Source organism: Rhizobium sp. O111 (assembly GCF_055616315.1).
In genome coordinates this window covers 277,626-335,296 of the sequence record NZ_JBSHXL010000001.1, presented here as the reverse complement: position 1 = coordinate 335,296, position 57,671 = coordinate 277,626, and the positions used below count along the sequence as shown (strand labels likewise).

Below are 57,671 nucleotides of genomic sequence, written 5' to 3'. Positions count from 1 at the left end.
GGTCGAGACCGTTCTCGGGCGTCTGGACCCGACGGATACGCCGGACTTATCCACAAGCCCCGTTAACCATACCGTTGTCGCGCCGGCCTCGACATTCGCCGACGCGATCGATGCCGTCGCCGAGATCGAGGATATCGAGGACGCGCCGGACGAGAGCATTGCCGACGATAGCGACATCGCGGAGGCTTCGGCAGTTGCCGCCCAGGAATTCGAGGCAGAGGCAGTGCCCACCGGCGACGAAGCCTTCGAGGCAGGCGTGATCGAGCCTGATACGGCGCCCGTCTTGGATGACGAGACGCACGGATTCGGCGATGTCGAGACGCTGGCAGATTCCGATCCGGAGCCCGAGGCATTGCTTGCCGCCGATGATGCCGCCGACGATATCGATGATGGCGAGGCGTCTGCAGCTGTGGAGGAGACGGTCACGTCCGACGATGGCGAGGCCGACGAGGCATTCCATCCGGGCGAGACGGTTGCCGATGACGACATCGCGGCCTTCGAGCCGGATGATGTGACTGCTGAGCCGGTGGTTGCTGCCGAACTGGCCGATAGCGCGCTTGCGAGCGACGATGGCGTGGCCGATGAGGCGCCGGCACAGGCGCCCGAGACCCATGCCGCCGATCTGGATGATGAGGCCGAAGTAACAGCCGCCGCTGCGGAGGTTGCGACCGAGGCTACGCAGGTGGCGGCCGAGGACGGTCGCTTCGTCTTCAGGCCGAACAGCCGGGCGACGCGTTTCGTCTGGAAGATCGACGCCGAAGGTCATTTCAGCGAGGTTTCCGGCGAATTCGCGGAAGCGGTTGGTCCGCATGCGGCAAACATCATCGGCATCGCCTTCAGCGATGTCTCGGCGCTGTTCAACCTCGATCCCGAGGGCAAGATTTCCGAGGCGCTGGCGCGCCGCGACACATGGTCGGGCAAGACCATTCACTGGCCGATCGAGGGCACGAGCCTCGCCGTGCCGGTCGACCTGGCGGCGCTGCCGACCTATACGCGCAGCCGCGAATTCGACGGCTTTCGTGGCTTCGGCGTCGTACGCCTCTCCGACGCGGCGGAAGATCCGCTGGCGCTGGGCCTGACATTCGGCCCCGACGGCATCGCTTACGACGCCGCTGCGTTGGATCAGCGGGATGACGAGACCGTGGCGGATGAGCTCGCGGAAGAGACGCTTGCCGAGGACAACATCGACGAAGCGCCCGTTTCCGTGGAGACGCCGGACGCTGCCGATGCGGCCACGGACGATTTCCTGGCTGAGGAAGAGCATTCCGTCGAAGATGATACGCCCGCCCCCGCTCCAACACAGAGCGTGGAAATACCGCGCGCAGAACCGCCTGTCCTGCGCATCGTCGAAACGCCGAACCGCCGACTGACCGACAAGATCGTGCAGCTGCATGGCGTCGGCCCCGGCCTGACGAACGCCGAGCAGGCGAACTTCCGCGAGATCGCCAAGCATCTCGAGGCTTTTGGCGTGAATACGCCGGATGAGGATGGCGAGGCGAAGCCAGCGGCTGACGAGGCGCAGAAGGCGACCGACGAGGCACCGCGAGCGGACCTTATCGATGACGACGCATCGCAGGGCGATGAGGTCGTTGCCGAAACGACGGGGCAGGACAAGGACAGCGCCGAGGTCTCGGGATCGGATGAGGCTGAGCAGCCGGTATCCAGCGACGCCGCAGACAACAACGCTGTACTCATTGACGCCGAGGTCCCCTCCTCTTCCGAGCACTCGGCGGACGAGTCGCTCGACGACACGCCTGTTGCAGCCAATGACGACAGCGACGACGTGACCGAAGGTCTTGAGGAAACGGTCAGCCAGATGGATATTCTGGCGAGCTTCATTCCGCCCCGGGTGAAGATGACCGACGGGTTCTCGGCAGGCATGATCGATCAGCTGCCGGTTGCCGTGCTCATTCACGCAGGCGACCAGCTCATCCATGCCAACCCCGAATTCATGCGCCTGACGGGTTACCGCTCGCTGCAGGATCTGGCCGATGTCGGCGGCATCGATGCGCTTCTTCAGCGCGACGACATTGCCGACGCCAGCGCGCGCCATGACGGCATGATGCTCGTCACCATGGAAGACGACCTCGTGCCGGTGTCGGCGCGGCTGCAGTCGATCCGCTGGGAAGACAGCACGGCATTGATGCTGGCCTTGATGCCTGTCGTCAGCGAGCGGCCGGCGCCTGCCCCGGAGGTTGCTCCAGCCATCGACGGACGCGCCGCCGACCGCATGGTCGAGAAGGTCGCCAAGCTGCAGGTGGAAGTCGAGGAGCTGCGCTCGATCCTGGAAACCGCGACCGATGGTGTCGTGGTGATCGGCGCCGATGGCGACATCCGCTCGATGAACCGGTCCGCCAGCGCGCTCTTCAACTACGACGAGGACGACACGCGCGGCAAACCTTTCGTGATGCTCTTCGCGCATGAGAGCCAGAAGGCCGTGCTCGACTATATTAACGGCATTTCCAGCCATGGTGTCGCGAGCGTCCTCAATGATGGGCGCGAGGTGATCGGCCGCGAGGCATCGGGCGGTTTCGTGCCGTTGTTCATGACGCTCGGGCGGCTGACCTCCTCCAGCGGCTACTGCGCCGTGATCCGCGACATTACCCAGTGGAAGCGCACCGAGGACGAGTTGCGCGGTGCCAAGAGTGCCGCCGAGACGGCCAATGCCCACAAGACCGATTTCCTCGCCCGCGTCAGCCACGAGATTCGCACGCCGCTCAATGCCATCATCGGCTTTTCCGACATGATGGCCGGCGAGCGCTTCGGGCCGATCGGCCATCCGCGCTACGTCGAATATGCCAACGACATCGGCCGTTCGGGCCGGCATGTGCTCGATATCGTCAACGACCTGCTCGACATTTCGAAGATCGAAGCCGGCGAGATGGATCTCGATTTCGACTCGATCAATCTCAACGAAGCGATCTCGGAAGCCGTGGCGCTGCTGCAGCCGCAGGCAAACAGCCAGCGGGTGATCATTCGCACGGCGCTTTCGCATGCGGTTCCCGATGTGGTCGCCGATCTGCGCTCGATCAAGCAGATCGCGCTCAACATCTTATCCAATGCCATCCGCTTCACGCCATCGGGCGGGCAGATCGTCGTGTCGACTTCTTACGAGACGAATGGCAGCGTTGTGCTTCGCATTCGCGACACGGGTGTGGGCATGACCCGCAGCGAACTCGACCAGGCGATGAAGCCCTTCCGGCAGGTCTCGACACAATCGCGCCATCGCGGCGAAGGCACAGGCCTCGGCCTGCCGCTTACCAAGGCGATGGTGGATGCCAACCGAGCGATCTTCGCGATCAGCTCGACGCCCAACGAAGGGACGCTCGTCGAGATCGCGTTTCCGTCGCAACGGGTTCTGGCCAGCTAAGAAAAAAGGCAGCCAAGAGGCTGCCTGAGAGTTTGGGTGCTGTTCAACAAGGACTAGGCGATTAACATCATGTTGCGGGAGCAAAGGCTCCAAGCTGCCTCGTTCATATGCAGCCCCAAGTTACATTTACCTTTGACAAGGCTTTCTTAACGAAAGGTTGCCGAGGCCACGAAGCTCTGCCCGGTCATATATTGTAGTTTCGCTATCATTTTAACTATTCAGACGCGCAGCTCTTCGATTCTAGAAAACAAATCAAGGGCTTCCGGATTGGCGAGCGCTTCCTTGTTCTTCACCGGCCGGCCATGCACGATCTCGCGAACGGCGAGTTCGACGATCTTGCCCGACTTGGTACGTGGAATATCGGCGACCGCGATGACCTTGGCGGGGACGTGACGCGGCGAGGCGCCGCTGCGGACTCGCGTTTTGATTGACTTGACCAGCTCATCGGTCAACGCAACGCCTGGCACCAAGCGAACGAAGAGAACGACCCTGACATCGTCATCCCAATCCTGACCGATGCAGAGCGCCTCGGCGACCTCGGGCATCTGTTCGACCTGATTGTAGATCTCCGCCGTGCCTATGCGCACCCCACCCGGATTGAGCGTCGCGTCCGAGCGGCCGTGAATGATGATGCCGTCATGCTCCGTCCATTCGGCGAAATCGCCGTGGCACCAGATGTTGTCGAAGCGCTCGAAATAGGCGGCGCGGTATTTGGCGCCGTCGCTGTCGTTCCAGAACATGACCGGCATGGACGGGAAGGCCTTGGTGCAGACCAGCTCGCCCTTTTCGCCGCGCACGGGATGGCCGTTATCGTCCCAGACATCCATGGCAAGGCCGAGCCCCGGGCCCTGGATTTCGCCGCGCCAGACCGGCTGCAGAGGATTTCCGAGCACGAAGCAGGAGACGATGTCGGTACCGCCGGAGATGGAGGCGAGCTGAATGTCCTCCTTGATGCCCTCATAGACGAAGGTGAAGCCTTCGGGCGATAGCGGCGATCCGGTCGAGGTCATCAGGCGCAGGCTGCTCAGGTCGTGCGAGCTGCGCGGCATCAGGCCGCTCTTGCGGACAGCATCGATATATTTCGCCGAGGTGCCGAAGACCGCGAACTGTTCGGCTTGCGCGTAGTCGAAGAGCACATTGCCATCGGGCGCGAAGGGCGAGCCATCGAAGAGGCAGAGCGTGGCGCCGACGGCAAGCCCGGATACCAGCCAGTTCCACATCATCCAGCCGCAGGTGGTGAAATAGAAGAGCTTTTCGCCTCTTTCCAGGCCGCAATGCAGGCGATGTTCCTTGAGATGCTGCAACAGCGTGCCGCCGGCCGAATGCACGATGCACTTGGGCACACCCGTCGTGCCCGAGGAGAACAGGATATAAAGAGGGTGCGAGAACGGCAGGCGCAGGAATTCCACCGGGCGGGCGGGATGGGCGGCAATGAAGGTATCAAGCGTTCGGGCGCCGGATACGGCCCGCGCGACATCGTCGGCATCGCCGGCATAGTGCACGACGATCGTGGGAACGCCGAGCTTCGCTGCGACCGCTGCCACCTTCTCCTTGATCGCCTGCAGCTTGCCGCCATACCAATAGGCATCGCAGGTGACGAAGAGCTTCGGCTCGATCTGGCCGAAGCGATCGAGCACGCCCTGTTCGCCGAAATCGGGAGAACAGGACGACCAGATCGCGCCGATCGAAGCGGCCGCGAGCATGAAGGCGACCGTTTCGGGCACGTTCGGCATCATTGCCGCCACGCGATCTCCTGATACGATGCCCTCTGCGCGCATAGCTTGCTGCAACCTCGAGACCTGCTCGCGCAGCCGGTCCCAGCTCCAGCGATCCTCTACCTTGTCTTCTCCGCGAAAGATGATCGCGTCGCTGCCCCCTTCGCCCGAGAGCAGGTTTTCGGCGAAGTTCAGCGTCGCGTCCGGAAAGAAGCGGGCGTCGAGCATCACTTCGTCGTCGACAAGAACGCGCTCGCCGCGCTCGCCCTTGACCGCGCAGAACTCCCAGACTGCCGTCCAGAATTTGGCGCGGTCGGCGACGGACCAGGCATGCAACTCGCCGTAAGTGGACAGGGAAAGACCGAGGTTCTGGTTGCACGTCTGCATGAATGCGAAGATGGGGCTCGCTTCGACCGAAGCTCGCGAAGGGATCCAGAGTGGCTTATCGTCACGCATGCAGAACTCCTCTTGTTGGCAACCTATATAACACGTCATGAAGACGGATAAAGATGGCGATCGACCGGGTCGCCAGGCTATATATTTGCAACCGCCCGGCATTTGATATATCCGGAATTTCAGTACATTAACGGGCAGATGTCGAAAGACTGGCGAAACGCATGGGTACGTCCCGACCACCGCCGCGGCGGATAAAAATCAGGCCCGTCTCTCGCTGGCTGCCGGGTGTCGCCCGCGTCGCGACGATCTCGCTGCTGGTCTTTCTTGCCGTCTTCGTTTCGCTTCGGGTGGCTGGACCCTATGTGATCTCGACCGGGCTCGTGCGCTCCGGCATCGAGGACAGGCTCTCGCGTTGGACGGGCTATAATGCCGAGATTTCCGGGCGGCCTGTGATCGAGTTCTGGCCAACCCCGCGCATCACCATCAACAAGATTGCGGTGCGCCAGAAGGACGTCAACAACAAGCTGCTTGGAACCATCGAGAGCATCTCGGCCGAGTTCAGCCTGATCGATGCCTTCAGAGGCAAGGCAAGCTTCCACGAGTTCCATATCCTGCGCCCCAACCTGCTTTTGACCCGCGAGCGCGATGGCACCATCGACTGGACGAATGACGGCCAGCTGGCGCAGGCGATCGCCGGCGCGCAGGAACAGAATGGCGAGGAAACACTCGACACGACGCTGGATGCCGACATCGGCACCATCACCGTCGAAGACGGCACCTTGAACGTGACCGATGTCGCCAGCGGCAAGACCTACCGCTTCGACAGCGTGAGCGCCGATATCGGCTGGCCACGGCTTTCTAGCCCGATCAACGCGGTTCTGATCGCGCGAATGAACGATCTCGACATCAAGCTGGACTTCTCCTCGCGCAGCCCGCTGCTGACGTTCGGCGGCAAGAACGCACCGCTGAGGGCGGCGCTTGCCTCCAAACTGGTGAACGCAAAGTTCGATGGCGTCGCCAACATCGCGCACCTTTTCAGCCTGCAGGGCAGCATGTCTCTCGGCATTCCGGATCTTCCCGCGCTGCTGACTTGGGCCGGGCGGGCGCTGCCGGATGCCGCGACGCTGAAGGCGTTTTCCATCGACAGCGACGTGGTTTCAGCGGCAAACGGCTTCCGTTTCGACAATGTGAGCCTCGGCATGAACGGCTCGAGCGCCAGCGGCGCCATGGATGTGAGCTTCGTGCCTGGGAAGCGCGCGAAGCTCGGCGGTACGCTGGCCTTCGACCAGATCAATTTCAAATCCCTGTTCGATGCCTTCGTGGTGCGGCTGGTGGCCGGCGAAGACCATGGGCCGCCCGATGGTGGGGCCTTGCAGCAACTCGATCTCGACCTTAGGCTATCAGCCAAACAGGCCGACCTTGCGCCCTTCAAGCTCGCCAATGTTGGCGCCAGCATTATCGTTTCCAGCAACGAGGCGCGCTTCGATATCGGCGACAGCCAGTTCGAGGGTGGCGCGCTGACCGCTCACATCGAGACCAAGCGCGGCGACTTCGATGGTGGCGGGAAGCTGCAGATGTCGATCCGCGGCGCGGATTTCGCCAGCCTGATCGAGCGCCTGAACCTCAAGGGTCCGCTGCCGCTCGCAACCGGCTCGCTCGACCTCTCCGTCAGCACCGCGCTGCCGATCTGGAAGGCCGGACCGGCGGATGTAACAGGCAACATTCATTTTCGAGCGCAATCGGGCTCGCTGCCCGGCTTTGATTCCGAGGCGGTGCGCAGCGAAGCGGCGAAGGCGGAATTCTTTGCGCTGAGCGCCGTCTCGCATCGCTCCTTCGCGTTCGATCGCCTTGATATCGCGGCCGATCTCGATGACGGGGCTGCGCAGATCAAGCGCGGCCGGATCGAGGGGCCGCAGGAAACCATCACGCTGTCGGGTGTCATTCCCTACAAATCGAGCGGGCTTGCCCTCTCCGGCAAGATCATTGCCACCGATCCCGCCAGTGACGCGGCCTTTCCGGTACTGCCGTTCTTCGTCGGCGGCTCTTGGCCGGATCCGGTCCTTTCGGCGCTGCCAAGCAACCAGCAGCCGGGCAACCAGCAACCGGACAACCAGCAGCAGCCGCAGGAAGGCGCTACGAAATAATCACGGTGCGTTGGCCGCCGCCCGCTCATCCCTCTCACGCTGCAGCTCGCGTCGCTTGGTGATGACGGATGTGCAGATGACGCCGACCGCGACGATGCCGATCAGGATGGTGCAGACCGCGTTGATCTCGGGCGTGACGCCGAGGCGCACCTGGCTGTAGATCTTCATCGGCAGCGTGGTGGCGCCAGGCCCTGAGGTGAAGCTGGCGATGACGAGATCATCCAGCGACAGGGTGAAGGCGAGGATCCAGCCAGACGCCACGGCTGGCGCGATGATCGGCAGCGTAATCTCGAAGAAGGTGCGCACCGGCGGCGAGCCAAGATCGAGCGCCGCTTCCTCGATCGAGCGATCGAAGGTGAGCAAGCGCGACTGCACGACGACGGCGACGAAGCACATGGTGAGCGTCGTATGGGCCAGCGTGATGGTCCAGAAGCCGCGGTCGAGGCCGATTGCCACGAAGAGCAGCAGCAGCGACAGGCCGGTGATGACCTCGGGCATGACCAGCGGCGCATAGACCATGCCGGAGAAGAGCATTCGGCCGCGGAAGCGCGTGTAGCGCACCAGCGTGATGGCGGCGAGCGTGCCGAGGACGGTCGCGGCGGTGGCCGAGAGCACGCCCACGCGCAGCGTCACCCAGGCGGCGTCCAGCAGCGCCTGGTTCTGGAAGAGCGACACGTACCACTTGGTCGAGAAGCCGCCCCAGACGGTGACGAGTTTCGATTCGTTGAACGAAAAGATGACGAGCAGCACGATCGGCAGATAGAGGAAGGCGAAGCCGAGCGTCACGGAGGCGACGTTGAAGCGGGTCCATTTCATCATGGTCTATCTCCCCTGCTCATCGGCCTTGGCCTGTACATTCTGGAAGAACACGATCGGTATCACCAGGATGAGAAGCAAGATGGTGGCCACGGCCGAGGAGACCGGCCAGTCGCGGTTGGAATTGAACTCGTTCCACAGCGTCTTGCCGATCATCAGCGTCTGCGATCCGCCGAGCAGATCGGGGATGACGAACTCGCCGACGGCGGGGATGAAGACCAGCATGCAGCCGGCGACGACGCCAGGAAGCGACAGCGGGAAGGTCACGCGCCAGAAGGCCGTTATCGGCGGGCAGCCGAGATCCTGCGCCGCCTCGATCAGTGTGCCGTCCATCTTCTCAAGTGACGAGTATAGCGGCAGCACCATGAACGGCAGATACGAGTAGACGATGCCGATATAGACGGCGATGTTGGTGTTGAGGATGATCAGCGGGCTGTCGATGACATGCAACGACTGCAGCAGCTGGTTCAGCAGCCCCTCAGGCTTCAGGATGGCGATCCAGGCGTAAACGCGGATCAGGAAGCTCGTCCAGAACGGCAGGATGACCAGCATCAAGAGCGTCGGGCGGATGCTGCGCGGGGCGTTGGCCATGCCATAGGCGATCGGATAGGCGATCAGCAGCGTCAGCAGCGTGGAGATGCCGGCGATGATGACGCTCGACAGATAGGCGTTGAAATAGAGCGGATCGTCGATCAGGTAGTGGTAGTTGTCGAAAGAGAAGCTTGCGATCTTGTCCCAGACATCGGCCCAGCTGTCGGAGAAGGAGAAGGCCGGATCATAGGGCGGCATGGCGATCGCCGTCGTCGACAGCGAGATGCGGAAGACGATGAAGAACGGCGCCAGGAAGAAGAGCAGCAGCCAGACGTAGGGTACGATGATGACGAGGCGGTTGTAGACGGATGATCCGAGCTTGCCCATGGCATCAATCCTTCAACAGAACGCCGGCGTCCTCGGCGAAGGTGACCCAGACTCCCTGATCGTAAACGAAGGGATCATCGACAGCGCGCTGCGCATTCAGCGACGACGCCTTCACCACCTTGCCGCTCTTCAACTTCACATGGAAAACGGTCATGTCGCCGAGATAGGCTATATCCCAGAGCTCGCCCGAGGCGGCATTGATGCCGGGATTGGCCGGCGGGGTGCGCGTGACCTTCAGCTTTTCGGGGCGGATGGCGAAGCCGGCGGGGCTGCCGACCGGCAGCGGCTCGGCACCCGACAGCTTGATGCTCAGGCTCTCGTCGATAGCGATCTCGACGCCATTGGCATTGGACGCCGTGACCTTGCCGTCGAAGATGTTCACGTCGCCGATGAAATCGGCCACGAAGCGGGAGTTCGGGGCCTCGTAGATTTCGGCCGGCGTCGCCACCTGGATGACCTTGCCGTGGCTCATGACCGCGATACGATCGGCCATGGTCATCGCCTCTTCCTGGTCGTGGGTGACGACGACGAAGGTGAGGCCGAGGTTCTGCTGCAGGTCCATGAGCTCGAACTGGGTTTCCTCGCGCAGCTTCTTGTCGAGCGCGCCAAGCGGTTCGTCAAGCAAAAGCACCTTCGGTCGCTTGGCAAGCGAGCGCGCGAGCGCCACGCGCTGGCGCTGGCCGCCGGAAAGCTGGTTCGGCTTGCGGGAGGCGAACTTCTCCAGCTTCACCATCTTCAGCATCTGCAGCACGCGTTCGCCGATCTCGTCCTTGGCCATGCCGTCCTGGCGCAGGCCGAAGGCGATGTTCTTTTCGACAGTCATGTGCGGGAAGAGCGCGTAGGACTGGAACATCATGTTGACCGGGCGCTTATAGGGCGGCGTTCCGGCAAGGTCGGTGCCATCAAGGATGATCTCGCCGGAGGTCGGCTGCTCGAAACCAGCCAGCATGCGCAGCAGCGTGGACTTGCCACAGCCCGATGCGCCAAGCAGCGCGAAGAACTCACGGTGATAGATATTGAGCGACAGGTCGTCGACGGCGGTGAAATCACCGAAGCGCTTGATGACGTTCTTGACCGAGATGAACGGCTTGGCGGCCGGATCGGCCCAAGGCGCAAAGGAACGGCGAATATTGCCGAGTGACTTCATGATTTTTCCCCGAAAACTGACCTGATCCAATGCGCCACTAAAAGAAATGCCCGAACCATCAGGTTCGGGCAGATCAGTGCGTTACTGACCGGTGACGACTGTCGTCCACAGTCGCGTCACGGCACGCTGCGCTTTCGCATCGAGCGGCGGAACGGTGAAGAGCTTCGCCATGACCTCGGGCGTCGGATAGATCGCGGTGTCGTCGATCACTTCCTTGTCGAGCAGCGGCTGCGATGCCTTGTTGCCGTTGGCGTAGAAGACGTAGTTCGATGCCTTGGCGGCGACCTCGGGCTTCATCATGTAGTTGATGAACTCATGCGCTTCCTCGACATGCGGCGCATCCTTCGGGATACCGAAGACGTCGAAGAAGATTTGTGCGCCCTGGTTCGGCACCGAGTAATCGACCTTGACGCCGGAGTTGGCTTCGGTGGCGCGGTCGCCGGCCTGGAAGACGTCGCCCGAGAAGCCGAGCGCGATGCAGATGTCGCCATTGGCAAGCGCGCTGATATATTCCGACGAGTGGAACTTGCGCACGAAGGGACGAACGGCCATCAGCACGTCCTGCGCCTTCTTCAGGTCTTCCGTCTTCGTGCTGTTCGGATCGAGGCCGAGATAGGCGAGCACGGAGGGGATGACGTCGGTCGGAGAGTCCAGCATGTAGATGCCGCAATCCTTGAGCTTGGCGGCCTTTTCCGGATCGAAGAGCGCATCCCAATTGGGCTTCTCATCCGTGCCGAGCGCTGCCTTCACCTTGTCGACATTATAGCCGATGCCTGTGGTGCCCCACATGTAGTCGACGCTGTATTCGTTGCCCGGATCGAAGGACGCCACACCCTTGGTCACCACGTCCCACATGTTGACGAGGTTCGGCAGCTTCGACTTGTCGAGCTTCTGGTAGACACCAGCGGCGATCTGGCGCTGCATGAAGGATACCGTCGGAACCACGACGTCGTAGCCCGTGCCGCCGGCCAAGAGCTTGGCTTCCAGCGTCTCATTGCTGTCGAAGGTGTCGTAGACGACCTTGATGCCGGTTTCCTTGGTGAAATCTTCGAGGATGGAACTGTCGATATAATCGGACCAGTTGTAGACATTGACGACGCGGTCCGCGGCAACGGATGGCGTGATCGAAAGCCCAGTCACGAGAGCCGTGGCCGCGAGCTTTACGAGAATTGACCTCATGCTATCTCCTGCTTTTTGTTTGGGCACCGTTTTCCGCGGATGCCCTCCCTCTGGTTTTGGTTGCAGACTAGAAAGGATTTCTGGAGCCGACAAGCGCAAAATCCTGCACTCTCAATGATTTCGCTGTGACTAAAGACCGGGACTAAAAGTCGAAGTTGCCAAGGCCCGAGACCATCTCATCGAGCCCCAACGGGCGTGTGACAGGCGGCTCGGCGCGCGAGAGACATCCGCGCCTTTCGCAGAGCCGACAGCTGGAGCCTGCCGTGATGGCCTTTTGCGCGGAAACCGCCCGGCCGTAAACTGTCTCCTCGCCTGCCGAAGCATCACAACCGACGAGAAGCGCCGTGCGGCGGACGCGCTCGCCGAACGGCGCGTTCGGCCCCTCAAGCGTGCGGGAGATGGTGAGGTAGCGGTTATTATCAGGCATCTCGACCAATTCGGCGAGGATCTGTCCGGGCTGGAGCAGGGCGACATGGACGTTGAGCTTCGGACAGTCGCCGCCGAAGCGCAGATGCGGGAAGCCTTGCGATCCTGACCGACGCAGCCGATGGCCGGCACCGTCGATCTCCATGGTGAAGAAGGAGACCGCCGAAGCGCCGGGGCGCTGAAGCATCGTCAGCCGGCTTGCCGCCTGCGCGAAGGAGACGTTGAAGCGGACGCGCAGGATATCGATGTCGTAGGACGCGGCCTGGGCCGCCGCTAGGAAAGGCGCGTAGGGCATGGTCAGCGCCAGTGCCGCATAGCGCGCGAGCTCGAAGCGGGCGATGCGCCTCGCCTCCTCGGTGGAGAGCATCAGGCCTTCGAGCTCGCTCACGATCGCCTCGCGCAGCGCCAGCGTCGCGACTTCGATTGCGATCTCCTGCGCCTGATCGGCCGGCGACAGGCGCTCGGAAATGAAGAGCCGCATGGAGTGACGATCGAAACGGCGGCGGAGATCCGGCATGACATGGATCGGGAGAACGCGAACGCCGATGCCGCGCTCGGCGCGCAGCCACTCCTTGAATGTGGAGATGATATCGCGGGGGTCGGAGAGCGCATGAAGGAACGCTTCCGCTGCCGTTTCTATGCGCGGGAAATAGGCCGAGCGGCGCTCCAGCACATCGCGTACCTCATCTGCCGGCAGCCGCGCGCCCGACAGTGGCACCTGCCCCTCGCCTGCACTCAGAAGCGTTAGATCGGAGAGGCGCACCGCCTGCTCACGGTAGGCACGGTAGAGCTTGATGACGCCGCTTGCCGCATTGGGCGCCGCCTCCGCAACCTCGACCAGTTCCTGATCGCCCGGCAGCTCGCCCGACAGCAGCGGATCGGCGAAGATTTCCTTCAGCTGAGTGAGACTGCCGCCGCTTTCGGCGCGCAGTTCCTTCAGATCGACCTTGTAGACCGCCGCGAGCTTCAGCAGCAGCTGCACGGTCAGCGGGCGCTGGTTGCGCTCGATCAGGTTGAGATAGGACGGCGAGATCTCCAGCGCCTCGGCCATCGCCGCCTGCGTCACGCCGAGGCCGTTTCGGATACGGCGGACCTTGGGACCGGCAAACATTTTGCGCTCAGCCATGTGACAATCCTTTACAGAATATCGGGGTCGCAGAATTTACAAAACTTGACAATTTTACTACCGAAACTTGTCACGTTCTTTGCATCGCGACCCCTATTCCATCGCGTTTCTCCAGTTAACTCTGGCTATTTCCTGATGATTTGTAAATCCTGTCAATCAGCCAGATGGCCATGATGTTATGCAAGGAGGAAGACATGACAGAGTTTGACAAGCTTCACCGCAATATCCCCGCCAACCGTTTCGCCGGCATCGAGCGCCCCTATTCGGCCGATGATGTGCGACGACTGCGCGGATCGGTCGAGCTTCGTTACTCGCTGGCTGAAATGGGCGCCAACCGGCTCTGGCAGCTGCTGCATCAGGACGACTTCGTCAACGCACTCGGCGCGCTTTCCGGCAACCAGGCCATGCAGATGGTCCGCGCCGGGTTGAAGGCGATCTATCTCTCGGGTTGGCAGGTCGCGGCCGATTCCAACACGGCATCGGCGATGTATCCCGATCAGTCGCTCTACCCCGCCAATGCAGGGCCGGAGCTTGCCAAGCGGATCAATAGAACGCTGCAGCGCGCCGACCAGATCGAGACCTCGGAAGACAAGGGGCTTTCGGTCGAGACATGGTTCGCGCCGATCGTTGCCGATGCCGAAGCGGGCTTCGGCGGGCCGCTCAACGCATTCGAGATCATGAAGGCCTATATCGAGGCCGGCGTCGCGGGGGTTCATTTCGAGGATCAGCTGGCGTCCGAAAAGAAGTGCGGCCACCTCGGCGGCAAGGTTCTGATCCCGACCGCCGCCCATATCCGCAATCTCGACGCCGCGCGCCTTGCCGCCGACGTCATGGGGGTGCCGACGCTTGTCATCGCCCGCACCGATGCGGAAGCCGCAAAGCTCCTGACCTCCGATATCGACGAGCGCGACCAGCCCTTCGTCGATTACGATGCTGGCCGCACGGTCGAGGGTTTCTACCAGGTGCGCAACGGGCTGGAGCCGTGTATCGCGCGTGCCGTCGCCTACGCGCCGCATTGCGACCTGATCTGGTGCGAGACCTCCAAGCCGGATCTGGAGCAGGCGCGCCGGTTCGCCGAGGGCGTGCACAAGGTGCATCCGGGCAAGCTGCTCGCCTACAACTGCTCGCCGTCGTTCAACTGGAAAAAGAACCTCGACGACGCGACGATCGCCAAGTTCCAGCGCGAGCTTGGAGCCATGGGCTACAAGTTCCAGTTCATCACGCTGGCCGGTTTCCACCAGCTGAACTTCGGCATGTACGAACTCGCCCGCGGCTACAAGGATCGGCAGATGGCCGCCTATTCGGAGCTGCAGCAGGCGGAATTCGCTGCCGAAGCGAACGGCTACACGGCCACCAAGCACCAACGCGAAGTCGGCACCGGCTATTTCGACGCCGTGTCGATGGCAATCACCGGTGGGCGATCCTCGACCACGGCGATGGGAGAATCGACCGAGCACGCACAGTTCAAGCCAGCAGCCGAGTAATGCCAACCGAAGGAGGAGGAGACAATGCCTACGCTTGCACGCGTCAAGGAACGCGCAGAGGAACAATCCACCAGCATGACACCGGATCAGCAGGGCATGATCCGCATGCTCGCCAACGATCTGCACCGGTTGAACCAGTCGGTCATGAAGGCGGTCGATGCCGGCGTTTCGGTCGAGATCGTCCGCTCGGCCCGCCATCACGGCGGCGATGGAAACTGGGGTGACCTGTTGATCCCGGTCATTGTTGCCGGCCGGAACTGACTAGCCCCCAATCCGCCCTGCAACACGGCGCCTCAGCTTCGGCTGGGGCGCCTTCCCGCGAAAAGATCGCTGTAGCTTTTCAACAGCCTGGTCATGCGATCGGCGACGGTGCGGATTTCCTGGCGGTGGCGGTCTTCGTTGTTCATGACGATCCACTGCTGGTGGCGCAGATCCTGTAGCTCCGGGCCAAGGCGCTGCAGGTCTGGATCAAGATCTCCGACGAAACAGGGCAGCACCGCCTTGCCGGCGCCGGCGCGAACGAGATCGACCAGCGAGCGCGGACGATTGACGGTGGCGACGATGGCGCCTCCAGCATTGTGGTGCGGCCAGCGCAGATAGTTGGAGATCGCATCCTCTTCCGCAACGGCGAGCCATCGCTCTTCCTGTTCACCGGCGTTGCGCCTCGCATAGACACCGTAGGCCACCTCCCCCAAGAGCCGCGCGGCGAGATTGTTTTCCTCCGGCTCGAAGGCGCGGATGCCGATATCGATCTCGCGGTAGTTCAGGTTGGCGCGCGCCTCGCCTATCGTCATCGATACGGCGAAGTGGTCGCCGGGCATGCGGATGGCGCCAAAATTCTCGGCCATCAACCAGGCGACCCAGGTGCCGGCGGCGATCCGCACGGTTGCTCCGACGCTGCTTGCCTGGCGCCAGGCATCCACCTTGCGGGCGGCGGCCTCCATGTCCTTCAGATGATCGAGCAGGGCCTGGCCATCCGGCGTCAGGCGGTAGCCGGTCTGGCTGCGGGAAAAGAGCGTCCGGCCGATCTCCTGCTCTAGATCGAGCATCCGCCTGCCGATCGTGGCGGGGCTGAGCCCGCTTGCGGCAGCAGCCCCAGTCAGCCCGCCGAGACGCGCGACCTGCAGGAAGAGCTGAAATGAGTCCCATTGCGTGCTTTTCATGAGTGAAAAACATAGTGGGATTTCTTGCGTTTATGAAGCGAATTTTGGCGAATACCCTGTGTCCATCTTCAATTCAGAAAGGACACGGTCATGATCGAGCTGTTAGCCTTCATCGAGCTCGCCAAACTCAACACGAGGAATTCCGACCGGTATCGTGCGCGGGCCGAGGAGGACTTCTACCAGGGCTACGGACAATCGAAGCTCGAGCGTTTCGCCGCTCGAGTTCTCGCCATGCTGCCCATGAAAAAGGGCCGCCCAGAGGGCAGCCCTTCGATGATCAAACCTGATGGAGAACCGATCAGGCCGCGTTTCGCATGCGGACCTGCTGCGGGGCAGAAGACGCATCGATGCGGAACTGCTGTATCAGCGACATGAGCGCATCGGCCTCGCTCGCCAGTTGGCGGCTCTGCTCGGTGGTATCCTCGACCATGGCCGCGTTCTTCTGCGTCATCTGATCCATCGCGTTGACGGAGCTGTTGACTTCCTGCAGGGCGGCCGACTGGTCGGCGCTGGCGGTGGCGATGGTCTCGACATGCTTGCTGATCGCGATGATCTCGCTGCTGATCGAGGCCAGCACCGAGCCGGTCTTCTGCACCAGTCCGGAGCCTGCCGCGACTTCGCGGGTCGAGGTCTCGATCAGGCTCTTGATCTCGCGCGCGGCATCGGCCGAGCGCTGGGCGAGTTCGCGTACTTCCATGGCGACGACGGCAAAGCCCTTGCCGGCTTCCCCGGCGCGCGCGGCCTCAATGCCGGCGTTCAGCGCCAGAAGGTTGGTCTGGAAGGCGATGTCGTCGATCACCTCGATGATCTGCTCGATCTGCTTGGAAGCCGCTTCGATGCGGTCCATCGCGGCGACGGTATCGCCGACCACGACAGTCGAGCTGTCCGCCGTCTTCTTGGTGACGATGACGGCGCTGTTTGCCTCGCGGGCGCGTTCGGCCGACGAGCGGACGGTGACGGTGATTTCCTCGACGGCAGCAGCGGTTTCCTCCAGGCTTGCGGCCTGGGCTTCGGTGCGCTTGGAGAGCTCATCGGCCGAGTGCAGCATGGAGCCGGAGTTGCGGTGGATCGTCACCGCGTTATCGCGGATGCGCGAGAGCGTATCCTGCAGGCGTTCGAGCGAGGCGTTGAAATCGACGCGCAACTGCTCAAGCCGGCCGACGAAAGGCGTTTCGATCGTTTCCGATACGTCGCCGCTCGACAGGCGGCCAAGACCGGCGGCGAGCTGATTGACGGCAAACTGGATCTGGTCGTCGAGCGTGCGCTTTTCAGCGTCGTTGCGGCTGCGCTCCGCGTCGCTCAGGGCGCGCTGTTCGGCCGCCTGCGTCTCCAGCATGAGCCGGGCGCGCGCACCTTCCTGGAACAAAGCAAGCGCCTTGCCGATCGCGCCGAACTCGTTCTCCTTCTCGGTGCAGGGGATCTTCGTGTCGAGATTGCCCGAGGAGATCGTGTTGATGGCGCCTGTCAGGGTCTCAAGCGGACGGATCGTGGCGCGGATCGCGACATAGGCGATGACGCCGACAATCAGCAGGACCGCGAGGCCAACGCCGACAACTAGGGTCAGCAGCTGCTGCAGGCTGCTGTAATAGACTTCCATCGGAATACCGATGAAGAGAACGCCGACGGTCGAGCCCGTTGCACTCTTGACCGGGAAGTAGCCGGTCATGAACTTCTTGCCGAAGAGATCGGCCGGGCCATAATAGGCTTCACCCTTGGCGAGAGCCGCCTGCGCCGGATGGCCGGCAGCCAGCTTGGTGCCGACGGCGCGATCTCCGTTTTCCTTCTTCACGTTGGTCGAGACACGGACATAGTCGTCACCCTGGCGCTCGAACACCGTGGCGTAACCCGCGATGGAGGCCGCGGTTCGATCGACGAGGGCGTGGTCGCCGAGCGACGACGGCAGCTTCTCTTCACTGACGGCCACCAGCTTGTTGTCACGGACATCGACCTTCGCGGACGGATCGCCGGCTGCATAAAGCACCGCCATCGCGCGGCTGGCATCCTTGGCGTCGGTGACCGCACTGGTCATGACGTACGCGCTAAGATTGTAGTAAGTTACAGAAACAATCGCCGCTGTACTGAAAACCAGAAGAGCAAGCGTAATCGCGACGATCTGCCGAACAATAGACGCTGAGAAAAAGCGAAGCATACAAAGACCCCTGAGGAACAATCGAGGTCGAAACTAATGGGAAAGTTTTAAGATAAATTGCAAAGAAACTGACGAACATCACATTCACAGCCGCAAAAATGCATGGGTGATTTCCTGCAGACTCACGCATTAGAAAACGTGCAAATGGCCCCGCTTCCGGAGCCATCGCAGATTCGTATAGATGATACCGGGCGTCGTCAGGCGGCGCGGTAGACCTTTTCCTGGCTGCCGCTGTCGATCTTGAACTGCCTGATGAGGCTCAGCAGAGCGTCGGCTTCGTTGGCGAGCTCGCGGCTGGCGGCCGTGGTTTCCTCGACCATCGCGGCATTCTGCTGGGTCATCTGGTCCATCTGGTTGACCGTGGTGTTGACCTCCTGCAGCGCGCCCGACTGATCGTGGCTGGCGCGGGCGATGACTTCGACGTGCTCGCTGATGGCGACGATCTGGGTGCTGATCTTTGCCAGCACCGTGCCGGTCTGCTGCACGAACTGCGAACCGGAGTTCACCTCGTTGGTCGACTTGTTGATCAGCCCCTTGATCTCCTGCGCGGCAGCGGCCGAGCGCTGCGCCAGTTCGCGGACTTCCATGGCGACGACGGCGAAGCCCTTGCCAGCTTCCCCGGCGCGCGCGGCCTCGATGCCGGCATTGAGCGCCAGAAGGTTGGTCTGGAAGGCGATCTCGTCGATGACGCCGATGATCTGCTCGATCTGCTGCGAGGCTTCCTCGATGCGGGTCATCGCGTCGATCGCATTGTTGACCACGGTGGCGGAATCATCGGCGCTGCGCTTTGCCTGGCGCACGACCTGATCGGCCTCCTTGGCGCGTTCGGCGGAAGAGCGCACGGTGACGGTGATCTGGTCGACGGCGGCTGCCGTCTCTTCCAGAGAGGCGGCCTGGTTTTCGGTGCGCTTGGCGAGATCCTCAGCCGACTGGGCCATCTGGTTGCCATTGCCCTGGATCATCTCGACGTTGTCGCGGATCTGGCTCATGGTTGCCTGGAGGCGCATCATCGAGCCGTTGAAATCCTGGCGAAGCTGTTCGAGACGGCCGATGAAGGGCGTGTCGATCGTGGTCGAGATATCGCCCTGCGACATGCGCTCGAGACCCGATGCAAGTGCGTTGACGGCGAACTCGATCTGGCGGTCCATCTCGCGCTTTTCGGCGTCGTTGCGCTGGCGCTCGTGCTCGGAAGCGGCGCGCTCCTCGTCACTCTGTTCCTCGATGCGGATCTTGGAGATCGCGTTTTCTTTGAAGATGCCGAGCGCGCGGGCCATGTCGCCGATTTCGTCGTGGCGCTGTTCACCTGATATGCTGGTGTCGAGCGCGCCATCGGCGATGCGGCGCATGGCTGACGTGATCTGGCCGATCGGCCGCTGCAGGGTCAGGACGAGCGCGATGCCGCCGACAACCGAGAGCAGGATGCCGAGACCGGTCGTGAGAACGGAGATGCCGTTGGCCTGTGTGCGTTCGACGCCGGCCGTCTGCTTCTGCAATTCGGCGAAGGCGGTGAGCTCGCCCCAGACGGCGTTCAGCTGCTGGCGGGCGGAGGCGTAGTCGGCGACGCGCTGCTCGATGGTCGCGACGAGGCTTTCGGCATCCTTGTCCATCGAGGCAAGCGCCGGCGACATGGCGGCGACGATATCTTCGGCGAAGTTCATGCCCTTGGCGCTGGCGAGCAGCGTGTTGAGGTTGGTGCCGAGGGTGGCGATTTCCTGGTGCAGGCGAACGCGGTTGTCCTTGTCCGGCTTGGCGGCGAATTCGCCGAGGACCAGCTGCAGCGAATAGATCGCGCTTTCGAGGCGGCGCGTATCTTCCAGCACGGAGTTGGTCTGGGCGATACGGCTGTCGAGCTCGACGAAGGTGGTGGTGGCGGCACGCATCATCTGCGTTGCCGTCAGCTGGGTGTAGGTCGACATCTGGCGGAAGCGCGACACGAGACGGCCGAGATTGGCGATCGCCTCATCGGTGCCGGCGTCGGCGGCTGTCGCCTGCGCCTTCACGTCGCTGATCGTCTGCGCCAGCGACTGCGTCATGCTCTTCTGGTTCTGCGGGACGGAGATCTCTATCAGGCGCTGAGCCTTCAGGATGCCCGGGAGCGCGTCGGTGACCACCTTGAGCTTGTCGGCCGGCAGTTGCGCCTTGCCGAAATCGGCCATCACGGCTGCCAGCGCATCGCCACCCTTCAGGAGGCGGTCGGCGGCGCGGAGCGTCGCGGTGGCGTTGCCTTCGTCGTTGCGAATGTTTTCCTGCAGCTGCTGGGCGTCGTAATTGACGCTGAAGCGGCTGGAGATCATCACCTTCTGGGCTTCGTCGATCGACTTGCGCAGGGCGACTTCCTGTTCGTGCAGGGTCCAGAGCTTGCCGACGGTGTCGGAGATACCGGAGGTGCCATCGGTGGCGGCCTGCAGATTGGCGCGGCCGGCATTGTCGCCGATCTGTTTCAGCGTGGCACTTAGCGTCGCATGCTGCGTGGAGACATCGGCGTAGAGCTTGTCACGCGCTTCCTCATTGGTCACACGCAGGAAATCGTCCATGGAGCCGAAGAGATCCTTGAAACCGCTCAGCGACTGAAGGACGCTGTTGGAGATCTCCATTCGGCCCTGGAGCAGGCCAGACGCATAGAGGCCGGTGAAGCCGACTGCTGAAATGCTTAAAACAAAAGGCAAGACAAAGATAAGGACCTTGGTCTTGATCCTGAAACGGGAAAGAATCCTGTCAATAAACATGGGGGTTCCGGCCTTCCATACACCACTCCTCCCACCGGCGGCGAGATTGCGCGTCGGCTGAGTGCATCGAACATTTTGGAACAATGGGGGATCGCGAGCGCATGCTCGGACGGCAATCATTGCCTGTCACGCTCCGCAAGATGCGAGGCGCCCATAAGTCATACTAAAGCTTTGCCGAAGATGCGTTAATTTTTATATAAGCTTAGGTAGCCGGATATAACAGCAAACCAGGCGTTCGCGCGCTTATAGTGCAGGCGCATCAGTGCGCCGCAAGATCTCGCTGTCTTGAAAGGGAGTGCCTTAGAGCATTCTCGGAAGGAAAAGCGCCATGACGGCGGCGGCGGCACTGGCGGCCAGGACGAAGTAGCGGATTGCGACAAGCCGTGTATCCGGCTGGGCCTTGGCAATTGCGATGGCGCGGGCGCGTCGTGTGTTCTTGTTCATCTGCAGAACCTCACTTCTCTATGTCACAACAATCCAACAAAAGACTGTGCTCGTAAAGCCTTATTTAGGAAGCCAATTTAAGCACGTCATCGGGACAGGATGGCGCACCCTGCTTAAGAACTCTTGAATCCTTCAACTGGTTTCATCTCTACGAAGAATAAGCTTTATAGACTGTCACCAGCCGCGACACCCGACGCCCAGGCCCATTGGAAATTGTAGCCGCCGAGCCAGCCGGTCACATCCACGCACTCCCCGATGAAGTGGAGACCGGGCACCACCTTGGCCTGCATGCTACGGGAATCGAGCGCAGCGGTATCGATGCCACCAAGCGTGACTTCGGCCGTGCGGTAGCCCTCGGAGCCCGAAGGCTTGATCGTCCAGTTCTGCGCGGCATCGACGAGGCGTGCCAGCACCTTGTCGGACATGTCCGCCATGTTGCCGGCCACGCCGGCGCGCTCGGTCAGATATTGCGCCAGACGCTTGGGGAGTACCTCACCGAGTGCTGTCTGCGCCGACTGCCGACCATTCGCCTGCTTTGCCGCCTTCAGGTGCGCGAGGAGATCGACGTCGGGCTCGATGTCGACGGTGATCTCATCGCCCTCACGCCAATAGGACGAGATCTGCAGGATGGCCGGGCCGCTCAGGCCGCGATGGGTGAAGAGCAGCGCTTCGCGAAAGGCGGTCTTGCCATGGCGCAGTTCGGCGGGGGCCGCGATCCCCGACAGCGGTGCGACGCTTTCGAGCAATTGCGGATCGAGCGTCAGCGGCACGAGGCCGGGGCGGGTTTCGATGAGGGGCAGGCCGAACTGTTCGGCGATGCGATAGGCGAAACCGGTCGCGCCCATTTTCGGGATCGACTTGCCGCCGGTGGCGATGACAAGCGAGGTGGCGTGATACTCGCCCTCGGAGGTCGAGACGCGAAAGCCGTCCTCGATCTTATCGACCGCAACGATCTCGGTGCGCAGCTCGAGCCTTGCGCCCGCGGCCTGCATCTCGTCCAGCAGCATGCGGATGATGTCCTTGGCGCTGTCATCGCAGAACAGCTGGCCGAGCATCTTCTCATGCCAGGCAATCTTGTGGCGATCGACCATGGCGACGAAGTCCGATGGCGTGAAGCGTGCGAGCGCCGACTTACTGAAATGCGGATTGGCAGAGAGGAAATTCTTCGGCGAGGCATGAATATTGGTGAAGTTGCAGCGACCGCCGCCGGAGATGCGGATCTTGTCGCCGGGCGCCTTTGCGTGATCGAGCACGACCACAGAGCGGCCACGCTGGCCGGCGCGGATGGCGCACATCATGCCGGCGGCGCCCGCGCCTAGGACGATCACATCGCTTCTTCGCTGCACGGCTGTTTCCTTCGTCGAAAGGCGTCTTCTTTTTCCATCAATAGGCGAAAGTCAACGTGCGTCCCCCCTCGCCAATTGCCAAACTCCGGTTATTATGGCTGCAAGATCAACGCAAACCGGTGTGTCATGTCCCCAAAAAAGACGACGCTGAAGCCTGCCAAGAACGTTCCCGCCTCGAAGAAATCTCCCCCGGACCCTGGATATCTTCGCGGCGTGGCCTCCTGGAAGGAAGCAGCGCAGTTCTTGCGGGCACGCGGGATCGAAGACATCGAATGCATCACGCCCGACCTTGCCGGCGTGCCGCGCGGCAAGATGATGCCGAGCTCGAAATTCACCTCCAACACATCGCTGGCACTGCCTTCCGCGATCTACCGCCACACGATTTCGGGTGAATATCCAGAGGAAACCGAAAGCTTCCGCTACGAGCCGCGCGACAGCGATCTCAAGTTGGTGCCCGACCTTTCGACGCTTTCCGTCGTGCCGTGGGAAACGGACCCGACCGCGCAGGTGATCTGCGATATCGTCAGCGCCGATGGAGAAGAGGTCCCCTACACGCCCCGCAACGTCTTGAAGCGGATCATGAAGCTCTATCATGACCGCGGCTGGAAGCCGATCGTGGCACCGGAGATCGAGTTCTACCTCGTCGCCAAGAACGACGACCCGGACTATCCGCTGCATCCGCCGAAGGGTCGCTCGGGCCGCGCCATTCTCGGTGGCCAGGGCTATTCGATCGCCGGGATCAACGAGTTCGACGAACTGATCGACGACATCTACCATTTCTCCGAAAAGCAGGGGCTGGAGATCGACACGCTGATCCATGAGGAAGGACCGGCGCAGCTCGAGATCAACCTTCGCCACGGCAATCCGATCGAGCTTGCGGACCAGGTCTTCATGTTCAAGCGGACGATCCGCGAGGCGGCGATGAAGCATGGCATCTACGCCACCTTCATGGCCAAGCCGATGCAGGGCCAAGCCGGATCGGCGATGCACATCCACCAGTCCGTCATCCACGAGGACACGGGCAAGAACGTGTTTTCCAACCCCGACGGCTCGCCCTCGAAAGAGTTCTTCCACTTCATCGGCGGTATGCAGAAATACGTGCCGAGCGCGCTCTGCATGCTCGCCCCATACGTCAACTCCTACCGCCGCCTGACGCCCGACATGTCGTGCCCGGTCAACAACGCCTGGGGCTATGACAATCGCACGACGGCGTTCCGCGTGCCGGTGTCTGATCCGCAGGCGCGGCGTGTCGAGAACCGACTGCCGAGTTCCGACGCCAACCCCTATCTGGCGCTCGCGGCTTCGCTTGCCTGCGGCCTCTTGGGCATCATGAAGGAAATCGAGCCGACGGCGCCGACCGAGGATTCCGCAAACGAAGGCTCGATCGACCTGCCGCGCGGTCTGCTTGAAGCCGTCGCGCTGATGGAGGATGAGCCGGCCTTCGAGGAGGTGTTCGGTCGCGAATTCATCGGGCTCTATGCCGGCGTCAAGCGCGGCGAGTTCGAAACCTTCATGCAGGTGATCAGCCCGTGGGAACGCGAATTCCTTCTGCTCAACGTGTGAGGATGGCGCCATGACATCCGAACAGAAATGGCAGAGCCCGATCGCGCCCGGCATTTCGTGGTATCAGGCAACAGCGGGCGAGCGGCCCACCTACCCTGAGCTCGACGGATCGAAGACATGCGACGTCGCCATTATCGGCGGCGGCTATACCGGGCTGCAGGCGGCCTATCATCTCGCCAAAGCGGGCGTGTCGGTGGTGCTCATCGAGGCCTGCCGGTTCGGCGATGGTGCGTCGGGCCGCAATGGCGGGCAGCTCGGCACCGGGCAGCGCTCGTGGCCGGAGGAGCTCGAGGAGGAGATCGGCTTCGAGCGCTCGAAGGCGCTGTTCGATCTGGCCGAGGACGCCAAGAAGCATCTGCTTGATTTTGCGACCGAGCACCAGATCGACATCGATTTCATGCCCGGCCAGATGAACGTGGCGCATAAGGCGAGCTACGAGAAGGACTTTCGCGCCAACGCGGAGATCGCCGCCAGCCGCTACGGCTACCCGCACGCCACCTTCATGGACCGCGCGGAAACGCAGGAGCGACTGGGGTCGACGCGCTTTTTCTGCGGCGTGCGCGACACCGGCACCGGCCACATTCACCCGCTCAAGCTCCTGATCGGGCTGGCGCGGGCGGCGGCGGCTTCCGGCGCTCAGGTCTTCGAAATGACAAAGGCGACGGCGATCCGCCAGGGTGGCGGCAAGGTTACGATCGATACGCCGCGCGGACAGATCACCGCCGACAAGGCACTGATTGCCTGCAACGGCTATATCGACAATCTCGAGCCGATTACCGCCAGCCATGTCATGCCGATCCGCTCCTTCATCGGCGCGACCGTGCCGCTCGGCGAGAAATCCACGGTCATTCCTGGTAGCGAGGCCGTTGCCGATTCGCGCTTCGTCGTGCGCTACTTCCGAAAATCCAAGGACGGGCGGCTGCTGTTTGGTGGCCGCGAGGCCTATACGGCGGACAATCCGCGCGACATATCGCAGCACATTCGCCGCCAGATCGCCGAGATCTATCCCGAACTTGATAACGTCGAAATCACCCATGCCTGGGGCGGATCGGTCGCGATCACCATGCCGAGGCAGCCCTTTGTGCGCGAAGTCATGCCAGGCGTGACCTCGATCGGCGGCTATTCCGGCCATGGCGTGATGCTTGCCAACTATTGCGGACGGCTCTATGCCGAAACTGTGATCGGGAAATCCAGGGACCTCGAACTGTTCAAGGCGCTGAAAATCCCGGCCTTCCCGGGTGGTCCGGCGATGCGTGCACCCCTGCTCTTCCTGGCGCTTTCCTGGTTTGCGCTGCGCGACAAGTTTTAGTCCGATTGCGCATTTCCTCGCGAGGCTTTTCGATCTAAAACCAGTGCCGGACAAATTCGTTGCAGCGCACACTGGCTTTTTTAAATCGATTAGATTAAAGAGGCCAAGAACCAGTCTGATTGAGAGATAGCCTCATGAGCAGCCAAATCATTCCCGTTGAACCTTTCGATTACGTCGTCTTTGGCGGCAGTGGCGACCTTGCCGAGCGCAAGTTGCTGCCGGCCCTCTACCATCGTCAGATCGAAGGCCAGTTCTCCGAGCCGACCCGCATCATCGGCGCTTCCAGAAGCGCGCTGACCCACGAAGAATACCGCAAGTTCGCGCAGGACGCTCTGAAGGAGCACCTGAAGAAGGGCGAGTATGACGAGGCTGAGGTCGCCAAGTTCTGCGAGCGCCTTTACTACGTGCCTGTCGATGCCCGTTCCGACGCCGGTTGGGACCAGCTGAAGAAGCTGCTCGACGAGGGCAAGGACCGCGTGCGCGCCTTCTATCTTGCCGTCGCGCCCGGCATCTTCGGCGACATCTCGCAGAAGATCCACGATCACAAGCTGATCACCAAGACCACCCGCATCGTCGTCGAGAAGCCGATCGGCCGCGACCTGGACTCGGCCCTGCAGCTCAACGACACGATCGGCAAGGTCTTCAAGGAAGAGCAGATCTTCCGTATCGACCACTATCTCGGCAAGGAAACCGTGCAGAACCTGATGGCGCTGCGCTTTGCCAACGCGCTCTATGAGCCGCTCTGGAATGCACAGCATATCGACCACGTGCAGATCACCGTTGCCGAATCCGTCGGCCTCGAAGGCCGTGCCGGCTACTACGACACCGCCGGCGCGCTGCGCGACATGGTGCAGAACCACATCATGCAGCTCGTCTGCCTGGTTGCCATGGAAGTCCCGTCCTCGATGGATTCCGAAGCGGTTCGCGACGAGAAGCTCAAGGTGCTGCGCGCGCTGAAGCCGATCGACGCGTCCAATGTCGAGCAGACCACCGTACGCGGCCAGTATCGCGCCGGCGCTTCGGCGGGTGGCCCGGTCAAGGGTTACCTCGAAGAGCTCGAAGGCGGCGTGTCCAACACCGAAACCTTCGTCGCCATCAAGGCCGAGATCAACAACTGGCGCTGGGCTGGCGTTCCCTTCTACATCCGCACCGGCAAGCGTCTTGCCGGCCGCATGTCGGAGATCGTCATCACCTTCAAATCGATCCCGCACTCGGTCTTCGACCAGTCGGCCGGCCGCATCAACCAGAACCAGCTGATCATCCGCCTGCAGCCCGACGAAGGCGTCAAGCAGTCGCTGATGATCAAGGATCCGGGCCCGGGCGGTATGCGCCTGCGCAACGTTTCGCTCGACATGAGCTTCGCCGATTCCTTCCAGGTTCGTAACCCCGACGCCTACGAGCGTCTGCTGATGGACGTCATCCGTTCGAACCAGACGCTGTTCATGCGCCGCGACGAAGTGGAAGCGGCGTGGCAGTGGGTCGACCCGATCCTCAAGGGTTGGGAATCCACCGGCCAGAAGGTTCAGGGCTACACGGCCGGCACCTGGGGCCCGAGCCAGTCGATCGCGCTCATCGAGCGTGACGGCCGCACCTGGCACGACAACCTCTAAGGATCGAGAGAATGGCAGCGACCATGCACAATTTTGCCAACGCCGCCGAACTGGCGCGCAACCTTGCCGACAAGGTCGCTGCATCGCTTTCGACGGCCATCGCCAAGAAGGGAACGGCGGAAATCGCCGTTTCCGGCGGCTCCACGCCGAAGGCATTCTTCCAGGAACTGTCGACGCGCGACCTCGACTGGACAAAGGTGACGATCACTCTCGTCGACGAGCGTTTCGTGCCCGCCGACAATCCGCGCTCGAACCATCTGCTGGTGATCAGCAATCTCCTGCAGAACAAGGCGAAGGCGGCAAAGTTCCAGCCGCTCTACCAGCCGGCGGCAACGGTTGAGGAAGCGGCAAAGCTCTCGACGGCGGCCACGGCTTCGATCGGCAATCCGTTCGATGTCGTCATTCTCGGCATGGGCGGCGATGGCCACACGGCTTCGTTCTTCCCTGGTGGCAGCAATCTTGCGGTTGCACTCGACCCGAAGACGCCGCGCGGCATCATTACCATGGACGCCGAGGGCGCAGGCGAACCACGCCTGACCTTCACCTTCTCCAGCCTGCAGGATGCAGGGCTGCTCGTTCTTCACATCGAAGGCGACGGCAAGAAGGACGTTCTGGCGAAGGCCGAGGGTGCCGGCGACGAGGCGGAGATGCCGATCCGGGCAATCCTTCGCCGCGCCGCGACGCCCGTCGACATTTACTGGGCTCCATAAGCCGACGGCCTTAATGGCCAACACGGCTTAAAGCCGCGAACAGACAATCGAATACCAGCAAACGACAAGGATCTCCCATGTCCGCTCATTCGCGCGTTGCCGCCATCACCAACCGTATCGTCGAACGGTCGAAACCGTCGCGAGAACTCTATCTTGAGCGCTTGCGAAACGCGGTGGGCAAGAGCGTGGTTCGCTCTTCGCTCGGCTGCGCGAACCTGGCACACGGCTTCGCGGTCTGTTCCCCCGCCGAGAAGGATGCACTGGCCGGCGACCGTGTTTCCAATCTCGGCATCATCACTTCCTACAACGACATGCTCTCGGCGCATCAGCCGTTCGAGACCTATCCCGCGATCATTCGCGAGGCGGCTGCGGAAGCTGGCGGTATCGCGCAGGTGGCGGGCGCCGTTCCCGCCATGTGCGATGGCGTGACCCAGGGCCAGCCGGGGATGGAGCTCTCGCTCTTCTCGCGTGACCTGATCGCCATGGCTGCCGGTATCGGCCTGTCGCACAACATGTTCGACGCCGCACTCTATCTCGGCGTTTGCGACAAGATCGTGCCGGGCCTGACGATCGCCGCACTGACCTTCGGCCATCTGCCGTCGATCTTCGTGCCGGCGGGACCGATGACCTCGGGACTGCCCAACGACGAGAAGTCGCGCGTGCGCCAGCTTTATGCCGAGGGCAAGGTCGGCCGCGCCGAGCTGCTCGAGGCCGAGTCCAAGTCCTACCACGGACCGGGCACCTGCACCTTCTACGGCACGGCGAACTCAAACCAGATGCTGATGGAGATCATGGGCTTCCATATGCCCGGCTCCTCCTTCATCAATCCCGGCACGCCGCTTCGCGAAGCATTCACCCGCGAGGCGACCAAGCGGGCGCTGGCGATCACCGCGCAGGGCAACGAGTTCACGCCCGCGGGCGAGATGATCGACGAGCGCTCGATCGTCAACGGCGTCGTCGGCCTGCACGCCACCGGCGGCTCGACCAACCACACGCTGCACCTCGTTGCCATGGCGCGCGCCGCCGGCATCGAGCTCACATGGCAGGATATCGCCGAGCTCTCCGAAGTGGTGCCGCTACTTGCCCGCGTCTACCCGAACGGGCTTGCCGACGTGAACCATTTCCACGCGGCCGGCGGCATGGGCTTCCTGATCAAGGAGCTGTTGAAGCACGGCCTGGTGCACGACGACGTGCGCACCGTGTTCGGCCATGGGCTGCAAGCCTACACGATCGATCCGCGCCTTGGCGAGGATGGAAACATCGTGCGCGAGCCCTCCCCGGAAAAGAGCGTCGATCCGAAGGTGCTCGCGAACATCGAAACGCCGTTCCAGGCCAATGGTGGCCTGAAGATGCTGCGCGGCAATCTCGGCAAGGGCGTCATCAAGATCTCGGCCGTGAAGGCCGACCGCCACGTCATCGAGGCGCCGGCGATCGTCTTCCATAGCCAGCAGGAGCTTCAGGACGCCTTCAAGGACGGCAAGCTCAACCGCGACTTCATCGCCGTCGTCCGTTTCCAGGGACCGAAGGCCAACGGCATGCCGGAGCTGCACAAGCTGACGCCGCCGCTCGGCGTTCTGCAGGACCGCGGCTTCCGCGTGGCGCTGCTGACCGACGGGCGCATGTCCGGCGCGTCGGGCAAGGTTCCGGCGGCGATCCATGTGACGCCCGAGGCCGTCGATGGCGGACCGATCGCGCGCATCATGGACGGCGATATCATCCGTCTCGACGCGATTGCAGGGACGCTCGAGGTGCTTGTGGACGCAGCGACGCTCGCCGACCGCAAGCCTGTCGTCGCCGACCTCTCCGATAACGAGTTCGGCATGGGCCGCGAGTTGTTCGCCCCCTTCCGCCGCGCCGTTGGCGCGTCCGACAAGGGCGCCAGCGTGCTGTTCCACTAAGGCACGGCGATACAAGCTAGAAACGACAAGGCCCGCGAGACGATCTCGCGGGCCTTGTCGTTTCAGACGTAGAAATCGGCGATCAGCCGCGGATATCGAGCACGCGGTCGCGATGGGCGGGGTGGGTGCTGTAGACGAAGATCTTGTTCAGTTCCTTGTCGGTCAGCATGCGCAGGAAGCGAACTTCCACGGTGTTGTTGGGATTAACACGGGTCAGCATGCAGCCGATCTTGGTGATGCGGGCATCGGGAAGATCGAGATAGAACTGACGCGGGAGGTTGAACTGCGTCAGGATCGCCAGGACCGCGCTGCTCTTGGAAATGCGGATGATGTCGCAACGGCGCGAGGCCATGTTCATGACGCCCTTCTCGGTATATTCGAGACGCGCGGCGTTCATCGTGTCCTCCATCTTGAACCGCACTTCGCGGTCGTACATGAAGGATTCTTCCTTATTCAAAAAATGTCCTGATGACTGGGGGCTCGGTGTCGCCACTGTCGTAATCCTCTAAGTATGCAATGAGGAAAGACTACCAAGCGATCTTTAACAGAAGGTTCGAACAACATAGCGCCGGGCCGCATTATTCACACGGCCCGGGAGCTATTTACAACTTACTTGCGATAGGTGCGGCCTTCCGCATCGAAGAGATGCAGTTTCGAACGTTCGGCCGAGAAATGCATCTTCTGGCCGCGCTTCACATCATAGATGCCGGGCAGCTTGACGATGATCGGCTCGTTCTGAACGAGGCCCTCGATATAGAGCAACGTGACCTCGCCGAGCGCTTCCACGATCGAGACTTCGCCCTCGAAGAGGTAGTCGTCGGTTGGGCCGGCGATGCGCAGGTCTTCCGGGCGAACGCCGAAGCTGGCGGTCTTGCCCTTTTCGGAGGCCGCGGTCGGGATATCGAGCGTGACGGACTTGCCGCCGGTCAAAGTGACGGTGGTCGTGTTGCCGGCTTCCGTGACGGTGGCCGGGATGACGTTCATCGCGGGCGAGCCGATGAACTTGGCGACGAAGAGATTGGCCGGACGCTCATAGAGCTCCAGCGGTGCGCCAACCTGTTCGATATTGCCGGCGGACAGCACCACGATGCGATCGGCCAGCGTCATCGCCTCGACCTGGTCGTGGGTGACGTAGATCATGGTCGTGTCCGCCATCTGCTCGTTGAGGCGGGCGATCTCGATGCGGGTGGCGACGCGCAGGGCCGCGTCGAGGTTCGACAGCGGCTCGTCGAAGAGGAAGACCTTCGGGTTGCGGCAGATGGCGCGACCGATGGCAACGCGCTGGCGCTGGCCGCCTGACAACGCCTTGGGCAGGCGATCGAGATATTTGGTGAGCTGCAGGCTTTCGGCCGCCGCGCGCACGCGACGATCGATTTCCTGCTTGTTCTCGCCGGCGATCTTCATGCCGAAGGCCATGTTGTCGTAGACGGTCATATGCGGGTAGAGCGCATAAGACTGGAACACCATGGCGATGCCGCGCTTGGAAGGCGGGACGTCGTTGACCAGCTGGCCGTCGATATACATGTCACCGCCGGTGATGTTCTCCAGGCCGGCGATCATGCGCAGCAGGGTGGACTTGCCGCAGCCCGACGGACCGACGAACACAACGAATTCGCCCTCCTTGATATCAAGATCGATGCCATGGAGCACGTCCACGGCACCGTAGGATTTGCGAATGTCCTTGAGTGTCAGTCCAGTCATCGAGTTCTCCTCCTCCAGAAGTCTCTAGGCGAGCCGAGCGAAATACGCGCCCCAAGCGGGTATATCGATCTTGTCGCCATAGTTATTGCTGACGAAACCATGGCCCGTCAACGCCTGCCAGTTACCTTCAGGTAGAGCGACCAAGGCTTCGGTCGCGCTCATGTTGAAAACGCAGAGCAGTTTTTCGTTGCCGTATTCGCGCTGGAAGACCAGCATGTCGCCCTGCGGCTCCATGAACTTGATCTCGCCCTTGGCGAACGCAGGGTGCTGCTTGCGGAAGGCGATGAAGCGGCGATAGTGCTCAAGCACCGAGGTCTCGTCGCCCTGCTGAACACTGACAGCGCGCAGAATATGTTCGACGGGAACCGGCAGCCATGGCTTGACGGTCGAGAAGCCACCCTGGGCGACCTGGCTGTCCCATACCATCGGCGTGCGGCAGCCATCGCGGCCCTTGAACTCCGGCCAGAACTGGATGCCGTAGGGATCCTGCAGGTCCTCATAGGCGAGATCGGCTTCCGTCAGGCCGAGCTCCTCGCCCTGATAAAGGCAGACGGAGCCGCGCATGGTCATCAGCATCGCCGCATATTGCTTGGCGAAGGCGTCGCGATCGGCGACGAGCGAGCCCCAGCGGGTCACATGGCGCACGACATCGTGATTGGAGAGCGCCCAGCAGGCCCAGCCATCGGGGGCGGCAGTGGCGAAATCGTTCATCACGTCTTCGATGCGCTCGGGCGACAGCTGATCCGGCGACAGGAACTCGAAGGCGTAGCACATGTGCATCTTGTCATCGCCCGACGTGTATTCGCCGACGATCTCGAGACCGCGCTGGCTATCGCCAACTTCGCCGACAGCGGCGATATCCTGGAACTCCTCGAGCACCGCGCGGAAGCGCTTCAGGAAGGCGATATTCTCCGGGCGGTTCTTGTCGTAGATGTGTTCCTGGAAATTGTACGGGTTGACCGCAGGCGCCGTCGAGGCATTGCGGCGCTCGGGGGCGAGCGCCGGATTGTCGCGCAGTTCCTTGTCGTGGAAATAGAAGTTGATGGTATCGAGGCGGAAGCCATCGACGCCGCGCTTCAGCCAGAATCGGACGACATCGAGCAGGCGGTTCTGAACCTCGGGATTATGCAGGTTGAGATCCGGCTGCGAGGTCAGGAAGTTGTGCATGTAATATTGCATGCGGGTCGGATCCCACGCCCAGGCTGAGCCGCCGAAGATCGACAGCCAGTTGTTGGGTGGGGTGCCATCCGGCTTCGAGTCACTCCAGACATACCAGTCGGCCTTGGCGTTGGTGCGGCTGGACCGGCTCTCGACGAACCAGGGATGCTGATCCGACGAATGCGAGATGACGAGATCGATCATCACGCGGATGCCGAGGCGGTGGGCTTCGGCGATCAGGGAATCGAAATCAACCAGCGTGCCGAAGATCGAGTCGACATTCTCGTAGTCCGAGACGTCATAGCCGAAATCGCGCATGGGCGAGGTAAAGAAGGGCGAGATCCAGATGGCGTCGGCGCCAAGGGCCGCCACATGCGGCAATCTCGCGGTAATGCCCTTGAGATCACCGATGCCGTCGCCGTTTGAATCCTGGTAGGAGCGCGGGTAGATCTGGTAGATCACCGCGCCGCGCCACCAGTCCTTGTCCGCCGTCAGGTTGGATTGAGATGCCATGCTCATATGTGGTCCTGTTGGATATTGTCTTGGGTAATGACTAGCCGCCCTTGACCGAACCCGAGAGCAGACCACGCACGAGATAGCGCTGCAATGCGAAGAAGACGAGCAGCGGTACTATAATCGTGATGAAGGCCGAGGCCGTCAGGATTTCCCAGTTGCCGCCACGCGAGCCGAGCAGCGCGTTGAGCGCGCCCGTCAGCACGAGGTGATCCCTGTCGGTGCCGAGGAAGACCATGGCGACGAGCAGGTCGTTCCAGACCCACAGGAACTGGAAGATCGAGAAGGAGGCGAGCGCCGGGAAGGACAAGGGCAAAACGATACGGGTGAAGATTTCGAAATCGCTGGCGCCATCGACGCGAGCGGATTCGATGATCTCCTTGGGCAGGCCTGCGATGTAGGATCGCAGGAGATAGATGGCGAGCGGCATGCCGAAAGCAGTGTGCGCCAGCCAGATGCCGGGATAGGTCTTGGACGGCGTATCGAGCAGCATGCCGACCTGATTGTAGAGCCTGAGAAGCGGGATCAGCGACATCTGCAGTGGCACGACGATGAGGCCGACGACCAGCGCGATCAGGAGCGCGCGGCCGGGGAATTCCATCCAGCTCAGCGCGTAGGCTGCGAAAGCGGCGATCAGGATCGGGATGATCGTGGCGGGGATCGTCACCGTCAGCGAGTTGATGAAGGACTGGCCGATCCCCTCGCCCGTCAGCACCGTGCGATAGTTCTGAAGCGTGAACTCCGGCGGCGTGGCGACGGAGACATAGACGCGGCGGCCGCCGTCATCCGGACCGAAGGCGGCGTTCTTGGCGTAGCGGTAGGTGCCGTCTTCGTTGACGGTGAGCGTCAGGCCATCGCCGAGATCGGCGGTCTCGCCGGCCTTGTAGGCCGAGGGCTGCGCGACGCGGGTGCCGAAGGCATTGATCGAGCGTCCCTCCTGGCCATCCAGCACATTGCCTGAGATGACATAGGCGGGGCCATCCTGCTTTTGCTGGTCGACCTGGCCGAGACGGGCGGCGACAGTGCGCGACGAGCCGGAGAAGGCCGTCCACCAGCCGGAGACGACGATCTGATCCTTGTCACGCAGCGCGCTGACGAAGATGCCGAGCGTTGGGATCAGCCAGATGATGACGATCAGGAGGACCGCTGCGTGAACGAACAGACGGGCCGGGCCGATCTTGAAGAAATCGCGGGTCAGGGTCATCTCACTTGCCTCCCAGTTCGCGATTGGCGCGGCGGACGTTCCACACCATGATCGGCGTGACGGCCAGCATGATGATCAGCGCGATAACAGCACTTCGGCCGCTGTCGCCGCCGCCGCGAAACATCCAGTTGAACATGAGATTGGCGAGGACCATCGTGTCCCACTGACCGTTGGTCATGGTGAGAACGATATCGAAGACCTTCAGCACGAGGATAGTGATCGTGGTCCAGACGACGGCGATCGTGCCCCAGACCTGCGGCACCATGATGCGCCAGAAGATCTGCCAGCCATTGGCGCCATCGATGACGGCGGCCTCGATGGTCTCTTCCGGAATGCCGCGAAGTGCGGCCGACAAGATGACCATGGCAAAGCCGGTCTGGATCCAGATGAGGATGATCATCAGGAAGAAGCTGTTCCAGAAGGGCACCGAGATCCACACCTGCGGCGTGCCGCCGAAGAGCTGGACGATGGCGTTCAAGAGGCCGATCTGCGTGGCGTTGCCGCCGCGATATTCGTAGATAAACTTCCAGATGACGGAGGCGCCGACGAAGGAGATCGCCATCGGCATGAAGACGATGCTTTTCGCGATATTGCCCCACCAGATGCGGTCGGTCATGACGGCGATGACGAGGCCGAAAAAGGTGCAGGCGGCGGGCACGACGGCGAGCCAGAGGATGTTGTTGAAGATCGACTGGCGGAACTCGCGGTCACCAAGGGCCCACTGGTAATTGCTGAAGCCGACGAACTCAGCCCCGGAGCGATCGTAGAAGGACAGGATCACCGTCGCGACCACGGGATAGACGAGATAGACGACCAGCAGGAAGAGCGCCGGGAACAGGAACAGCCACGGCCTGATGACGGAGCGGCGGTTGAGGTTCTGCGAGGCGGCGCGAATGTCGCCGTCCTTCACTGGAAGCGCCATATCAAGGAGCTTGTTCGAGAAATAGAAATAGGCCGCGCATGCGAATACGGCGACGACCACGACCCCCAAAGCGGAAACCAGCTGCGATAGCATTCATCCCTCCCCTGATGCCTACGTCTTTTTGAAATCACGCCGCCCAATGGCCGGGCACGCTTGCTGCGGGCGCAAGAGGCGGCGATGGCCGGCGCGTTTGATGGCGTCCGGCCAGGCATTAAATCCATGCCGCCAGATCAGGCGGCATGGAGATCAGGCGATGTTACTTGATGCCGTCCCAGGCGCTCTGGATTTCCTTGGCGGTATCCTGAGCGGACTTGCCGCCGACGAAATCGACCATGCCGGTCCAGAAGGCGCCGGCGCCGATCTTGCCGGGCATCAGGTCGGAACCGTCGAAGCGGAACGTCGTTGCCGTCGTCAGGATTTCGCCTTCGCGCTTCATCTGCTCGTTGGCGTAGGCGGCCGTGTTGACGCCCTTGTACGGGGTCAGGAAGCTCGACTGCGCCATCCAGACTTCATGTGCGATCGGCGTCTTCAGGAATTCCACGAAGGCGCGGGCGGGCTTGGAGTCCTTGGCGATGGTGACCAGCGTGCCAGCGCCCAGAACCGGCTTGCCGAGTTCGGGATGCGAGGCGAAGGTCGGCATGTAGAAGAAGTCGGCATCCTGGCCCATCTTCGTTCCTTCAGGGAAGAAGGACGGGATGAAGGACGCCTGGTGGTGCATGTAGCACTTCGGCGGCACGGCGAAGAGGCCCTTCGGGCTATCGCGGAAGTCGGTCGAGGCCACAGCCTTGACGCCACCATCGACATAAGCCTCGTTCTTGGCGAACTTGCCGAACTCGTCGATGACGGAGACGACTGCGGGATCATCGAACTTCAGTTCGTTGGTGGTCCACTTGTCGTAGGCTTCCGGCGGCTGCATGCGCAGCATCAGGTCTTCGATCCAGTCGGTCGCCGGCCAGCCGGTGGCGCCGCCGGAACCGAGACCGATGCACCACGGAACGCCGCCGTCCTTGACGATCTGCTCGGAGAGCGCCTGCAGCTCTTCCATCGTGGTCGGGACCTTGTAGCCCGCTTCCTTGAAGTTTTCAGGCACGTACCAGACCAGCGACTTCACGTCGGCCTTGTAGGGGAAAGCGAAGAAGGCGTCCTTGCCGTCCTTGCCCTTGTAGGTGCCGTAGCCGACCCAGCTGTCGCCGGCGCCGTAATTGTCCTTGATCCACTTGGAGTTCTCATCGCCGAGCGGCGAAAGGAAGCCCTTGCTGGCGAGATCAGCCAGAAGGCCCGGCTGCGGCAGGATCGCGATGTTCGGCGGCGAACCGGCCTGCGTGTCGATGACGATCTGCTGTTCGTAGTTTTCCGAGGACGAATATTTGGCGTCGATGCCGGTCGCCTCGGTGAAGTAGGCAAGAATGCTGCGGAACAGCGTTTCGTCTTCGCCGCGCCACGGACCGAAGATCGTCAGTTCCTGACCCTTGAGGTCGGCATTGGCCGCCTTGAAGTCATCGTAGCTCTTCCAGTTGAACTTGGCGTCCTCACCCGGCGCGAATTTCAGATCGGCTGCGGACGCGCCGCCGGCCAGAAGCGCTGCCACGGCAACGCCCATCAAAAATGACTTTTTCATGTGATCAACCTCCCATCACAATCCCAATCACGCCCTGCAACCGAAATTCCAAAGCGCTTTGACAACGAACTCATTTCACTTTCGGCATAAAAGAGTCAAGGCAATTCGCAAAACCCGGCTTGAGGCCTTTGGATATCGCAATGCAGCAACGCCTATGGGGCAATATGGAGCGATTTTTCTTGAGTCAAGCCGCGCAGCTGCTACATTGCTAAAAGCGCTTTGGATGCCATTTGGGAGACATGACCTCCAAGGCGTTGGAGGAAGTTTAACACGTGAATCTGAAACAGCTATCGGAAATGCTGGGCCTGTCCCAGACGACGGTGAGCCGTGCGCTGAACGGCTATCCCGAGGTCAACGAGGCGACACGCGAGCGCGTGCTGCGCGCCGTGCAGGAGACCGGCTATCGTCCCAACAAGGCCGCGCAGCGGCTCGCGACCGGCAAGGCGGGTTCGATCGGCCTCGTCATGCCCACCGCGCCCGGGCATTATTCCGACGTGCATTTCGGCGAATTCCTGACCGGGCTGGGCGAGGAAGCGGTAAGGCACGACTTTCATTTCGTGATCATGCCGGCCGATCCCGACGACGAGGTGGGCGCGCTGAGGCGACTGGCGATCAGCGGCAATGTCGATGCGCTGTTCGTCGCCTATATGCGCGGCCACGATCCCCGGCTGCCGCTCCTGAAATCGCTTTCCATGCCGTTTCTCGTGCATGGCCGCTCTTTCGGGATCGAGCCAGATTACCCCTATCTCGACATCGACAACGAGGGCGCCTTCTACGATGCGACGCGGCTGCTGCTGCAGCTCGGGCACACACGCTTCTGCCTGCTGAACGGGCCGGAGCATCTGGATTTCGCGATCCGGCGCAAGAAGGGCGTCGTCTCGGCGCTTGCCGAGCGCGGACTGGAGCTGCCGGACAACTGCACCAGCCACATGTCAATGACCGACGAGCACGGGCAATTCGCCATGGAGCGCTTTCTGCAGCTACCGGAGCCGCCGACGGCCATTCTCTGTTCCAGCACGGTCCTGGCACTCGGCGCCATCCGCGCGGTGACGCAGGCGGGACTGAAGCTTGGCGAGGATATTTCGCTGATCGCCCATGACGACGTGCTGCCGCATCTGAAGCCGGAGAATTTCTCCGTGCCGCTGACGACGACGCGCTCATCGCTGCGCGCGGCGGGTGTCCGGATCGCCGAGCGGCTGATCGGGACCGTCAAGCAGGACGGCCCCTTCCCCGAACAGGAATTGTGGAAGACGGAGCTGATCGTGCGGGCGTCGACGGGCGCCGCGCCGCGCTAAGTCTGTTTCGATCAGAACTTCGGCGGCGTCTGGCCGGCGGCGCGGTGCGCGGCGATCACGGTGTTGGCCATCAGCATGGCGATGGTCATCGGACCGACGCCACCGGGAACCGGGGTGATGACATCCGCGACTTCAGCGGCCTCGGCGAAGGCGACATCGCCGACGAGGCGCGTCTTGCCCTCACCCTTTTCGGGCGCTGCGATGCGATTGATGCCGACGTCGATGACGGTAGCGCCGCGCTTGACCCAATCGGCCTTGACCATCTCGGGACGGCCGACGGCGGCAACCAGAATATCGGCGTTGCGGCACACGGCAGGCAGATCCTTGGTTCTGGAATGCGCGATGGTCACGGTGGCGTTGGCGTTGAGCAGAAGCTGCGCCATCGGCTTGCCGAACAGATTGGAACGACCAACGACAACAGCGTTGAGGCCGGAGAGATCCTCGCCATGCGTGCGGCGCACGAAGACCATGGCGCCGGCAGGCGTGCAGGAAACGAGGCCGGTCTCAAGATCGCCGACCGCCAGCTTGCCGGCGTTGACGACGTGAAGGCCATCGACATCTTTTTCAGGCAGTATCGACTGGATGATCGGGTCGGAATTCAGGTGCTTGGGCAACGGCAGCTGCACGAGGATGCCGTGGATCGTGTCATCGGCGTTCAGCGAGGCTACCAGCGCGGCTAGGTCTTCCTGCGTCGTCTCGACGGGGAGCGTGTGCTGCACGGACTTGAAGCCGCATTCCTTGGCCATCTTGCTCTTGGAGCCCACATAGGCATGGCTTGCCGGATCGTCGCCGACGATGATGACCGCGAGACCGGCCTGAATGCCGCTCTGCTTGTCCAATGCCGCGGTCGCCGCCTTCACCGTGTCGATGACCGAAGCTGCAACCTGTTTACCGTCGATTACTGTCGCCAAGACCGTCTCCCTGCCATTACCCGCCATTCTAGTCGGCGGCATCAGACACAATTTGCCCGTCCACGCCCTATCCTGCCTGAAACGAGAAATGCAAGAACAATCATGTCGCAGTTGAACGACGATCAGGCCGTCTGCGCGTAGGAGCGCAGGCGATCGCGCATGGCGGCGATCTCGGCGCGCAGGATTTCGACCTCGTCGCTGGCGTCCTCGACCACGGGCTCCGGCACGGATGCGGGCGGGATGTCGACCAACGGCTCGATCGCAGCAACGGGCTCGACATGCGCGACGGCATTGCCCGTATCCACGCGTCTGCGGAAACCGGCGAGGCCGAATGCAAGACCGGCGAGCGCGCCGAGTGCGGGGGCAAGCCACGGGCTGCGGCCCGGTTCGATGGCCGTGACCACGGGCGCCTTGATGACCTGGACATGGGCGCCATCCGTGCCGATCGCGCCGGTGCTCAGCTGATCTTCGAGACGCTGGCGCGCGACCGCGGATTTCTCGCGCAGTTCCGTCAGCTTGGCGAGATCGACGCCGGTGTCGCGGCTTTGCGCGATCAGCGTGTTGCGCTGGTCGCCAAGCTGCCTGACGGCGGCGACCGTTGATTTGACTTCGTCGGCGGCATCGCGCGACAGCCTGCCGAGTTCCTGGCCGATGCTGGCGCGCAGGCCATCGACTTCGGCCTGCTGGGCAATCAGGCGCGGGTGCCGGGGGCCGAGGTTGGCGGCAAGCTGTGCGAGCGTCGACTTGGCGACGGCATAGCGGCCGCGTCGGTCATCCAGCGCCGGTGAGGTGATGTCCGCGGCGAGCGCACCTGTCAGCGCGTCGTCAGCGGTTGCGGTCTTCAGCAGGTCGGCGCGCGTCTTCGCCGCCACGACCTTCTGCTGTGCGTCCTTCAAGGTTTCGTTAGCCTGCACAAGCTGCTGCTGCAGTCTGGTTGCGACCTCAACATTGCCCTCGCCGTTCTGCTTGGTGAATGCCTTGAGATCGGCGTCTGCCATCGCACTTGCCTTCTTCACCGCGCCGTCGTTGACGCTTGCCGCTGATATCGGATGGGCGACGGTCGAGACGAGATAGGACGCGATGCGCGCGGATTTCGCCGCACTTGCTGTCGTGACGCTGAAGCCGATGGTTCCCGATTTCGGATCGGCGGAAGCGCGAATGGCGGCGGCCAGAGATGCTTCGGCGCGCGAGACGGGATCGGCGGCGGCGCCGCTTGCGGAGAGGAGATCGACCGCGACATTGAACGCACTGCCGCTTGCGCCGGCGAACTCGGCGTCGCGGTCGAGCTGCAACTTGGCGACGGCCATGGCGATGGTTTTCTGCGAGATCAGTGCATCGTGGGTGGCGCTGACCAGCGCCTGATGGTCCTTGGTCGGGCCTTCGACGCCGAGCAGGCCTTGTGCCCGAAAGCCGGATGGCTCGCTTGGGATCAGCGTTCCGCCAAGCGCGCCCAATGCGCATAGTGCGCCGGCCGCGATTAGCGAGCGGCCGCTGCGCGGCGATGCCGGGGCCGGATGCTCGACGGCCGGATGCGATGTCGGTTCGACGTGGAATTCCTGTGCGGCCAGATCGTCGATCAGGTCGTCCATCGCTGCATCGTCCAAGACGGCGGCGGTGCTGGGGGCGGCATCATCGATGGGCGGATTTGGCGTCGTGGCGGTATCGTTGGCGGCCTCAAGCCTTTTGCCGAGGATGGTTTCGATGCGGCTGACGAGAGGCGCGGTGGTGTCATGCGGCGCGGGTTGCTCAAGTTCCGGCATCCGCTGCGCTTGCAGAGCCCGTTCGATGACCCGCAGCAGCTCGGCTTCCGGCACGGCCATTTCATCCTGATAACGGCCGCTGGAAAAGCCGTTCGAGCCGGCTTCATCCTTCGGCTGGGATGGCCATGAATGGGTGGGACGTCTCGAATGATTTTCGCGCATCACCAAGTCTCGTGCATGGAACGATCGAACCCATCGCAGTCGCGTGTGGTTAATCGAGCCTAACACTACTTTGGCAGATTCGGGCAAGGCACGTTTGAGATGATTGTGGCTCTCTTTATCGAGGGCGGGACATGACGGATTGGGATTCGGATCTTTCGGCATTTTTGCAGCCGTTTCTGGAGAAGCTTGGACACAAGAAACGACGACAGATGTGTCCACTTTATGTGTCTGGGCTGATCGGTCCCGGTGACCGCAAGAGCATCGAGCCGATGGCCGAGCGGTTTGCTCCAGGCCAGTACGACCGCCTCCACCATTTCATTTCTGATGGCCTTTGGGATTCAGCGCCTCTTGAGACTGAACTCGCGCGACAGGCGGACAGGATCGTGGGTGCATCCGATGCGTTTCTGGTGATCGATGACACCGGTTTGCCGAAGAAGGGCGACCACTCGGTCGGTGTCGCTCCGCAATATGCTTCAATGCTGGGCAAGAGAGCAAATTGCCAGACATTGGTGTCAGTGACGCTTGCGCGAGACGAGGTGCCGGTCCCGGTGGGCTTGCGTTTGTTCCTGCCTGAAAGCTGGATCGGTGATCAGCAGCGCATGGCAAGGGCCGGTGTTCCAGACAGCATGCGAACGTCTCGTACGAAGCCGGAGATCGCTCTTGCCGAGATCGATCGGTTGATCGTGGCGGGTGTCCGGTTCGGCACAGTTCTGGCTGACGCAGGCTACGGCCTGTCGGCGGCCTTCCGAAAGGGATTGAGTGGCCGCGGCCTCACCTGGGCGGTCGGCATCCCCAAGCATCAGAAGGTCTATCCCTATGATGTCGGATTGATCTTTCCCGTCGCCGGTCATGGCCGTCCTCGCAAGCATTCGATCCCCGACACCCTGTCGGTTGCCGCAGAAACGATGCTGACTTCTGCACGCTGGAAAAAGGTTAGTTGGAGGCATGGTACAAAAGGTCGCCTGACAGCACGTTTTGCGGCATTGCGCATCCGGATCGCCGACGGTACGCCGCAACGTATTCTCGACAAGGGACAACAGCACATGCCGGGTGAGGAAGCCTGGCTGGTTGGCGAGTGGCGATCAAACGACGAGCGCAAATACTACCTCTCCAACTTACCAGCCGATGCGACTTTGAAAGTGCTGGCGTCCGCCATCAAGGCGAGATGGGTTTGCGAGCAGGCGCACCAGCAGATGAAAGAGGAGCTTGGTCTCGATCACTTCGAAGGCCGATCATGGCAAGGACTGCACCGACACGCTCTGATGACGATGATCGCCTATGCCTTCCTCCAGCACCAAAGATTGCAGACTGCAAAGCGGGAAAAAAAAGAAGCGGCGAGTTCGTCGTGGACCACCTGAGCCGACCTTGCCTGCCATCCGCCGGGCCGTGATAAATGCGCTTGCTATACCGACAGTACAAATCCGATGTCCGCACTGCCAACGGCATCTTCAAAGCGAAATTTTAATTCTGCCAAAGTAGTGCTAAACAGGCTTGGCAAACAAAAGGTTAATTTTCACTCAATCGCGACCGGCTTCGCCGATTTCCGAGCGCTTCATGATCACCTTGCGCCGGCTGAACCGGTACTTGGCGACGTGATAGAGGAAGACCGGGATGCCCAGCGCGTAGCGGCGCCAGAGCCGACCGGGTTCCTGGACGAGCCTATAGGCCCATTCCAGACGCATCGAGCGCACCAGCTTGGGCGCGCGCGGCACCGAGCCGGAGACGAAATCGAAGAGAGCGCCGACGGTGAGCACCAGGCGCGCGTGATCGGCGCGAATGTGCTTGTAGGCCCATTTTTCCTGCAAGGGCGTACCCATGCCGACGATGATGATGTCGAGATCCTGCGCCGCGATCTCGGCGACGACGGCGGACGGATCGGTCTTGTCGAAGAAGCCATCGGAGATGACGACGAATTCATGCCAGGGCGCATGCCGGCGGAAATTGGATGCTGCGCGCTCGACCACGGCACGTGTGCCGCCGATCAGGCCTATGCGGCGCGGCTGCTCCATGAAGGTCAGCAGCGCGGGCACGAAATCGGTGCCGTTCAGATTGGCCGGGAAAGGCGATCCGTGGGCGATCTGCGAGGCGATGTTGAGGCCGATGCCATCGGGCAGGACGAGGTTCTGCGAGAGGATGTCGCGATACTCTTCGTCGCGCAGCGCCAGGAGCATGTTGTGCGCGTTGACGAAGGAGATCGACGTCTGGCCAACGGGCATGGACAGGAGCTCGTTGATGAAGACGAGCGCGTCATCCCAGCCGAGATCGCAGACAGGCAGATCGAAAATGGCGCGACGAGAGGCGAGGACCGCGAAATTCGCGATCAGATTCATTCCCGCTTCCTGACGATAATGCTTCATGGCTCGGAGATCCCGGTAACACTGAGGTCTGCCTGGGATCAGGCGCCGGCTTCCAAATCTGGAATGCGGCGCGCATGTCGGCCCATCACGGGACGGTATAACAGGGCGCCCTCAAACAACCTTTAGGAAAACCTGTCGACTTTGCTCAGCGATATCAGGGATTTGTTAACCATCGCGGATGGCTGGTCGCGGCGATGAGGCCACACCGCGACGATAAGCGGGCGTCAACCGCCGGCGGCCGGGTCCTTGACGGGCTCTGGCGGCACGACATTGACAGGCTTGCCGGTTTTCTTCGGCTGGCCGGAGGCGTTGGCTGCGACCTCTTCCTTGGAGAGATAATCAAGCTGCTCCAGCAGAACCTGGTCGATATATTCGCCGCCCAGGTGCGTGTTGAGGTCTTTCTTGATCATGTCGCGGAAGGCAATCGGATCGAATGCCTTCATGTTCGATATATCGACCATCTTGTTGCCGACGAGCAGCGAGAAGAGTTCGTCGGTGGTCATCTCGGTGAGCGGCAGGGTCGCGCCCTTGAGCATCTCCTTGTTGACCATGAAGGATATCTTGCCGAGGAAGTAGCCGCTGACCGCGCCCTCGTGGACAACAGGGATGGTGATGGACTCGCCCTTTACAAGCTCGACAAGGCTCTGCTTCGACTGATCGGGCGCGGGCGCCGGCGCCGTTGCCAGATGCACCGACATATAGACCGCCGCCAACGTGATCACGCAGACCCAGACGCCTGTAAGAACGAGTTTAACCATCAGTGTTCACGCGCCAGGAACTGTTCCTGGGAATAGGTGCCGTCGGCATCCGCATCCTGAACCGCGTTCTTCAGGAGATCGGCAACCGTGCGCACGGCTTCGAGATGAGCCTCAACACGACGGGCGTTGAGCGCCAGCTTTTCCTTCAGGCCATGCAGCTGCTCGAGGTGCGAGGCAGCGAGTTCCTTGGGGTCCGTATCGCTGAAGAGCATCGACAGCTCATAGAGGCAGCGGCTCTTGTGGGCATTCGACACCTTGAGATCGAACTGCGGATCGCTGCCGATACGCGTGTTCTCGTTGTCGATGATCATTTCCAGGCGTCCAAGAACCGATTTGATACGGTATTCGTTCGAGATTATTTCCATTGTTCTCCTCGATTCCCTTAGGCGTCGTTTGCGGACTTGTTGTCCGTCGATGTCACGCCAAATGTCTGGCGCTGAATTTCATTGATCATGCTGACCGCTGCATTGCGGTCATCCTGGTCGGTAGAGGCATTGACGACCCTGCCTTCCTGTTTCTTCAAGGCATCGTGATAGAGCTGCTTGGCAACGCCGATGCCATCGCCCTTGGCGATGGTATTGCCCAGCTGTTCGGCCATCATGCCCTTCCAGATGTCGCCCGTGGCGCCCTTGCCGTAGACGTCTTCGCTCTCGTTGGGCAGCATGTTCTTGATGAAGTTCTGCAGCACCATCGCTTCGAACTTGCGATAGGTCTCGGGAACTTCTTCCGTCTTGCCGGTGCGATTCTGAACGTCGCTCAAGCCCGCCTTGTTGGAGGCGCGGTCGAGAATGTCCACCGCCGAGGTGAAGCCCTTGCCTGCTTCGGCAAGGCTATTGGCCGCGAATGCAGCCTGGTTTGCCTTCAGTTTTTCTTGAGCGGCCTGAACCTCCATGGGGTCGGCCGCCTTGACAACATCCAGCACCAGATCACTCGGGGGTGAAATCGCCACGTCATAATCCTCTTGATTTCAGATCGAGGGGATTATGAGTTTTGAAGCTTGCTGGAGGCTGGCGTACCGTATTTTTGATCGATGATATCATAGACCGCGTTGTCATCGGCCTCGCGGCGCTCGTCTTCGAGCGCTTCGCGCATGCCGTCTTCGAGACGGTCGCCCTTGGCGCGCTCCTGCTGAACGCGCATTTGGTGAACTTCCTGCATGCCGTTCAACTGCTTGTCCTTGATGCCAAGCCGGTTGAAACGATCAGCATAGCCCTGCGAGAAGGCGTGATGCACCGGATCCATCGAGCCGAGTGCATGGATCACACTGTCCATCTCTTCGCTGACTTCGGCGCGCTGGCGCGTGGTCTCGGCGAGATCGAATTCCGCCATCTGTTCGAGATGCCGCTGGACGGCGACGAGGCGTTTGAGCTTGTCTGAGCGCGTCTTTTCAGCCATCCGCCTACTGCCCGATAAACACGCTGGTGAACGACTGGCCGAACTGGCTGATCATCGCCGCGACGGCGAAATAGAACAGAAAGAGGCCGCCGAACAGTAGATAAGGCGTGGAGATGAAGTAAACCGGGATCTGCGGCGCCAGCTTGTTGATGAAGCCGATCGCGACGTTGAACAGCAGGCCGTAGATCAAGAACGGGCTTGCGAGGCGCAGCATGATGAATGTCGTGGTCGACAGCGTGTCGGCGAACGAGATCAGCGTGGCGCGCATCTGCATGGCGCCGCCAAACGGCATCGATGTGTAGGAATCGATCAGGGCCCTGAAGACGATGTGATGGAAGTCCATCATGAAGAGAATCATCATGCCGGCGAAGATGATGAAGCCCGCGATGGCGCTTTCCTGGCCCTCTTCGAAGATATCGGCGGCGCTCGGCTGGGTATAGCCGATCATCATGGCGGCGATGTTGGCGGCGAACTGGAGGCCCAGCGTATAGAGGCGGGCCAGCATGCCGAACATCACGCCGATCAGCGATTCGCTGAAGATGAAGCCGATATAGGTCGCGTTCGAGGTGCGGACGGCCGGATAGACCGTGTCCCAGAGCACCGGCATGATCGCCAGCGACAGCGCGCCGGCGATGAAGACTCGCAAGACCGAAGGGATACGCGCCGAGGAAAAACCCGGCATTGTCAGCACACAGCCACCGATCCTGCAGAAGATCAGAAAGAGCGCCAACACGGTCCCTTGCGGGTCAGTTATCATGAAATAGAGCCTAGAATCTTTATCTCGATGCCCTTTGCCAGTTCCACATGCGAGAGAACCGGGAGCGTGGCGAACAGGCGTTCGATGATCATGCGCACATAGGACCGTGTTTCCGGCGAGGTGACAAGGGCGAAAGGCAGGCCGCGATCCATGAATTCACGGATAACTTTGCTCGCCTGCTCGCTGAACTCCTCGAGCATGCGCGGATCGATGTCGAATTCGACGACTTCGCCCTTGTTGTCGCGCTTCAGCGCCTGGTGGAAGGCGAGGTCCCACTTGCTGCCGAGGCGCAGCACGCGAAGCACGCCGTTATCGGCAAGGTCGCCGCAGAGCTGCTGCGCCATGCGCACGCGAACATGTTCGACGATCTGCTCGGTCTTGCGGACATGCGGGGCAAGTTCGGCCACGGCTTCGAGGATGAGATGCAGGTTGCGGATCGAGACGCGCTCGGCAAGCAGCAGCTTCAGCACGGCCTGCAGACCCGAATAGGACATGTGCGAGGAGCAGATCTCGTCGGCAAGCTTCTTGTACTCGGGATCGAGGCGATCGATCAGGACCTTCAGATCTTTGTAGGAGAGAAGCGCCGGCAGGTTGTTGCGGATGACTTCGCTCATGTGCGTCAGGACGACGGAGACGTTGTCGATCGGCTGGAAGCCTTCGCGCTTCAGATCTTCCGTGAAGGCCTCAAGCACCGAGACGGCGGGCATGCCGAAAGCGGGTTCGCGGATCTCGTCGCCCGGCACGCGCGGCTTGCGGCCGGAGCCTGTGACGACGAGCACTTCGCCGACGCGCAGCTCGTTGGAGGCGACCGTCGTGCCGTGGATGCGGATCTGGTAGGACTTCTCGGTGATGGCGATATCGTCAGTGACCTTGATTTCCGGAACGACGAAGCCGTACTGGGTCGCGAACTTCTTGCGCATCTTGCCGACGCGGAAGGCGAGTTCCTGGTGGGCGCCGAGAAGGCGTGAGGAGACCATCTTGCCGAGTGCGAGCTCGATTTCCGAGGTGCGCAGCACTGATTTGACCGAGTCCTTCTCCAGTTCCTTGTTCTCGACGACCTTCTTTTCTTCCTGCTCGCGCAGAATCTTGTTTTCCGCATCGATCTGGCGCGGGATGAACCAGGCGCCAAAGGCGAGAACGCCACCGAGGAACATGAACGGGATGAACGGCAGGCCGGGCATGAGGCCAAGAACGATCATCAGCACGGCGGAGACCGACAGCGCGCGCGGATAACCGCTCAGCTGATCGACGACGGCCTTGTCGGTCGAACCGACGGTGCCGCCGCGCGAAACGAGAAGACCGGCGGCCAGCGAGATGATGAGGGCCGGCATCTGCGACACCAGACCGTCGCCGACGGAGAGCTTGACGAAGACGTCGGCCGCTTCGCCGATCGGCATGCCGTGGCGGAAGTAGCCGATGATGATGCCGCCGAAGACGTTGATGGCGGTGATCAGGAGGCCGGCGATGGCGTCGCCGCGCACGAACTTGGACGCACCGTCCATGGCACCGAAGAAGGAGCTTTCCTCTTCGAGTTCCTTACGGCGGCGCTGCGCCTCGCGCTCATCGATGATACCGGCCGAGAGATCGGCGTCGATCGACATCTGCTTGCCGGGGATGGCGTCGAGGGTGAAGCGGGCGCCGACTTCCGCGATACGGGTGGCGCCCTTGGTGATGACGATGAAGTTGATGGTGATCAGGATCAGGAAGACGATCAGACCGATCACGAAATCGCCCGACATAACTAGGCTCGCGAAGCCGGCGATGACGCCGCCCGCCGCATCGTGGCCTTCGTTGCCGTGCGAGAGAATGACGCGCGTCGTCGCGATGTTCAGCGATAGACGCGTCATCGTGGCGATCAGCAGGATGGTCGGGAAGGACGAGAACTCGAGCGGCTTCTGGATCCACAACGCGACCATCAGGATCAGCACGGACAGCGCGATCGAGAACGCCAGGCCCATATCGATGAGGAACGGCGGGATCGGCAGGAAGAGCACGCAGATGATGACGACAATGCCAAGGGCAAAGCCAACGTCACGCAGGCTGGGGCCGGCTTTCGGAAGGGGGAGTGCGGGTGGTTGCGCCATATCGATTCCGTCTCGTCATGAGATGTACGGGCATGATGCCCAGAATTCGGATCGATAGTTAAATGGCGAAGCTTGCGCGAGGGTGGCTCAGAAGCCGGACTGGATGCGCGAGAAGACGAGATTGGTGAAGATAGAGATCTGCGAGCCGACGAAAGGAGCGGAGATGCCAATCGTCACCAGAACCGCGACGATCTTCGGGACGAAGGTGAGCGTTGCTTCCTGGACCTGGGTCAGCGCCTGGAACAGCGCGATAACGAGACCGACGATCATCGCCGCGGCAACGGCCGGCCCGGCGGAAACGAGAACAGTCCAGATCGCCGCCTGGAACAGATCGAGTGCGTCAGCTTCATTCATCCAGGCAACCTCATATCGCCTTTCGGTCCGTCCGAAACCCGGCCGGACCGTCGTTCAGTTTCTTGTCGATCAGCTACCGGTCGTGGTCGAAGCCGGTGCCTTATCGGCGACAGTGATTCCCGCCTGGACGAGAATACTCTTCCCATCGGTGGTCGTCGCGATAATTCCGTCGGAATACACTTTTACAGAATCGACGGTGCCGGCCACGGAGCCATCGGCGCTGGTCATGTACTTGCCGACGTAGCTGCTGGCCTGCGTCAGGCTCGAGCTTGCCAGAAGCGTGTCCAGCTTGGTGTTGGTCTGGATCGTCTGCTCAACCTGCGAGAAGCTGGCGAGCTGCGCCATCTGCTGGCTGGCATCGACGGGCTCCGTCGGATCCTGGTTCTTCATCTGGGCGATGAGGAGCTGCAGGAAGTTGTCGTAGTTGAGCGTCGCCTTCTGCTGAGCGGTCGACGTCGTCGATGAGGTGTTCTGCGTCGTTGTCGCGGAACCGGTTGCGCCTACCGCCATGGTGCGATCTCCTTGCGAATCTGCTCAACCATTGCAGGGTGCATTTCCTGGTTGTTCAGAATGTTGTCCTCGATAACATAGAGGCCGCGGATGGCCTTGAGAGCGTCGAAGGCGCGGCCGGTCGAAACCAGACCGTCGATGCGCTTCAGCTCGGCCAGAACTTCCTCGTTCTTGAAGCAGGTGAGAAGCATCGTCACCGACTTGCGGAACATCGCCGTCGACTGATCCTTGCCCTCCGGGTTGATCAGGATCATCTGCGCGATGAAGTAGAGCTGGCGCAGAGGCGTTGTCGCGTCTTCCGGCTGGAGAACGTGGTTTTCCAGAAGGAACGTTACATCATTCAGGAATTCCAGCGCGACCTTGCGATCGACGCGCAAAACCGCACCGTTGATGAAGATCTTTTCCCCGGCTTTTAGCGAGATACGAAGCGTGCTTTTCATTTAAGTCCATCCCTGATGATGGTGGTAACGTCAATAATGCCTTGAAAGTTGGTCGACTGCCGTTTCCGGATCCGGTCGCTTTCTTTCAAGATCCAAATAGCGATCGAGATCAGATTGGCGCGCAACCGAACTTCGAGCTGATTGTCCGGATGCTTGAGGTCTTCGATAAAGCTCACCCAAACACGTCGGGTGTAAAACAATGCATCGATAGCCTCACGGCCATACTTCTCTTTGTCCCGTGCAAGCGCGAGCAGCTCGATGGAACGGTCGAGAACTTGACGTTCCCGCTCCTTGGCATCGGCCACCGAGTCTTGCATGACCTCGGCGTAAGAGAACTGATACATTCATGCATCCTTCTTTGTACTTGTACTTCTACCGCTGATCATCAGAGGTAGTTCACGAGGCTCAACTGCTGAATTTTTGAAACGATCGTGTATGCGGTTTCGAGCTGCGTCTGCAGGGTGTTGACCAGTGTGGACGCTTCCGACTGATCGACGCCCTGAAGGTCGACGAGCTTGTTCTGAATGATGCTGGACTGCGCATCGAGGGCGTCGTTGGCCTTCGTGACGCGCTCCTGGGAAAGACCGAGCTGGCTCGCCTGGGTGACGATGCCGGTGGTGCCCTGCGCGGCGTAGCCGATTGCCTTCGACGTGGTCATCGCCAATGCGTCGCCACTGAGGCCGGTGCCGGCGAGCGCCGAAACGGTGATTGACGCGAGCGCGAAGTAGCGCATGCCTTCGGAATTCGAATTGGTCGAGGACGTGACGGTCTCGGAGTTGCTGATCCGGCTCGTCATGTTCTGGTTCGACGCGCTCGACCAGTCGGCCCATGCCGGCGGTGTCACGTAGGCCAATGGCGGGGTCGGCGCGCCAACGCCCGTAGGCGGGAACGGCAGCGGCGTCGAGGTCGCATTCAGCGTATCCTGCGAGAACATCGGCTCGACGAAGTTGGAGATGAACGTGTCCATCTCGTCGCCGGTCAGTTCGGACTTGGTCTTGCCGAGGCTGCTTGCCCAGGCATCGAGATTGGTCTGGATCGCGGTGGTCGCGGCATCCGTCTGGTCGGTCAGCGGCTGGATATCGGTGTTGATGCCGGAGAAGAGATATTCGCCGTTGAGCATGGAGTTGCCGGTATCCATCAGCGACGACAGCGCATCGCCCGCCGACTGCATGGCAACGGTGATGCTGGTGTTGTCCTGGCTGCCCTGCAGCGCCGTCAGCTTCGAGACGAGCGCATCGCCGGCCGTCTTCATGCTGGTCAAACCAAGCTGGGATGCTTCGAGACGGCCGGATACAACCGAGTTGCTGCCCTTCAGCGCCTGGATGCGGGTGACTTCCGCGCTGAAATTCACGCTCTTGGCGGCACCCGAGCCCAGCGAGGCACCGATATCAGCGTAGACACCGGTCGTGGCTTCAAGCGAGGATTTGACGAGCTGGGTCTGCGACTGGCGAATGGTCAGTCGCATCGCGTTTTGAATAGCCGAACTCGAAATAAATGAACTTTTCATGGGCTTACCTCGCAATGTCCAGCAGCGACTGGTACATCTCGTTGACGGCGTTCAATATCTTCGTCGCCGCCTTGTAAGACTGCTCAATATCAAGCAGCAGTGTCAGTTCCTCGTCAAGGTTGACGCCTGTCTCATTTGAGTACGCTTCGGTTGAGCGCGAGAGGGCCGCGGTTGTATTTTCCGATGCTGTCGTTGCGTCGCTTCGCATCTGTTCGAGCCAGCCGACCGAATTCTGCGCGTAGCTGATGATGCTGACATTCGAGGAGATTCCGGCGTCCGAAGAGAACGTCTGTGCCGAGCCCAGCGCGGTGTAGAGGTCATCGAGGTTGTCGGAGAAACCGCTCGCGCCTTCCGTGTTCAGGTTGGTCAATCCGGTGATGGAGCCGTCGCGCAGCTTCATCGGATCGCCACCCTGGCTGGTGATTACCGCTGTGTTTACCGTAATCGTACCTGCGATGCCGTTGATGACATCCGTGGTCGTCGGCGTATCGCCATCGAGGCCCGTCGACGTCTTCCAGACGAAGAGGCCCGGCTCGGTCGTCGCGCCGTCGGTTTCCGAGAACATCGTCACCAGCGACCTTGCGACTTCATCGAGCTGCGACTGGAAGGTCGGAGCGACGTCGTCGCGAATCTGCAGCAGGGACTGAAGGCTGCCCTGAGCCGTGGTCGTGGACCCCTGCCCGCTGGTGAGCGCCACGCCGTCGATGTAGACGCCGTTGCCTTTCGTTCCGGTCGTGTAGGTTTCCTGCGACACGAAGGTGACCGCGCGCGGAATGGTGTCGAAGACGACCGTGCCGTCATTCGTATAGAGCGCCATGTCGCCATTGGCGCGATCGGCGGTCTTGACGCCGACGATCGAGGAAATCTGCTTCAGCAGCTTGTCGCGCTCGTCGAGCGCATCGGCCGGGTTGCTGCCGCTGGCGGTCGCGCCCTTGACGGCATCGTTGGCCGTCTTGAACTGCGCGAGCAGCGTGTTCAGCGTGTTGACCTGGGTCGAGATCTCCTTGTCCGCGTTCTGGCGGATAAGCTGGACCGACTTGGTCGCGTCGTTCAACGAGTTGGTGACGTCCTGCGCCGCCGTGACGGCACTCTGCGCCGCAATCGCGCTGCTCGGCGACGTGCGGAACGCCTGGAGTTTCTGCTGGAAGGTCGAGAGATAGGTGGCCGGCGACGTCTCGTAATCATTGCCGCCGAGCACCGACTTCAGGTCGGTGAGGCCGCTCAGCAAGTTCTGCTGAGCGCTATCACCGGCGCTTGCCTTCAGCCACTGCCGCATCAGGGCGTCTTCTTGCGCCCTGCTGATCTTTACAACCTGCGCACCGTTCAGCGAGGTCGTGACCATCGCCTGACGGCGCACGTAATCGCTGTTGCTGGAGTTCGAGATATTGTTCGATACGACACTGCTCTGAGTGCCGGTATTGTTGAATATGCTCTGCGCGGTGTTCAGTGCTGATGTAAGCGACATGGCTAACCCGTTACCCTACTTATCTCTTGAGGTTGACGAGGACGTCCATGATGTCGGAACCCGTCTGGAACACCTTGGAGTTGGCAGTGTAGCTGCGCTGCGATTCGATCATTTCGGTCAGTTCGCCGGCGAGGTCGACGTTCGAGCTTTCGATCGCACCCGACTGGATGGAGCCGAAGCCGTTTGTCTGCGGGAAGCCCGTGACGGTGACGCCCGAGGTGCCGTTGGCGCTGTAGACGTTGCCGCTCATGAGCGTCATGTTGTCGGGGCTTGCGACGGTTGCCAGCGGAATGCGGTAGAGCGGCTTGGAGGTGCCATCGGCATACTTTGCCGAGACCGTACCATCCTTGCCGATCGAGACGCTGTCGACCGGGCTTGCAGCCTGACCGTTCGGCGTACCCTTGCCGGAGAAGTCGGAAGCGAGCTGCGTGAAGCCGGAGAGATCCATCTGGATCTGGCCCGTCGTCACCGGGTCATCGATCAGAAGCGAGTTGCCGGAGACAAGGTTGCCCGACGCATCGAATTCCATCGTGCCACCGCCGACGGCGTCCGTCGAATAGGGGAAGGATGTCGTGCTACCGACCGTTGCGTCGGAATGGCGGTAAACCGCGACTTCCCAGGTGCTTGCTGCGCCCGTTGCAGGCGGCGGCACCTCGGCGTCCGTCTTGGTGAAGTAGAAATCGTACTGGACGGTATTGCCGAGCTTGTCATAGCCGACCATCGAGATCTGCTTCGTGTCAGCGGTGACGGGAGCGGTGTTGCTGCTCGGCAGGTTGCCGGTCGCAATTTCGGCGCCAGAATCCAGGTTACCGGCGAAGGTACCAGCCGTGGAGGCGATCGCCGTCAGCCCGGACTGGGCGACGTTAACAGGAACTAGGCCGGAGAAGCCGTTGACGACGACAGCCGGCGCACCCGAATCGTAGGAGTAGCCCATCAGCTTGAAGCCGGCGGAGTTGACGAGGTTGCCTTCGTCGTCCTTCGTGAAGTCGCCGGCGCGGGTCAGAACCGGAACACCATCGGGGCTCTGGACGATGAAGAAGCCGTCACCGGAGATGGCGAGATCGTAGCCCGAGGTCGTGTAGGAGATATCGCCCTGTGCAGAGACAGACTGGCGAACCGACGTCTGAACGCCGCCCGAATTGTAGTTGCCCGAGCTCGAAGGCAGGACAAGCGACGAGAAGGCGGTCGATACCGCCTTGTAACCCGACGTGTTTACGTTGGCGATGTTGTCGGCCACGGTGCTGAGGCGGTTCGCCTGTGCGTTCATGCCGGACACAGCCGTCTTCATGCTGCCGAAAATGCTCATCTGAAAACCTCGATTCCCTTAGTAGGCTTGAGAGTATCCGGTGGGCCTTGCGTGAAGCTGTCTGGCATTTGCGTGATCGAAGAAAGATCGGAGCCTAGACTGCTGCGCCCATAGCGGACGTTGAAAAACTATTCCCAATCAATGCAGTAGCCGAGGAAGCGCTTGGAATCGACCGGGTCGACACCGAGCTTCTTGCGCAGCTTTTTGCGAAGCTTGGAAATGTGGCTTTCAACGACGTTCTCTTCGACTTCCTCGTCGAAAATCCCGTAGATGGCATTGAAGATCTGGGTCTTGGTGACGCGGCGACCGCGGTTGGCAATCAGGTATTCGAGGATGCGGCGCTCGCGGCGCGGCAGTGCGAAGACTTCGCCGTGGATCTCGGGATCGCGGCCATCGGAGAAGACGCGGATGGCGCCGATATCCGTGTGCGTGGAAATCGCCTTGAGGCGACGGCGGATGGCCGCTGCGCGTGCAAGGATTTCGCGGGGGTGAACCGGCTTGCGAACGACGTCGTCAACACCGCAATCAAAAAGTGCAAGCGTGTTTTCGAGCGAGGGCTGGTCGCTGACCGCGATGACGGGTGCCATCGACCGATCGCGAATGGCGCGCGGCAGCTCGAATGTCTGCTGTCCCTGGCCAATCAAAAACGCCTCGACAGCCGCGATATCCGAATCGGCAGCCGTCTGCACCCACTCTCCAAACTCGTTTGGATCAAAACCGGTCGAAGGAATACCTTCTCGACCAAAAAGGGAAGTGTAGCCATCCTTCACGAGCTCACGCTCATCAACCACTACGATCATTCGTCCGCCTCCGAATCACTTGTGGCACATCGATGACCTATGGGTACGAATCGCACGATTCTGGGACAAGCTGTAGGAACTCACTGGCGGAAATTAATAGTTGATTAAGAATTGCCCCCCGATTTGCTCTATATTTAGTGGGTAGGCAAAATTATGCACACAAAAGTTTCGTGGAAAAGTTAACATGTCCTAAATTGTGACTTGCCTTGCCACATTGGCCCGAATTCTTGCCATATTATGACACATTTCCGGTTTGTTCTTTTTTCGCTATCTTTGGGCGAGTTAGCCGCGGCAGAAATTGCTCGCATTGGGAGTCCATTTCCCATAGCCCGTGGCGACCAGATTGGCGATGACGCGGCAGACATATTGCTTCTGCGCGGGGTCATTATTGGGGCCGGCGTGGTAGCGGGCGACCGCCATGGTCCAGGTCTCGTGGCGATCGTGCAGGTTCTTGAGGAACCGTGCGGCGTATTCCACGTTGGTTCGGGGGTCGAACATCTCCTCCAATGACCGAAAATTCTCCCCGTGGTAGAACTGGTTGATCTGCATGCAGCCGACATCGATCAGCTTCGCGCCCGACCTGTGAGCCGTATCCACCTGCCTCAGCGCGTCGCGCTCCGAGGGCGGGAAGAAGGGCTTGCCCTCTATGTTCAAGGCATAGGGGTAGAGCGAGCCCTTGCGGCCCGTTTCGGTCAATCCGACGGAATAGAGGATGCCCTCGGGGATACCATACTTCAGCGCGGCCGACTGGATCTCCTGCTCGCAGGCGCCATCGGACGCCCGCGCGTCAGAGGTATACGTCGCCAGTGCCGCTGCTGCCAGAGGAGCCAGCAGAAGCGCTCGTAGCGTCGCTCTCACCTGTAACATTGAAGCCCCCTGCACTGCGCTGCCCCGTTTGATTCTGACGCTCACGCGCCTCGCCGCCCTGCCCCTGCGCAGAGCCCTGCTGCGAGCCGCTCTGGGCGTTCGTCTGGCTGCTGGTATCGGTGTTGGCGACGGGCGCCATGCTGACGCTCACGCCGTCGATGGCGTAGCCCTGGCTGCGCAGAGACTCCAGCATCTTCGTGTGGTCTTCTCTCAGCTGCCGGTAGGCGGCTGCTGTCTCGACCTTGAGGTCGACGTTCAGCGTATCGCCCTGAAGCCTGAGCGTCGCGGTGACGAGGCCGAGATCGATCGGGTTCATCTGGATCTTGAGCGTGTTGACGACCTTGCCGGTGCTGCTGAGCTCAGCGGCGTTCGACAGGGACGACGATGCCTGCATGGCATGCGCCCATTCCTTGTCGCCGGCGATCGCTGCCGTAACGGCGGCGGAATTGGTGTTCTGCGCAAGGCCGATATAGCGGCGGGAATCGAGGATCGTGACCGTCTCGACATTCGCCTTTCCGCCAACGTCGGCCGCGTCCTTCTCGATGCCGAGATGCATGTCCATGGACGTGCCACGGCTGTCGGCGCGCGTCAGCCGGAAGGTCTGGCCGACCGTATCACCGGCATCGGTCGCGCCGGGCATGTCCACGTCGGACGCGGCGTCGCTGGCCGAGGTCAAGGCGCTGGCGACATCGGCGACGGCGTCACCCTTGGTTTTCTGCTTGCCGGAAGACTTGTCCTTGGCGTCAGTGGGCGCAGAATCCTGCGCCTTCTGTGCGAACAGTGCGGCAGCGGCGGCCGATGCGCCATCGACCGGAGTGTTGCCGAGCATGCTCAGGACGTCGGAGACAGCACTGTCGTCGGCTGATCCGGGCTTGGCCTCGGTCTTGACCGGCTTGCCTGTCTTGTCGTCCTTGGATGTCGGCGCGGCGATCTTGTCGGCCACGTCCTCGGCGGTGCCGTCGACCGCAGCATCATCGAGCTGCTTGCGCAGCGACTTGATATCGATCCGGCCCGTCTTCTGAGCGTCCTTCCCGGCATTGGCCGCCGTCGCATCGGCTTCCGCCTGCGCCAGTGCGGCCGAGTTGCCGAGATCGATCACAGCTTTCGGGTTCTGCCGGTGCGGCGCCGAGCCAACCGCGCCGTTGCCGCCATCTGCAGTACCGGAGGGCTGCTGGCCATCGGCATTGGCGCCCTGGTTGCGATCGGAATTGGCATTGGCCTTGTTCAGAACGTCCGAGAAGCCACCGCCTTCGGTATCCGAGCCCTTGCCGGCCGGCCGGCTGGCTTTTGCGCCTGCGGCAGCATCTGCGGCACCGGCCGGAACGCTGATATCCATCATATCAATTGCTTTCCTTGTTCAAAAGACCGTCGATCTCATCCAACTGAGAGCGGCTCGAGGTCACAAATGAGCTGAATGCGGGGTCGGCGTTCTGTAGATCAGCTGACTGCGATCCGGCCGCCGGTGCGGCGTCGGGCACCGCCCCCTCTCCGGCCGATCCTCCCTCGGCCGCCTGTTCAGAACTGGCTTCTTGACCATCTGGTGTATTAGCAGAGCCTTGCGTCAGGCTTGCAGCGTCTGGTTGCCGAAGCACCTGCTCGGCCACCGAGCGCGCAGCGGCCCGCAAGATCTGGTCGCGCGGCGAAAGCGCCTTGTCGGCGATCGTCGAAATATCGCGAGCGGCGGTATCGATCTTGTCGGTCGGGATCGCGGCCATGCCGCCGTAAAAATCGGCCAATGCGCCAAAGGCGTTGTTGTTATCGCCCGACAGGGCCTGGGCGCGGCCGGCCGCCATGCGCGCGAGTTCGCCCTTGCCCGCTATCGCTGCGGCACGCGCGATACGCAGATAGATTTCGCGCTGGCGCGCCTCATCCATGAAGGAGAGGATGCCGATGACGTCATCCGGCTTCACATCATGATCGTGATCGACCAGCAGCTTGACGAAGAGATCGGCGAACTGGCTGGCATAGGGCGAATGCAGGAAGCGGCGGATGTAGCGCTGGGAATATTGCAGCCCCTGGTCCACCAGCCCCTTATCGACGCAGATCGCGACCGAGCGGCGCAAGGCCGCCTCCTCGATGATCGTGCCGGGCGCATTGAGACGCGCGAGATCGTAGAGCTTGAGCGCCTCTTCCGGGCTCTTGGCGATCGTGACGTTGCCGCCAACCAGCGCCAGATAGGGACCGATCT

At 61.6% G+C, this 57,671-nt stretch carries 48 protein-coding genes (2 of these 48 cut by a window edge); 11 read left to right on the top strand and 37 right to left on the bottom strand.

The genetic code is table 11. The annotated features are described in order from the left end of the window. On the top strand, window positions 1–3,370 hold the 3' portion of the coding sequence (locus ACVTFQ_RS01655; protein ID WP_111561735.1) for a sensor histidine kinase. 647 nt of this gene lie to the left of the window's left edge; only the last 3,370 of its 4,017 coding nucleotides appear in the window; its start codon lies off the left edge, out of view; it ends in the stop codon at window positions 3,368–3,370. 218 nt (window positions 3,371–3,588) lie between these two features. Here the strand turns inward: ACVTFQ_RS01655 and ACVTFQ_RS01650 are convergent, their stop codons facing one another. Further along, complete coding sequence (locus ACVTFQ_RS01650; RefSeq protein WP_111561734.1) at window positions 3,589–5,541, bottom strand: acetoacetate--CoA ligase; 1,953 nt, start codon at window positions 5,539–5,541, stop codon at window positions 3,589–3,591. Between the two features lie 161 nt (window positions 5,542–5,702). Here ACVTFQ_RS01650 and ACVTFQ_RS01645 point away from each other — a divergent pair, with 161 nt between their 5' ends. Next, a complete protein-coding gene (locus ACVTFQ_RS01645) occupies window positions 5,703–7,625 on the top strand; it encodes an AsmA family protein (protein WP_111561733.1) in 1,923 nt (640 codons plus the stop codon). Here ACVTFQ_RS01645 and ACVTFQ_RS01640 read toward each other — a convergent pair whose 3' ends face one another. The 5 genes from ACVTFQ_RS01640 to ACVTFQ_RS01620 all read right to left on the bottom strand — a co-directional run bounded on the left by ACVTFQ_RS01640 (window position 7,626) and on the right by ACVTFQ_RS01620 (window position 13,237). Continuing rightward, window positions 7,626–8,444: an ABC transporter permease gene (locus ACVTFQ_RS01640; protein ID WP_111561732.1), complete on the bottom strand. Its 819-nt coding sequence runs from the start codon at window positions 8,442–8,444 to the stop codon at window positions 7,626–7,628. Between the two features lie 3 nt (window positions 8,445–8,447). Then, window positions 8,448–9,359, bottom strand: a complete 912-nt coding sequence (locus ACVTFQ_RS01635; protein WP_018898484.1) for an ABC transporter permease subunit — start codon at window positions 9,357–9,359, stop codon at window positions 8,448–8,450. 4 nt (window positions 9,360–9,363) lie between these two features. Beyond that, window positions 9,364–10,506 carry an ABC transporter ATP-binding protein gene (locus ACVTFQ_RS01630; protein ID WP_470423660.1) on the bottom strand — a complete coding sequence of 381 codons (1,143 nt, stop codon included), beginning with the start codon at window positions 10,504–10,506 and terminating at the stop codon, window positions 9,364–9,366. An 81-nt stretch (window positions 10,507–10,587) separates the two neighbouring features. Next, complete coding sequence (locus tag ACVTFQ_RS01625) at window positions 10,588–11,685, bottom strand: polyamine ABC transporter substrate-binding protein (RefSeq protein WP_111561730.1); 1,098 nt, start codon at window positions 11,683–11,685, stop codon at window positions 10,588–10,590. A 142-nt stretch (window positions 11,686–11,827) separates the two neighbouring features. Beyond that, complete coding sequence (locus tag ACVTFQ_RS01620; protein ID WP_111561729.1) at window positions 11,828–13,237, bottom strand: short-chain fatty acyl-CoA regulator family protein; 1,410 nt, start codon at window positions 13,235–13,237, stop codon at window positions 11,828–11,830. 194 nt (window positions 13,238–13,431) lie between these two features. Here ACVTFQ_RS01620 and aceA point away from each other — a divergent pair, with 194 nt between their 5' ends. Both aceA and ACVTFQ_RS01610 read left to right on the top strand, forming a co-directional pair. Then, window positions 13,432–14,721 (top strand): isocitrate lyase, encoded by a 1,290-nt coding sequence (gene aceA / locus ACVTFQ_RS01615; RefSeq protein WP_111561728.1) that lies wholly within the window; start codon window positions 13,432–13,434, stop codon window positions 14,719–14,721. 24 nt (window positions 14,722–14,745) lie between these two features. After that, window positions 14,746–14,982 (top strand): SMc00767 family acetate metabolism repressor, encoded by a 237-nt coding sequence (locus tag ACVTFQ_RS01610; protein ID WP_111561727.1) that lies wholly within the window; start codon window positions 14,746–14,748, stop codon window positions 14,980–14,982. Window positions 14,983–15,014: 32 nt separating this feature from the next. Here the strand turns inward: ACVTFQ_RS01610 and ACVTFQ_RS01605 are convergent, their stop codons facing one another. From ACVTFQ_RS01605 to ACVTFQ_RS01585, 5 genes are all read right to left on the bottom strand, one after another. Further along, entirely contained in the window at window positions 15,015–15,884 is an 870-nt protein-coding gene (locus ACVTFQ_RS01605) for a LysR family transcriptional regulator (protein ID WP_111561726.1), read from the bottom strand. 298 nt (window positions 15,885–16,182) lie between these two features. Beyond that, window positions 16,183–18,033 (bottom strand): methyl-accepting chemotaxis protein, encoded by a 1,851-nt coding sequence (locus ACVTFQ_RS01600; protein WP_111561725.1) that lies wholly within the window; start codon window positions 18,031–18,033, stop codon window positions 16,183–16,185. A 197-nt stretch (window positions 18,034–18,230) separates the two neighbouring features. Further along, the gene (locus ACVTFQ_RS01595) at window positions 18,231–20,759 is read right to left on the bottom strand and encodes a methyl-accepting chemotaxis protein (RefSeq protein WP_111561724.1); all 2,529 of its coding nucleotides are present in this window, start codon (window positions 20,757–20,759) and stop codon (window positions 18,231–18,233) included. Between the two features lie 300 nt (window positions 20,760–21,059). Next, window positions 21,060–21,203, bottom strand: a complete 144-nt coding sequence (locus ACVTFQ_RS01590) for a hypothetical protein (RefSeq protein ID WP_018898475.1) — start codon at window positions 21,201–21,203, stop codon at window positions 21,060–21,062. Between the two features lie 164 nt (window positions 21,204–21,367). Next, the gene (locus ACVTFQ_RS01585; protein ID WP_111561723.1) at window positions 21,368–22,549 is read right to left on the bottom strand and encodes a BaiN/RdsA family NAD(P)/FAD-dependent oxidoreductase; all 1,182 of its coding nucleotides are present in this window, start codon (window positions 22,547–22,549) and stop codon (window positions 21,368–21,370) included. A gap of 126 nt (window positions 22,550–22,675) precedes the next feature. Here ACVTFQ_RS01585 and ACVTFQ_RS01580 point away from each other — a divergent pair, with 126 nt between their 5' ends. From ACVTFQ_RS01580 to edd, 5 genes are all read left to right on the top strand, one after another. Then, window positions 22,676–24,112 (top strand): glutamine synthetase family protein, encoded by a 1,437-nt coding sequence (locus ACVTFQ_RS01580; protein ID WP_018898473.1) that lies wholly within the window; start codon window positions 22,676–22,678, stop codon window positions 24,110–24,112. A 10-nt stretch (window positions 24,113–24,122) separates the two neighbouring features. Continuing rightward, window positions 24,123–25,421: an NAD(P)/FAD-dependent oxidoreductase gene (locus tag ACVTFQ_RS01575; protein WP_111561722.1), complete on the top strand. Its 1,299-nt coding sequence runs from the start codon at window positions 24,123–24,125 to the stop codon at window positions 25,419–25,421. Between the two features lie 134 nt (window positions 25,422–25,555). After that, the gene (zwf, locus tag ACVTFQ_RS01570; protein WP_047508339.1) at window positions 25,556–27,031 is read left to right on the top strand and encodes a glucose-6-phosphate dehydrogenase; all 1,476 of its coding nucleotides are present in this window, start codon (window positions 25,556–25,558) and stop codon (window positions 27,029–27,031) included. 11 nt (window positions 27,032–27,042) lie between these two features. Next, on the top strand, window positions 27,043–27,741 hold the full coding sequence (gene pgl, locus ACVTFQ_RS01565; RefSeq protein WP_111561721.1) for a 6-phosphogluconolactonase: 699 nt from the start codon (window positions 27,043–27,045) through the stop codon (window positions 27,739–27,741). 77 nt (window positions 27,742–27,818) lie between these two features. After that, window positions 27,819–29,639 (top strand): phosphogluconate dehydratase, encoded by a 1,821-nt coding sequence (gene edd, locus ACVTFQ_RS01560; protein ID WP_111561720.1) that lies wholly within the window; start codon window positions 27,819–27,821, stop codon window positions 29,637–29,639. A gap of 82 nt (window positions 29,640–29,721) precedes the next feature. Here edd and ACVTFQ_RS01555 read toward each other — a convergent pair whose 3' ends face one another. The 6 genes from ACVTFQ_RS01555 to ACVTFQ_RS01530 all read right to left on the bottom strand — a co-directional run bounded on the left by ACVTFQ_RS01555 (window position 29,722) and on the right by ACVTFQ_RS01530 (window position 36,755). Further along, complete coding sequence (locus tag ACVTFQ_RS01555; RefSeq protein WP_018898468.1) at window positions 29,722–30,075, bottom strand: hypothetical protein; 354 nt, start codon at window positions 30,073–30,075, stop codon at window positions 29,722–29,724. Between the two features lie 173 nt (window positions 30,076–30,248). Then, on the bottom strand, window positions 30,249–31,340 hold the full coding sequence (locus ACVTFQ_RS01550) for an ABC transporter ATP-binding protein (protein WP_047508342.1): 1,092 nt from the start codon (window positions 31,338–31,340) through the stop codon (window positions 30,249–30,251). 24 nt (window positions 31,341–31,364) lie between these two features. Further along, window positions 31,365–33,017, bottom strand: coding sequence for a beta-galactosidase BglA (bglA, locus tag ACVTFQ_RS01545; protein WP_111561719.1), 1,653 nt, complete (start codon window positions 33,015–33,017; stop codon window positions 31,365–31,367). A 34-nt stretch (window positions 33,018–33,051) separates the two neighbouring features. After that, complete coding sequence (locus ACVTFQ_RS01540; protein WP_018898465.1) at window positions 33,052–34,215, bottom strand: ABC transporter permease subunit; 1,164 nt, start codon at window positions 34,213–34,215, stop codon at window positions 33,052–33,054. 1 nt (window position 34,216) lies between these two features. After that, window positions 34,217–35,230 (bottom strand): carbohydrate ABC transporter permease, encoded by a 1,014-nt coding sequence (locus ACVTFQ_RS01535; RefSeq protein WP_047508348.1) that lies wholly within the window; start codon window positions 35,228–35,230, stop codon window positions 34,217–34,219. 163 nt (window positions 35,231–35,393) lie between these two features. Beyond that, a complete protein-coding gene (locus ACVTFQ_RS01530) occupies window positions 35,394–36,755 on the bottom strand; it encodes an ABC transporter substrate-binding protein (protein ID WP_111561718.1) in 1,362 nt (453 codons plus the stop codon). A gap of 272 nt (window positions 36,756–37,027) precedes the next feature. On the opposite strand from ACVTFQ_RS01530, the gene ACVTFQ_RS01525 reads away from it, so the two are divergent. After that, window positions 37,028–38,050 carry a LacI family DNA-binding transcriptional regulator gene (locus ACVTFQ_RS01525; RefSeq protein ID WP_111561717.1) on the top strand — a complete coding sequence of 341 codons (1,023 nt, stop codon included), beginning with the start codon at window positions 37,028–37,030 and terminating at the stop codon, window positions 38,048–38,050. A gap of 11 nt (window positions 38,051–38,061) precedes the next feature. On the opposite strand, the gene folD is transcribed toward ACVTFQ_RS01525, so the two are convergent. Together folD and ACVTFQ_RS01515 are read right to left on the bottom strand one after the other, a co-directional pair. Continuing rightward, window positions 38,062–38,961 carry a bifunctional methylenetetrahydrofolate dehydrogenase/methenyltetrahydrofolate cyclohydrolase FolD gene (folD, locus tag ACVTFQ_RS01520; RefSeq protein WP_111561716.1) on the bottom strand — a complete coding sequence of 300 codons (900 nt, stop codon included), beginning with the start codon at window positions 38,959–38,961 and terminating at the stop codon, window positions 38,062–38,064. A gap of 122 nt (window positions 38,962–39,083) precedes the next feature. Next, the gene (locus ACVTFQ_RS01515) at window positions 39,084–40,883 is read right to left on the bottom strand and encodes a GumC domain-containing protein (RefSeq protein ID WP_111561715.1); all 1,800 of its coding nucleotides are present in this window, start codon (window positions 40,881–40,883) and stop codon (window positions 39,084–39,086) included. Window positions 40,884–41,014: 131 nt separating this feature from the next. Between ACVTFQ_RS01515 and ACVTFQ_RS01510 the strand changes: the two genes are divergently transcribed. Beyond that, window positions 41,015–42,241, top strand: coding sequence for an IS701 family transposase (locus ACVTFQ_RS01510; protein WP_113201027.1), 1,227 nt, complete (start codon window positions 41,015–41,017; stop codon window positions 42,239–42,241). Window positions 42,242–42,400: 159 nt separating this feature from the next. On the opposite strand, the gene ACVTFQ_RS01505 is transcribed toward ACVTFQ_RS01510, so the two are convergent. From ACVTFQ_RS01505 to motC, 18 genes are all read right to left on the bottom strand, one after another. Continuing rightward, window positions 42,401–43,213, bottom strand: a complete 813-nt coding sequence (locus tag ACVTFQ_RS01505) for a WecB/TagA/CpsF family glycosyltransferase (RefSeq protein WP_111561714.1) — start codon at window positions 43,211–43,213, stop codon at window positions 42,401–42,403. Between the two features lie 251 nt (window positions 43,214–43,464). Continuing rightward, a complete protein-coding gene (locus tag ACVTFQ_RS01500; protein ID WP_111561713.1) occupies window positions 43,465–43,998 on the bottom strand; it encodes a hypothetical protein in 534 nt (177 codons plus the stop codon). Further along, window positions 43,998–44,363 (bottom strand): hypothetical protein, encoded by a 366-nt coding sequence (locus ACVTFQ_RS01495; RefSeq protein WP_018898457.1) that lies wholly within the window; start codon window positions 44,361–44,363, stop codon window positions 43,998–44,000. Before ACVTFQ_RS01495 ends, ACVTFQ_RS01500 begins: the two co-directional genes overlap by 1 nt. Window positions 44,364–44,380: 17 nt before the next feature. Further along, complete coding sequence (locus ACVTFQ_RS01490) at window positions 44,381–44,947, bottom strand: rod-binding protein (RefSeq protein ID WP_047507456.1); 567 nt, start codon at window positions 44,945–44,947, stop codon at window positions 44,381–44,383. 32 nt (window positions 44,948–44,979) lie between these two features. Then, window positions 44,980–45,393: a hypothetical protein gene (locus ACVTFQ_RS01485; RefSeq protein WP_047507454.1), complete on the bottom strand. Its 414-nt coding sequence runs from the start codon at window positions 45,391–45,393 to the stop codon at window positions 44,980–44,982. 4 nt (window positions 45,394–45,397) lie between these two features. After that, window positions 45,398–46,150 carry a flagellar biosynthetic protein FliR gene (gene fliR / locus ACVTFQ_RS01480; RefSeq protein WP_047507452.1) on the bottom strand — a complete coding sequence of 251 codons (753 nt, stop codon included), beginning with the start codon at window positions 46,148–46,150 and terminating at the stop codon, window positions 45,398–45,400. Beyond that, the gene (flhA, locus tag ACVTFQ_RS01475) at window positions 46,147–48,234 is read right to left on the bottom strand and encodes a flagellar biosynthesis protein FlhA (protein WP_047507451.1); all 2,088 of its coding nucleotides are present in this window, start codon (window positions 48,232–48,234) and stop codon (window positions 46,147–46,149) included. Before flhA ends, fliR begins: the two co-directional genes overlap by 4 nt. An 87-nt stretch (window positions 48,235–48,321) precedes the next feature. Then, complete coding sequence (fliQ, locus tag ACVTFQ_RS01470; RefSeq protein ID WP_018898452.1) at window positions 48,322–48,588, bottom strand: flagellar biosynthesis protein FliQ; 267 nt, start codon at window positions 48,586–48,588, stop codon at window positions 48,322–48,324. A gap of 69 nt (window positions 48,589–48,657) precedes the next feature. Further along, window positions 48,658–49,098 carry a flagellar hook assembly protein FlgD gene (gene flgD, locus ACVTFQ_RS01465; RefSeq protein WP_047507450.1) on the bottom strand — a complete coding sequence of 147 codons (441 nt, stop codon included), beginning with the start codon at window positions 49,096–49,098 and terminating at the stop codon, window positions 48,658–48,660. Continuing rightward, a complete protein-coding gene (gene flbT / locus ACVTFQ_RS01460) occupies window positions 49,089–49,538 on the bottom strand; it encodes a flagellar biosynthesis repressor FlbT (RefSeq protein WP_018898450.1) in 450 nt (149 codons plus the stop codon). Before flbT ends, flgD begins: the two co-directional genes overlap by 10 nt. Continuing rightward, window positions 49,535–49,882 (bottom strand): flagellar biosynthesis regulator FlaF, encoded by a 348-nt coding sequence (flaF, locus tag ACVTFQ_RS01455; RefSeq protein WP_112436308.1) that lies wholly within the window; start codon window positions 49,880–49,882, stop codon window positions 49,535–49,537. The genes flbT and flaF overlap by 4 nt, the downstream gene beginning before the upstream one ends. A 41-nt stretch (window positions 49,883–49,923) precedes the next feature. Continuing rightward, complete coding sequence (locus ACVTFQ_RS01450; protein ID WP_081992980.1) at window positions 49,924–51,045, bottom strand: flagellar hook-associated family protein; 1,122 nt, start codon at window positions 51,043–51,045, stop codon at window positions 49,924–49,926. Window positions 51,046–51,049: 4 nt separating this feature from the next. Next, window positions 51,050–52,510, bottom strand: a complete 1,461-nt coding sequence (gene flgK / locus ACVTFQ_RS01445; RefSeq protein WP_112436307.1) for a flagellar hook-associated protein FlgK — start codon at window positions 52,508–52,510, stop codon at window positions 51,050–51,052. Between the two features lie 19 nt (window positions 52,511–52,529). Continuing rightward, window positions 52,530–53,816: a flagellar hook protein FlgE gene (locus tag ACVTFQ_RS01440; protein WP_047507444.1), complete on the bottom strand. Its 1,287-nt coding sequence runs from the start codon at window positions 53,814–53,816 to the stop codon at window positions 52,530–52,532. A 128-nt stretch (window positions 53,817–53,944) separates the two neighbouring features. Continuing rightward, window positions 53,945–54,616 carry a transcriptional activator Rem gene (gene rem / locus ACVTFQ_RS01435; protein WP_018898445.1) on the bottom strand — a complete coding sequence of 224 codons (672 nt, stop codon included), beginning with the start codon at window positions 54,614–54,616 and terminating at the stop codon, window positions 53,945–53,947. A gap of 282 nt (window positions 54,617–54,898) precedes the next feature. Further along, entirely contained in the window at window positions 54,899–55,483 is a 585-nt protein-coding gene (locus ACVTFQ_RS01430) for a lytic transglycosylase domain-containing protein (RefSeq protein WP_047507442.1), read from the bottom strand. Continuing rightward, complete coding sequence (gene fliK, locus ACVTFQ_RS01425) at window positions 55,404–56,822, bottom strand: flagellar hook-length control protein FliK (protein ID WP_111561711.1); 1,419 nt, start codon at window positions 56,820–56,822, stop codon at window positions 55,404–55,406. The genes ACVTFQ_RS01430 and fliK overlap by 80 nt, the downstream gene beginning before the upstream one ends. A gap of 1 nt (window position 56,823) precedes the next feature. After that, a protein-coding gene (motC, locus tag ACVTFQ_RS01420; protein WP_111561710.1) for a chemotaxis protein MotC crosses the window boundary here: on the bottom strand, window positions 56,824–57,671 show its 3' portion. It continues 598 nt past the right edge of the window; 848 of the gene's 1,446 nt are visible here — the last part of the coding sequence; the start codon falls outside the window, past its right edge; the stop codon is at window positions 56,824–56,826.

Excerpts from the sequence above, each read along its gene's own strand:
- ACVTFQ_RS01610 (WP_111561727.1), top strand. The coding sequence starts at position 14,746 with ATGCCTACGCTTGCACGCGTCAAGGAACGCGCAGAGGAACAATCCACC.
- ACVTFQ_RS01550 (WP_047508342.1), bottom strand. The coding sequence starts at position 31,340 with ATGACTGGACTGACACTCAAGGACATTCGCAAATCCTACGGTGCCGTG.
- ACVTFQ_RS01555 (WP_018898468.1), bottom strand. The coding sequence starts at position 30,075 with ATGTACGACCGCGAAGTGCGGTTCAAGATGGAGGACACGATGAACGCC.
- ACVTFQ_RS01645 (WP_111561733.1), top strand. The coding sequence starts at position 5,703 with ATGGGTACGTCCCGACCACCGCCGCGGCGGATAAAAATCAGGCCCGTC.
- fliQ (WP_018898452.1), bottom strand. The coding sequence starts at position 48,588 with ATGAATGAAGCTGACGCACTCGATCTGTTCCAGGCGGCGATCTGGACT.
- ACVTFQ_RS01600 (WP_111561725.1), bottom strand. The coding sequence starts at position 18,033 with ATGCTTCGCTTTTTCTCAGCGTCTATTGTTCGGCAGATCGTCGCGATT.
- ACVTFQ_RS01515 (WP_111561715.1), bottom strand. The coding sequence starts at position 40,883 with ATGCGCGAAAATCATTCGAGACGTCCCACCCATTCATGGCCATCCCAG.
- ACVTFQ_RS01440 (WP_047507444.1), bottom strand. The coding sequence starts at position 53,816 with ATGAGCATTTTCGGCAGCATGAAGACGGCTGTGTCCGGCATGAACGCA.
- ACVTFQ_RS01595 (WP_111561724.1), bottom strand. The coding sequence starts at position 20,759 with ATGTTTATTGACAGGATTCTTTCCCGTTTCAGGATCAAGACCAAGGTC.
- ACVTFQ_RS01605 (WP_111561726.1), bottom strand. The coding sequence starts at position 15,884 with ATGAAAAGCACGCAATGGGACTCATTTCAGCTCTTCCTGCAGGTCGCG.
- zwf (WP_047508339.1), top strand. The coding sequence starts at position 25,556 with ATGAGCAGCCAAATCATTCCCGTTGAACCTTTCGATTACGTCGTCTTT.
- ACVTFQ_RS01500 (WP_111561713.1), bottom strand. The coding sequence starts at position 43,998 with ATGGTTAAACTCGTTCTTACAGGCGTCTGGGTCTGCGTGATCACGTTG.
- ACVTFQ_RS01485 (WP_047507454.1), bottom strand. The coding sequence starts at position 45,393 with ATGGCTGAAAAGACGCGCTCAGACAAGCTCAAACGCCTCGTCGCCGTC.
- bglA (WP_111561719.1), bottom strand. The coding sequence starts at position 33,017 with ATGAGCATGGCATCTCAATCCAACCTGACGGCGGACAAGGACTGGTGG.
- ACVTFQ_RS01580 (WP_018898473.1), top strand. The coding sequence starts at position 22,676 with ATGTCCCCAAAAAAGACGACGCTGAAGCCTGCCAAGAACGTTCCCGCC.
- fliR (WP_047507452.1), bottom strand. The coding sequence starts at position 46,150 with ATGATAACTGACCCGCAAGGGACCGTGTTGGCGCTCTTTCTGATCTTC.
- flaF (WP_112436308.1), bottom strand. The coding sequence starts at position 49,882 with ATGTATCAGTTCTCTTACGCCGAGGTCATGCAAGACTCGGTGGCCGAT.
- pgl (WP_111561721.1), top strand. The coding sequence starts at position 27,043 with ATGGCAGCGACCATGCACAATTTTGCCAACGCCGCCGAACTGGCGCGC.
- ACVTFQ_RS01590 (WP_018898475.1), bottom strand. The coding sequence starts at position 21,203 with ATGAACAAGAACACACGACGCGCCCGCGCCATCGCAATTGCCAAGGCC.
- ACVTFQ_RS01575 (WP_111561722.1), top strand. The coding sequence starts at position 24,123 with ATGACATCCGAACAGAAATGGCAGAGCCCGATCGCGCCCGGCATTTCG.
- ACVTFQ_RS01625 (WP_111561730.1), bottom strand. The coding sequence starts at position 11,685 with ATGAGGTCAATTCTCGTAAAGCTCGCGGCCACGGCTCTCGTGACTGGG.
- fliK (WP_111561711.1), bottom strand. The coding sequence starts at position 56,822 with ATGATGGATATCAGCGTTCCGGCCGGTGCCGCAGATGCTGCCGCAGGC.
- flhA (WP_047507451.1), bottom strand. The coding sequence starts at position 48,234 with ATGGCGCAACCACCCGCACTCCCCCTTCCGAAAGCCGGCCCCAGCCTG.
- edd (WP_111561720.1), top strand. The coding sequence starts at position 27,819 with ATGTCCGCTCATTCGCGCGTTGCCGCCATCACCAACCGTATCGTCGAA.
- aceA (WP_111561728.1), top strand. The coding sequence starts at position 13,432 with ATGACAGAGTTTGACAAGCTTCACCGCAATATCCCCGCCAACCGTTTC.
- ACVTFQ_RS01505 (WP_111561714.1), bottom strand. The coding sequence starts at position 43,213 with ATGAATCTGATCGCGAATTTCGCGGTCCTCGCCTCTCGTCGCGCCATT.
- ACVTFQ_RS01630 (WP_470423660.1), bottom strand. The coding sequence starts at position 10,506 with ATGAAGTCACTCGGCAATATTCGCCGTTCCTTTGCGCCTTGGGCCGAT.
- rem (WP_018898445.1), bottom strand. The coding sequence starts at position 54,616 with ATGATCGTAGTGGTTGATGAGCGTGAGCTCGTGAAGGATGGCTACACT.
- ACVTFQ_RS01635 (WP_018898484.1), bottom strand. The coding sequence starts at position 9,359 with ATGGGCAAGCTCGGATCATCCGTCTACAACCGCCTCGTCATCATCGTA.
- flbT (WP_018898450.1), bottom strand. The coding sequence starts at position 49,538 with ATGAAAAGCACGCTTCGTATCTCGCTAAAAGCCGGGGAAAAGATCTTC.
- ACVTFQ_RS01650 (WP_111561734.1), bottom strand. The coding sequence starts at position 5,541 with ATGCGTGACGATAAGCCACTCTGGATCCCTTCGCGAGCTTCGGTCGAA.
- ACVTFQ_RS01450 (WP_081992980.1), bottom strand. The coding sequence starts at position 51,045 with ATGAAAAGTTCATTTATTTCGAGTTCGGCTATTCAAAACGCGATGCGA.
- ACVTFQ_RS01540 (WP_018898465.1), bottom strand. The coding sequence starts at position 34,215 with ATGACCCTGACCCGCGATTTCTTCAAGATCGGCCCGGCCCGTCTGTTC.
- flgD (WP_047507450.1), bottom strand. The coding sequence starts at position 49,098 with ATGGCGGTAGGCGCAACCGGTTCCGCGACAACGACGCAGAACACCTCA.
- ACVTFQ_RS01620 (WP_111561729.1), bottom strand. The coding sequence starts at position 13,237 with ATGGCTGAGCGCAAAATGTTTGCCGGTCCCAAGGTCCGCCGTATCCGA.
- flgK (WP_112436307.1), bottom strand. The coding sequence starts at position 52,510 with ATGTCGCTTACATCAGCACTGAACACCGCGCAGAGCATATTCAACAAT.
- ACVTFQ_RS01530 (WP_111561718.1), bottom strand. The coding sequence starts at position 36,755 with ATGAAAAAGTCATTTTTGATGGGCGTTGCCGTGGCAGCGCTTCTGGCC.
- ACVTFQ_RS01510 (WP_113201027.1), top strand. The coding sequence starts at position 41,015 with ATGACGGATTGGGATTCGGATCTTTCGGCATTTTTGCAGCCGTTTCTG.
- ACVTFQ_RS01430 (WP_047507442.1), bottom strand. The coding sequence starts at position 55,483 with ATGTTACAGGTGAGAGCGACGCTACGAGCGCTTCTGCTGGCTCCTCTG.
- ACVTFQ_RS01535 (WP_047508348.1), bottom strand. The coding sequence starts at position 35,230 with ATGCTATCGCAGCTGGTTTCCGCTTTGGGGGTCGTGGTCGTCGCCGTA.
- ACVTFQ_RS01495 (WP_018898457.1), bottom strand. The coding sequence starts at position 44,363 with ATGGAAATAATCTCGAACGAATACCGTATCAAATCGGTTCTTGGACGC.
- ACVTFQ_RS01640 (WP_111561732.1), bottom strand. The coding sequence starts at position 8,444 with ATGATGAAATGGACCCGCTTCAACGTCGCCTCCGTGACGCTCGGCTTC.